At 68.1% G+C, this 57,671-nt stretch carries 47 protein-coding genes (1 of these 47 running past the window's edge); 19 read left to right on the forward strand and 28 right to left on the reverse strand.

Annotation, left to right across the window (positions count from 1 at the left end; translation table 11 throughout):
- Positions 1–338: 338 nt before the first annotated feature.
- Positions 339–1,550, forward strand: a complete 1,212-nt coding sequence (locus ACI3KU_RS07530) for an acyltransferase family protein (RefSeq protein ID WP_404921690.1) — start codon at positions 339–341, stop codon at positions 1,548–1,550.
- A gap of 1,122 nt (positions 1,551–2,672) precedes the next feature.
- On the opposite strand, the gene ACI3KU_RS07535 is transcribed toward ACI3KU_RS07530, so the two are convergent.
- The 4 genes from ACI3KU_RS07535 to ACI3KU_RS07550 form a co-directional block, all read right to left on the reverse strand.
- Complete coding sequence (locus ACI3KU_RS07535; RefSeq protein WP_404921691.1) at positions 2,673–4,298, reverse strand: LuxR C-terminal-related transcriptional regulator; 1,626 nt, start codon at positions 4,296–4,298, stop codon at positions 2,673–2,675.
- A gap of 526 nt (positions 4,299–4,824) precedes the next feature.
- The gene (gene pheA / locus ACI3KU_RS07540; protein WP_404921692.1) at positions 4,825–5,781 is read right to left on the reverse strand and encodes a prephenate dehydratase; all 957 of its coding nucleotides are present in this window, start codon (positions 5,779–5,781) and stop codon (positions 4,825–4,827) included.
- 162 nt (positions 5,782–5,943) lie between these two features.
- Positions 5,944–7,284 (reverse strand): Dyp-type peroxidase, encoded by a 1,341-nt coding sequence (locus tag ACI3KU_RS07545; protein WP_404921693.1) that lies wholly within the window; start codon positions 7,282–7,284, stop codon positions 5,944–5,946.
- A complete protein-coding gene (locus tag ACI3KU_RS07550; RefSeq protein ID WP_404921694.1) occupies positions 7,281–8,588 on the reverse strand; it encodes a right-handed parallel beta-helix repeat-containing protein in 1,308 nt (435 codons plus the stop codon). Before ACI3KU_RS07550 ends, ACI3KU_RS07545 begins: the two co-directional genes overlap by 4 nt.
- 217 nt (positions 8,589–8,805) lie before the next feature.
- Here ACI3KU_RS07550 and pgm point away from each other — a divergent pair, with 217 nt between their 5' ends.
- Both pgm and ACI3KU_RS07560 read left to right on the forward strand, forming a co-directional pair.
- Positions 8,806–10,446 (forward strand): phosphoglucomutase (alpha-D-glucose-1,6-bisphosphate-dependent), encoded by a 1,641-nt coding sequence (gene pgm, locus ACI3KU_RS07555; protein WP_404921695.1) that lies wholly within the window; start codon positions 8,806–8,808, stop codon positions 10,444–10,446.
- The gene (locus ACI3KU_RS07560; RefSeq protein ID WP_404921696.1) at positions 10,443–10,892 is read left to right on the forward strand and encodes an NUDIX hydrolase; all 450 of its coding nucleotides are present in this window, start codon (positions 10,443–10,445) and stop codon (positions 10,890–10,892) included. Before pgm ends, ACI3KU_RS07560 begins: the two co-directional genes overlap by 4 nt.
- A gap of 62 nt (positions 10,893–10,954) precedes the next feature.
- On the opposite strand, the gene ACI3KU_RS07565 is transcribed toward ACI3KU_RS07560, so the two are convergent.
- From ACI3KU_RS07565 to ACI3KU_RS07590, 6 genes are all read right to left on the reverse strand, one after another.
- The gene (locus tag ACI3KU_RS07565; RefSeq protein ID WP_404921697.1) at positions 10,955–11,563 is read right to left on the reverse strand and encodes a hypothetical protein; all 609 of its coding nucleotides are present in this window, start codon (positions 11,561–11,563) and stop codon (positions 10,955–10,957) included.
- 166 nt (positions 11,564–11,729) lie between these two features.
- Complete coding sequence (locus ACI3KU_RS07570) at positions 11,730–13,046, reverse strand: glycerate kinase (protein WP_404921698.1); 1,317 nt, start codon at positions 13,044–13,046, stop codon at positions 11,730–11,732.
- Positions 13,043–14,095 carry a LacI family DNA-binding transcriptional regulator gene (locus ACI3KU_RS07575; RefSeq protein ID WP_404921699.1) on the reverse strand — a complete coding sequence of 351 codons (1,053 nt, stop codon included), beginning with the start codon at positions 14,093–14,095 and terminating at the stop codon, positions 13,043–13,045. The genes ACI3KU_RS07570 and ACI3KU_RS07575 overlap by 4 nt, the downstream gene beginning before the upstream one ends.
- Positions 14,092–14,982 (reverse strand): sugar phosphate isomerase/epimerase family protein, encoded by an 891-nt coding sequence (locus ACI3KU_RS07580; RefSeq protein WP_404921700.1) that lies wholly within the window; start codon positions 14,980–14,982, stop codon positions 14,092–14,094. The genes ACI3KU_RS07575 and ACI3KU_RS07580 overlap by 4 nt, the downstream gene beginning before the upstream one ends.
- Positions 14,979–16,181 carry a dihydrodipicolinate synthase family protein gene (locus ACI3KU_RS07585; protein ID WP_404921701.1) on the reverse strand — a complete coding sequence of 401 codons (1,203 nt, stop codon included), beginning with the start codon at positions 16,179–16,181 and terminating at the stop codon, positions 14,979–14,981. The genes ACI3KU_RS07580 and ACI3KU_RS07585 overlap by 4 nt, the downstream gene beginning before the upstream one ends.
- A gap of 4 nt (positions 16,182–16,185) precedes the next feature.
- Entirely contained in the window at positions 16,186–17,313 is a 1,128-nt protein-coding gene (locus tag ACI3KU_RS07590) for a Gfo/Idh/MocA family protein (protein ID WP_404921770.1), read from the reverse strand.
- A 312-nt stretch (positions 17,314–17,625) separates the two neighbouring features.
- Here ACI3KU_RS07590 and ACI3KU_RS07595 point away from each other — a divergent pair, with 312 nt between their 5' ends.
- Genes ACI3KU_RS07595 through ACI3KU_RS07625 form a run of 7 tightly spaced genes read left to right on the forward strand, consistent with a single transcriptional unit; the run spans position 17,626 to position 25,841 of the window.
- Positions 17,626–18,372 (forward strand): DUF624 domain-containing protein, encoded by a 747-nt coding sequence (locus ACI3KU_RS07595; protein ID WP_404921702.1) that lies wholly within the window; start codon positions 17,626–17,628, stop codon positions 18,370–18,372.
- Positions 18,369–19,910 carry an extracellular solute-binding protein gene (locus ACI3KU_RS07600; protein WP_404921703.1) on the forward strand — a complete coding sequence of 514 codons (1,542 nt, stop codon included), beginning with the start codon at positions 18,369–18,371 and terminating at the stop codon, positions 19,908–19,910. Before ACI3KU_RS07595 ends, ACI3KU_RS07600 begins: the two co-directional genes overlap by 4 nt.
- Positions 19,911–19,960: 50 nt before the next feature.
- Complete coding sequence (locus ACI3KU_RS07605; RefSeq protein ID WP_404921704.1) at positions 19,961–20,932, forward strand: ABC transporter permease; 972 nt, start codon at positions 19,961–19,963, stop codon at positions 20,930–20,932.
- Complete coding sequence (locus tag ACI3KU_RS07610) at positions 20,932–21,813, forward strand: carbohydrate ABC transporter permease (RefSeq protein ID WP_404921705.1); 882 nt, start codon at positions 20,932–20,934, stop codon at positions 21,811–21,813. Before ACI3KU_RS07605 ends, ACI3KU_RS07610 begins: the two co-directional genes overlap by 1 nt.
- Positions 21,810–22,463, forward strand: coding sequence for a DUF1961 family protein (locus ACI3KU_RS07615; protein ID WP_404921706.1), 654 nt, complete (start codon positions 21,810–21,812; stop codon positions 22,461–22,463). The genes ACI3KU_RS07610 and ACI3KU_RS07615 overlap by 4 nt, the downstream gene beginning before the upstream one ends.
- A gap of 35 nt (positions 22,464–22,498) precedes the next feature.
- A complete protein-coding gene (locus ACI3KU_RS07620) occupies positions 22,499–25,129 on the forward strand; it encodes a Tat pathway signal sequence domain protein (protein ID WP_404921707.1) in 2,631 nt (876 codons plus the stop codon).
- A gap of 34 nt (positions 25,130–25,163) precedes the next feature.
- Positions 25,164–25,841: a rhamnogalacturonan acetylesterase gene (locus tag ACI3KU_RS07625; protein WP_404921708.1), complete on the forward strand. Its 678-nt coding sequence runs from the start codon at positions 25,164–25,166 to the stop codon at positions 25,839–25,841.
- A 54-nt stretch (positions 25,842–25,895) separates the two neighbouring features.
- Here ACI3KU_RS07625 and ACI3KU_RS07630 read toward each other — a convergent pair whose 3' ends face one another.
- The 5 genes from ACI3KU_RS07630 to ACI3KU_RS07650 all read right to left on the reverse strand — a co-directional run bounded on the left by ACI3KU_RS07630 (position 25,896) and on the right by ACI3KU_RS07650 (position 31,644).
- Complete coding sequence (locus tag ACI3KU_RS07630; protein ID WP_404921709.1) at positions 25,896–26,498, reverse strand: hypothetical protein; 603 nt, start codon at positions 26,496–26,498, stop codon at positions 25,896–25,898.
- Positions 26,495–27,400, reverse strand: coding sequence for a carbohydrate ABC transporter permease (locus ACI3KU_RS07635; RefSeq protein WP_404921771.1), 906 nt, complete (start codon positions 27,398–27,400; stop codon positions 26,495–26,497). The genes ACI3KU_RS07630 and ACI3KU_RS07635 overlap by 4 nt, the downstream gene beginning before the upstream one ends.
- A gap of 5 nt (positions 27,401–27,405) precedes the next feature.
- Positions 27,406–28,350: a carbohydrate ABC transporter permease gene (locus tag ACI3KU_RS07640; protein WP_404921710.1), complete on the reverse strand. Its 945-nt coding sequence runs from the start codon at positions 28,348–28,350 to the stop codon at positions 27,406–27,408.
- 55 nt (positions 28,351–28,405) lie between these two features.
- Positions 28,406–29,707, reverse strand: a complete 1,302-nt coding sequence (locus ACI3KU_RS07645; RefSeq protein ID WP_404921711.1) for an ABC transporter substrate-binding protein — start codon at positions 29,705–29,707, stop codon at positions 28,406–28,408.
- Positions 29,708–29,787: 80 nt separating this feature from the next.
- Positions 29,788–31,644, reverse strand: coding sequence for a glycoside hydrolase family 2 protein (locus tag ACI3KU_RS07650; RefSeq protein WP_404921712.1), 1,857 nt, complete (start codon positions 31,642–31,644; stop codon positions 29,788–29,790).
- 180 nt (positions 31,645–31,824) lie between these two features.
- Between ACI3KU_RS07650 and ACI3KU_RS07655 the strand changes: the two genes are divergently transcribed.
- Positions 31,825–32,835: a LacI family DNA-binding transcriptional regulator gene (locus tag ACI3KU_RS07655; protein ID WP_404921713.1), complete on the forward strand. Its 1,011-nt coding sequence runs from the start codon at positions 31,825–31,827 to the stop codon at positions 32,833–32,835.
- Between the two features lie 95 nt (positions 32,836–32,930).
- Here the strand turns inward: ACI3KU_RS07655 and ACI3KU_RS07660 are convergent, their stop codons facing one another.
- The 7 genes from ACI3KU_RS07660 to ACI3KU_RS07690 all read right to left on the reverse strand — a co-directional run bounded on the left by ACI3KU_RS07660 (position 32,931) and on the right by ACI3KU_RS07690 (position 40,165).
- A complete protein-coding gene (locus ACI3KU_RS07660; RefSeq protein WP_404921714.1) occupies positions 32,931–33,599 on the reverse strand; it encodes a hypothetical protein in 669 nt (222 codons plus the stop codon).
- Positions 33,596–34,504 carry a carbohydrate ABC transporter permease gene (locus ACI3KU_RS07665; protein WP_404921715.1) on the reverse strand — a complete coding sequence of 303 codons (909 nt, stop codon included), beginning with the start codon at positions 34,502–34,504 and terminating at the stop codon, positions 33,596–33,598. Before ACI3KU_RS07665 ends, ACI3KU_RS07660 begins: the two co-directional genes overlap by 4 nt.
- Positions 34,501–35,499 carry a carbohydrate ABC transporter permease gene (locus tag ACI3KU_RS07670; RefSeq protein ID WP_404921716.1) on the reverse strand — a complete coding sequence of 333 codons (999 nt, stop codon included), beginning with the start codon at positions 35,497–35,499 and terminating at the stop codon, positions 34,501–34,503. The genes ACI3KU_RS07665 and ACI3KU_RS07670 overlap by 4 nt, the downstream gene beginning before the upstream one ends.
- 12 nt (positions 35,500–35,511) lie before the next feature.
- Complete coding sequence (locus ACI3KU_RS07675) at positions 35,512–36,804, reverse strand: ABC transporter substrate-binding protein (RefSeq protein WP_404921717.1); 1,293 nt, start codon at positions 36,802–36,804, stop codon at positions 35,512–35,514.
- 309 nt (positions 36,805–37,113) lie between these two features.
- Positions 37,114–38,049, reverse strand: coding sequence for a hypothetical protein (locus ACI3KU_RS07680; protein WP_404921718.1), 936 nt, complete (start codon positions 38,047–38,049; stop codon positions 37,114–37,116).
- Positions 38,046–39,152, reverse strand: coding sequence for a Gfo/Idh/MocA family protein (locus ACI3KU_RS07685; RefSeq protein ID WP_404921719.1), 1,107 nt, complete (start codon positions 39,150–39,152; stop codon positions 38,046–38,048). The genes ACI3KU_RS07680 and ACI3KU_RS07685 overlap by 4 nt, the downstream gene beginning before the upstream one ends.
- A gap of 113 nt (positions 39,153–39,265) precedes the next feature.
- Positions 39,266–40,165 carry a PmoA family protein gene (locus ACI3KU_RS07690; protein ID WP_404921720.1) on the reverse strand — a complete coding sequence of 300 codons (900 nt, stop codon included), beginning with the start codon at positions 40,163–40,165 and terminating at the stop codon, positions 39,266–39,268.
- Positions 40,166–40,302: 137 nt separating this feature from the next.
- Between ACI3KU_RS07690 and ACI3KU_RS07695 the strand changes: the two genes are divergently transcribed.
- Together ACI3KU_RS07695 and ACI3KU_RS07700 are read left to right on the forward strand one after the other, a co-directional pair.
- Entirely contained in the window at positions 40,303–41,268 is a 966-nt protein-coding gene (locus ACI3KU_RS07695) for a serine hydrolase domain-containing protein (RefSeq protein WP_404921721.1), read from the forward strand.
- Between the two features lie 142 nt (positions 41,269–41,410).
- Entirely contained in the window at positions 41,411–43,750 is a 2,340-nt protein-coding gene (locus tag ACI3KU_RS07700) for a beta-galactosidase (RefSeq protein ID WP_404921722.1), read from the forward strand.
- A gap of 175 nt (positions 43,751–43,925) precedes the next feature.
- On the opposite strand, the gene ACI3KU_RS07705 is transcribed toward ACI3KU_RS07700, so the two are convergent.
- Positions 43,926–44,900: a LacI family DNA-binding transcriptional regulator gene (locus ACI3KU_RS07705; RefSeq protein ID WP_404921723.1), complete on the reverse strand. Its 975-nt coding sequence runs from the start codon at positions 44,898–44,900 to the stop codon at positions 43,926–43,928.
- Between the two features lie 103 nt (positions 44,901–45,003).
- On the opposite strand from ACI3KU_RS07705, the gene galT reads away from it, so the two are divergent.
- Both galT and galK read left to right on the forward strand, forming a co-directional pair.
- Positions 45,004–46,167 (forward strand): galactose-1-phosphate uridylyltransferase, encoded by a 1,164-nt coding sequence (gene galT / locus ACI3KU_RS07710; protein ID WP_404921724.1) that lies wholly within the window; start codon positions 45,004–45,006, stop codon positions 46,165–46,167.
- Between the two features lie 106 nt (positions 46,168–46,273).
- Positions 46,274–47,446 carry a galactokinase gene (gene galK / locus ACI3KU_RS07715; protein ID WP_404921725.1) on the forward strand — a complete coding sequence of 391 codons (1,173 nt, stop codon included), beginning with the start codon at positions 46,274–46,276 and terminating at the stop codon, positions 47,444–47,446.
- Positions 47,447–47,682: 236 nt separating this feature from the next.
- On the opposite strand, the gene ACI3KU_RS07720 is transcribed toward galK, so the two are convergent.
- The 5 genes from ACI3KU_RS07720 to ACI3KU_RS07740 all read right to left on the reverse strand — a co-directional run bounded on the left by ACI3KU_RS07720 (position 47,683) and on the right by ACI3KU_RS07740 (position 53,938).
- Positions 47,683–49,827 (reverse strand): right-handed parallel beta-helix repeat-containing protein, encoded by a 2,145-nt coding sequence (locus tag ACI3KU_RS07720; protein ID WP_404921726.1) that lies wholly within the window; start codon positions 49,825–49,827, stop codon positions 47,683–47,685.
- Positions 49,828–49,881: 54 nt separating this feature from the next.
- Positions 49,882–50,709 carry a carbohydrate ABC transporter permease gene (locus ACI3KU_RS07725; protein WP_404921727.1) on the reverse strand — a complete coding sequence of 276 codons (828 nt, stop codon included), beginning with the start codon at positions 50,707–50,709 and terminating at the stop codon, positions 49,882–49,884.
- Positions 50,709–51,665, reverse strand: coding sequence for a carbohydrate ABC transporter permease (locus tag ACI3KU_RS07730; RefSeq protein WP_404921728.1), 957 nt, complete (start codon positions 51,663–51,665; stop codon positions 50,709–50,711). The genes ACI3KU_RS07725 and ACI3KU_RS07730 overlap by 1 nt, the downstream gene beginning before the upstream one ends.
- Positions 51,666–51,670: 5 nt before the next feature.
- A complete protein-coding gene (locus ACI3KU_RS07735; protein ID WP_404921729.1) occupies positions 51,671–52,939 on the reverse strand; it encodes an ABC transporter substrate-binding protein in 1,269 nt (422 codons plus the stop codon).
- A gap of 225 nt (positions 52,940–53,164) precedes the next feature.
- A complete protein-coding gene (locus tag ACI3KU_RS07740) occupies positions 53,165–53,938 on the reverse strand; it encodes a FadR/GntR family transcriptional regulator (RefSeq protein WP_404921730.1) in 774 nt (257 codons plus the stop codon).
- A 110-nt stretch (positions 53,939–54,048) separates the two neighbouring features.
- Between ACI3KU_RS07740 and ACI3KU_RS07745 the strand changes: the two genes are divergently transcribed.
- The 4 genes from ACI3KU_RS07745 to ACI3KU_RS07760 all read left to right on the forward strand — a co-directional run.
- Positions 54,049–55,203, forward strand: a complete 1,155-nt coding sequence (locus ACI3KU_RS07745; protein WP_404921731.1) for a mandelate racemase/muconate lactonizing enzyme family protein — start codon at positions 54,049–54,051, stop codon at positions 55,201–55,203.
- A complete protein-coding gene (locus tag ACI3KU_RS07750) occupies positions 55,203–56,159 on the forward strand; it encodes an MBL fold metallo-hydrolase (RefSeq protein WP_404921732.1) in 957 nt (318 codons plus the stop codon). The genes ACI3KU_RS07745 and ACI3KU_RS07750 overlap by 1 nt, the downstream gene beginning before the upstream one ends.
- Before the next feature lie 129 nt (positions 56,160–56,288).
- On the forward strand, positions 56,289–57,395 hold the full coding sequence (locus ACI3KU_RS07755) for a Gfo/Idh/MocA family protein (protein ID WP_404921733.1): 1,107 nt from the start codon (positions 56,289–56,291) through the stop codon (positions 57,393–57,395).
- A protein-coding gene (locus ACI3KU_RS07760) for a CaiB/BaiF CoA transferase family protein (protein WP_404921734.1) crosses the window boundary here: on the forward strand, positions 57,392–57,671 show its start. The gene runs 956 nt beyond the window's last position; the window shows 280 of its 1,236 coding nt (coding positions 1–280); the start codon lies at positions 57,392–57,394; its stop codon lies beyond the right edge, outside the window. The genes ACI3KU_RS07755 and ACI3KU_RS07760 overlap by 4 nt, the downstream gene beginning before the upstream one ends.

Below are 57,671 nucleotides of genomic sequence, written 5' to 3' on the forward strand. Positions count from 1 at the left end.
GCCATGACGTCAGCAACAACCGGGCCCACGGCAGTGACCATGACGGCGACGGCGAACCACCCTGGTGATGGTTCGCACCGTCGCTGCGCGCTGAGGCTGACGCAATGGAGGAGCGCGCGACGACGGCCAACCCCGGCCCTGCCCGCGTTCGTCCCCCTGTCACCGACATCGCCCAGCACGTCCTTGCACGAGAGCGACATGCACAGCGCTGCGTCGCATCATGAGCCCCAGGGTGCTGCCCGCCTGCCGTTGTTCGCGCTCCTTCCTGCACTCCGGGGATAGAGAACGAGGCGGGATCGGGCGTCGGGCTAGACTCCCCTCGTACGCGGGGGGTGTCGATGACGACTGAGGCAACGACGGGGACGATGACGGTGACGGGTAGCATCACCCGGCCGCCCACTCGGATGCATGCGCTCGATGGATTGCGCGGGCTGGCCGCGGTGGCTGTCGTTATCTGGCACGCACTCATCTCCACCGATCTCGGCCGCTACATTTCGATCCAGCTCGATACGACGACCGCCACCACCGCGGAGTCGGCTGCCCCCTTCTCCTCAGCATGGTGGCTGTGGGATACGCCACTTCGGCTGGCGAGCATGGGAACCAACGCCGTCACGATCTTCTTCGTACTGAGCGGGTTCGTGCTCGTTCTCCCGCTGCTGCGCGGGCGGTCGATGAACCTCTGGAGTTACTACCCGCGCCGCTTCCTGCGATTGTGGATCCCGTCTGCAGCCTCCGTCCTGCTCGCAGCGGCACTCGTGGTCATCACCCTGGGCGTTCCGCGGGGCGGGGAGAGCGCCTGGGTTCGGGCGTCGACGATTGACCGACTCAGCATCGGCGACGTGATCTCCAACCTCTTCCTCATCACCGGCCGAACTTCGCTCAACAACCCACTTTGGTCGCTGCGCTGGGAGCTGTTGTTCTCGCTGCTCCTCCCCCTCGCTTTTCTCCTCGTGTTGCGCATGAAGGGCCATTGCTCGCTGTGGGGCACGGTCCTGCTCTCTGCAGCGCTGAGCGGCCTCGGCGGATGGTTCCTGGTGCCGGCGCTCCAGTTCGGCCCGATGTTCGTGGCCGGAGCCGCGGTGGCGAAGCTGTATCGGACGCGCATCGTGAAGCCCGCTCCGTGGCGCTCCTGGGTCGCAACCGGCACCGGACTCATCATGGTCAGCGTTCCCGACGCAGCGCGCACGTTCGGCGGGCTCGATCTCACCGACCGGCTCTCATTGGCCCTCAGCGCGAGCGTTGTCATCGGAGCGGCACTCCTCGTGTTCGGACTGAGCGTCCCCTCCCGACTCACCACGCTCGTCGGCGTCCCACCGTTGCGATTCCTCGGACGCATCTCGTTCGGGCTCTATCTGGTGCACGTGCCGATCATCGTCGCTGGCGCCCTCCTCTTCCCAGACGCCACCGCCGCGCTGTGGCTGACATTGCCGACGTCGTTCATTGTGGCGTGGCTCTTCACCATCTGGGTGGACGAACCAGCCACTCGTCTTGCGCACCGCGTCGGAACCGCCGCGGCCGCGGCGGTCGCTGCAGCGCCACCACGCACCTGACACGCACGGCACCCGCCGGTCGCTGCAACGCAGACACGCACCTGACACGCGCGGCACCCGGCGGTCGCTGTACGCCGAGCCTCGGAGCTGGCGCTCAGACGAGAGTGAGGGCCTACGGGGTGGCTCCGCATCACCTATGTCGGGACCGGTGACAACGCCCCGGATCGCCGAGCGCACGAGGCAGCAGTCCTGCGGCCTGGCCGATCGTCATCCCGCAGACTCGCCCCACGCTCTTTGCCGTAGAGCGCATATTCGGCCCCTGAGCCCCATCCGGGCTACAAGAAGACACCGGGAAACGAAGAAGAGCGGCGGATGCTGAGCATCCGCCGCTCGATCGCAGTGTTCGATCTCCCGATCTTGGAAGGGATGGGGGCTGGGGAGGCCGAACCATCAATCGGGGCGCACGTCGTGGGGCCGTGCAATGAGGACGCTCGCGAGGGGGGCGCGAGCGGCCTCATCACTGTTCGATCGGCATTGTCAGGGACAAACGCTCTTCGTACCCATAGTCAACAACCCTATGCGGGCGCATGGAAGCAAGAACCGGGAAGACTACCCGCCTGTCCTACCCGCTCCGACCATCATGGGCGGGTCTCGGCAGGGCAGGCAGGCCACAGCAGGAGCGGTCCACACAACGCGAGCTCAAGCAGGACGAGCCTGGGCTGGGCAACCCATGCCAGGAGCGCTCCGCTCAACGCGAGCCCGAGCATGGCGAATCCAGGCAAGACGAGTCCGGACAACGCAGGTCCGGGCTGGTGCGGAATGCGTCCGGGCTGGCAGGTGCGGGCTGGCGCGTCCTGGCTGGTGCGTCCGGGCTGACGGGTTCGGCCTGGCCGGTCCGGGCTGGGTGCGTCCGGGCTGGCGCGTCCGGGCTGACGGGTCCGGCCTGGCCGGTCCGGGCCGGCGGGTCCGCGCTGGTGCGTCCGGGCTACGCGTCCGGGCTACGCGTCCGGGCTGGCGGGCCCGGGCGCGAGTCCGGGCTGGCCGGTCCGGGCTGGCCGGTCCGGCGTGGCGGGGTTCGGCCTGGCCGGTCCGGGCCGGCGGGTTCGGCCTGGCGAGTCCGGGCATGCCGGTCACACAGTCTTGTCGACTCCGATATCCCGCGCCGCCCGCCCACACCCGGTCTCAGCCGGTGTGGGCCGATCGACCGGGTGGGTCAACCACCCCGAGCGCTGCGGCCTCGTCGCGACTTGCGACGCCCAGACGCTTCAGGATGTTGGCAACGTGGAACTTCACCGTGTTGGGAGATATGAACAGCTGACCCGCGATCTGCGCGTTCGTGCGCCCCTGCTGCAGCAATGCCAGCACCTCGCGTTCGCGCTCGGTGAGCTCCACACGTCGCACAGCACCGATCACGGCGCTCCGCTCGGGAAGCACCTCGGCGAGCTGTGGCCGATCGGCCGACCGCGCAAGCTCGCGCAGCGCCTGTACGTCAGCGTCGGGCAGCAGCAGAGCCCAAGCGCTGCGGCCGGTGCCGGGGACCTGCTCCGCCACCCGGGCCAGCTCAGCGAGCGCCGCCGCCTGATTTCCCAGCCGCAGATGCGCGGCAGCGCGCACGACCGCATACAAGCCGGTGGCGCGCACCGAACGCTGCCGCCCGTCCTCCCGCAACGCGGCGGTGACGTCGCCGTCACCCGAGATAAGCGCAGCATGGCTGCGCAGCACGTCCGACAAGTACGGATCAGACCGCAGCCCGGGAGCACGAAGCAGTGGGCTGATGTCACCACCACGCATGGCCTCCGCCAAAGCGAGCAGCGTTGTGCGCCATCCACGATCCGGCCCGGTGAGCGTGCGAGCGGCATCCGGAAGAGCCTGGAGGACGCCGATGGCCGCCTCCGGCCGTCCCAGCGCCAGAAGGGTCGCGGCATGCGCGGTCCCCAGCGGAGAGATGAGCACCGACGCGCTCGTCGACGCCACCGCGTGCATGGTGATGTGCAGCGCCCGCTCGGGATCGATGAGATCCAGCGCCGCCCAGATGCGCGCGGCTTGAACCAGCGCCCACCACGGGTCACGACCGACCGCAGAACCCAGCTCCTGCCGATTCGGATCCAGCGCCGGGCGCGTGAAGGCGGCCACCAGCGACTGATCACCGACGATGGTGCCTACAATCGCGAGACCCCAATCGGCCTGCATCAGAGCAGGCTCGCGGGGGTCGGCCACCTGCGAGCGAACCCACGACCACAGCCGCACGGCATGCAGGTACTGCTCGGAGAACACGTAAACCATGGCGAGATCGCTGGCGGCGACCGCGAACTCGGGCAGTTCCTTCGACCCCACGCCGGGTTCGATCGACAGAATGAGTTCGGCCCCTCGACCCGCGATCCGCAGGGCTGCCTCCTCGTCACCGACGAGGTGCATCGCGAACGCTGCGAAGGAGAGATTGCGGGCCCGCTGCGCGACCGAAGCCGTCTGCTCCGCAAGGAGGCGACGGGCGGCATCCCGCAGGGGGCGCTCAAGCGCATCCACCGACCCCGTGGCCTCGGCCCGCGCGGTCGCCACGGTCAGCAGGATTCCCGGATGCGCAGGATCAGTCAGAGACGCGACTCCCGACTCGGCGGGCACCGCACCGAGTTCCTCATGAAGCTGCAACCCCCGCGTGACGATCTCGCTGATCGCTGTCCGCCGGGCGAGCCGATCGGCGTCTTCCGCGCGACCGTGCCGGATGGCCGTCACGAAGTGAGCGATGAACGAGTCCAGCGACGCATCACGCACGCGCGACTGCGAACGCCACCCCTCGTCGCCCCCCACCATGCCGACCAGACTAGCCGCCGCGGCACCGGCGCGCATCGCTGGTTCCGTGAACGCTCGCCGACCCGAGATGTCGATCGATCACCAGGCGAGACGGCACACTTCGCTCGGCCAGTCACCCCCACCGACCGGGGCCTCGATCGAAGAGCAGACGGCACTGCACGCAGTGCGAAGCCCGTGAACGCTCACCGACCCAGAAACCGGATCAACCGGCAGCCGGTACGGCACGCAGCGCTAAGCCCGTGAACGCTCATCGACCCAGGACCCCCATCGATCAGCAGCCGATATGGCGCGCTTCACTGAGCCGTGAACGCTCAGCGAACCAAGTCTCCGAACGATCATCAGGGCAGTCCGGCACTCATCATCTGTTTCTGTCGACCCGGGTCGACCCAGGACCCCGAACGATCACCCGGCAGTACGGCGCTCGTTGTCGGCCATCGCCTCGCTGTCGGTCACCGAGGCATCTGGCTCGTCGGCCGCTGGGCTGGCCGGATACGTGCGCCGGGAACGAGTGGCCCTGCGTGCGGGATCACTCCGCGGGTTCGCCGGTGAGAATGCCGCGCAGCCAGTCGCGCGCTTCCACGAAGAGCTCGTCCGCATAGCGGTCGGAATAGTGCACCACCTGCCGGTCAGCACGGGGGTACGAGCCGAGGAACACGATCCGTGGGCTGAATCGTCGGACACCCATCAGCGCATCCGCCATCCGCTCGTCCTGCACGTGTCCGTCTGCGTCGATGATGAAGCGGTACCGGCCCATGGTGTCGCCGATCGGACGCGACTGGATCAGGCCGAGGTTGATGCCGCGGGTGGAGAACTGTTCCAGCAGCTCGAGGAGGCTGCCGGGACGGTCGTCGGGAAGCTCGGCGATCACCGTGGTCTTGTCCGCACCGGTCGGTGGCACCGGTGCGACCACACGCGAGACGAGAACGAAGCGTGTGACGGCGTTGGCGTTGTCACCGATGTTGTCGGCCAACACGTCGATGTCGTAGTGCTCGGTGATGTTCGGCGGGGCGATAGCGGCCTCCACCGTCAGCGAACCATCGAGAAGTCCGATCGTGCTCGCCACATTGCTCGCCGCGGGGACGTGCTCGTGGGTCGGCAGACTCTCCTGCAGCCACAGGTGGCTTTGCGCGTAGGCGACAGGATGCGCCGCGATTCGCCTGACGTCGGCGAGTGTCGTTCCCCGCGAGGCGACCAGGACGAAGGACACCGGAACGAGGTACTCCCCCACAATGCGCAGTCCCGGCATGGTCGCGAGCGCGTCCAGGGTCGTCGTGACCCCGCCGTCCACCGAGTTCTCGATCGCGATCATCGCCGCATCGCTACGCCCGCTGGTCACATCCGACAGCGCCTCACCCACGTTGTGCACCGGACGCCAGATCTGCCCGCGCGCCTCCGGCACCTGCGCGAGCGCCGCCTCGGTAAACGTTCCCGCGGGACCGAGATAGCTGTAGGTACGGCGTTCGGCATCCGACGGCAGTGACATGAGTGCCAGCCTAGTTCCTGCCCGAAGTACACCCCGCCAGCGTCCGCGGAAGTGTGGGCGATGAAAGACCTGCGTCCCAACTCACCCAACGTCAGGAACCGAGACGAAGAACACGACCCGGCGTCCGTCCACGCGTGGGAGATTAACGGGCTTCGTCTCTCGTCACGCGATGTCGGGATCCGGGACGAAGAAGACCCCGCCCGCATCCGTGTAGGTGTGGGAGATCAGGCCGTCCTGCTCGTCGAGACGGCGCTGGGTCATGACGAACGTGGCCGGGTCGTTGAAGAAGGCGAGGAACAGCAGACCGGCCCCCGGAGTGTCACCCAGCGGGTAGCTGCGACGGAGCATCAAGGGACGACCGATGTTGCTGGGGTGCGCTCGACGAGCATGCGCGGCCGTGGGTGTGAGGAGGCGTCCGGTTTCTGACTTCGCGAACAGATCGACTTCGGCCATCCCATCGCCGCCGGACAGCGGAGCGCCCGTATCGCGGCGGCGACCGATCGCCTCCTCCTGCTCTGGCACAGGCAGATCGGTGAACGTCGACTCGATGTGCATGCGTCGCACCACGGCGTACGTGTCGCGCCCGTTGCCCGTCCACACACCGCTCTCGAGCAGCTCGGTGGTTCGCGGGTTGATGATTCCGTCGACGAACCCGATCGGCGTGCGGGTGGTGCCGGCCGGCGTGGGCGCATCGCGGGAGCCGTTGTTGCGCCAGAGCACGGTGGCATCGGGGACAGCCGCGAGAATCGCCTTCGTCCGATCCGCCACGGCCGCTGCCGTCTCGGCACAGACCTCGACCAGCAGGTCCCCTGCGGCCAGGAACGGGGCGCGATCGTTGCGGAAAGTGGGTAGCGGATCCGCGTGCGCCACGCGATCGGGCCACACGGTGGTTGCGAGCGCCGGCGCGACCCCGACGAGGACGGTGAGCTCACCCGCGTCAGGGGTGACCTCGTTGGTGGCGGATCGGATCGCATCGATCGCAGCGCTCACGTCCGCGGGCGCTGTCGACGCCAGGGTGAGGACGGCGACCGTGAGGTGACGCGGCGGAACCTCCGGCCAGGTTGCACCCGGGAGGCGATGAGCTTCGGCGAGCGCGGGCTGCTCGGTGGCACTGGCAGTGGGATCCGGCGCGGCAACGGGAGCTGCGCCACCCATCCGGCCGAGGGCGAAACCCGCGGCGCCGGTCACCGCTGCTGCGCCGATACCTGCGAACAACGACCGACGTCCGAACCTTCCGGTCTTGCTCGACGGCGGAGCGACGGTATTACTCGCGTGCGGGGCGGCGCCGGGCGGCTGCGGGACAGCGCCGCCTATCGAGGAGATCGCGTCACCCGACTGCGAGACAGCGCCGCCTATCGAGGAGATCGCGTCACCCGACTGCGGTGCTGTCTCATCCGACTGCGGTGTCGTCTCACCCGACTGCGGGGCGGCGTCATCCGATCCCGGAGTGATGCGGTCGCGCGGTTCCGGGACGTCGCCGGGGTTCGTGGTGGTGCCGCTCATGCGGCGGGGTCTGCGAGGAGATCTGCGGCGGGGACGGTCACCGTGCTGACGTCCGGGAGGTCCACCGAATCGGTGAGCTTTCGCGGCGTCTCATCCACGCTGTCCAGGCCCGGACGCTCCGGGGTGGTCGCCACCTTCGCGAAGCTGATACCCGCCGGGGCAGCCGGCTGGGTCCAGGTGGCGGGGGCGACCCCATCGCTGCAGCCCCCTGCAGCCAGGGCGGCCGGCTCGCTGCGCGCACCAGCCGGAAGCTGGAAGCAGTTCTTCGATCCGGTGTGGTCGGCGCTGGGAGCAAACACCACGGCCAGCGCGGTGTCGTCCCACACGTTGTCGGTGACGTTCGTGCCGGAGGGCGCGAAGTCATCGGAGGAGTTGACCCACACGCCGACGTTGGGGTTGCCGGTGATGACATTCGCGCGCACCACCGCGTCCACTGTGCCGGACAGGCCGACACCGACGCCGAACGCACCCGTCGCCTGCTCGGGGGTCTGGGGCTCGTCGTTGTCGGCGATCACGTTCCCCGCGATCTGGACGCCCTTCGTAGGTCCGTGTGCCTCGAGATAGTTGGAGAGGATCGTGAGGCCGATGCGGTTGCCCGCGATGCGGTTGCCGGTGATGACGACGTTCGACGCATTCGCGAGCTCGATGCCCACCGCGTTGAGGGTGACCACGTTGTCGGAGACCTCGGCGTTGCAGTCCTGACACTGCCCCACATAGATTCCCGAGTCGGAGCCGCCGCTGGCGAGGTTGCCGCGGATCACGCCACCGGTGCGGTTGAACGCGTAGATGCCGTACAGCCCGTTGTTCTGTGCGGTGACGGCCTGCACCAGGTAGCCGGCGACCGGATCGGCGACGTTGCCGGGAAGGTAGCCGTCCGGTCCACGCGCCACACCCGCGCCGTTCTCATCGGTGACCCCGGTGATCAGAACGCCGTTCTGCACGAAGTTGCGCACCGTGAGGTTCTCGACGCTGACGCGGGCGCCGGTCATCACGACGCCGTTGCTGCGCGTGAACTCGCCGTCCAGGATCACGCCGTTGCGGTCGGTGCCGCGCACGGTCACGTCGTCGGCACGCACCTCGAGAGAGGAGTGATAGGTGCCGGGCTCGATCATGATGATGCCGCCGGCAGAGACGCGGCTTCCGGCATCGGCGAGCTCGGCATCACTGGTCACCGTGACGACGTTCTCGCTGCCGGCGGCGCTGGTCGCGGCACCCTCGGGAGCACCCGGCGAGCACGCGGTGATCGCACTCAGCAGAGCGGTGGCCGCGATGATCGACACGGCCCAGCGGACGGGGCTGCGCATGCATATCCTCCTCATGCCCGGGGAGGGCTCGTGGAACGTCAGCCGTGTCGAATCGGCTTCGCTCTACCGTACCGGGTGTTGCTGGGTGCACAGCTGCCGTGACGGGCGGGGCACGGAGGACCTGCGAGGACGTGAGCAATGGTGTGTGATCCGGTGATTGCCATACACACAGGTAATCGAGCATGCGTGTTGGCGCTGTTCGGTGCAGACTGAGGGCATGACTCGCGCAGGACAGCCCGCCGAACCCGCAGACCTCATCGATGTCGATGCGCTGATCGCGGCGTACTACGACCGACGACCCGACCCGAGCGTCGCCGCACAGCGCGTCGCCTTCGGCACCAGCGGTCACCGCGGGTCGTCGTTCTCGACGAGTTTCAACGAAGACCACATCCTCGCCACGACGCAGGCGATCGTCGACTACCGGGTGGCGCAGGGCATCGCCGGCCCGCTGTTCCTCGGTCGCGACACCCACGGCCTCTCCCTGCCTGCCGAACGCACGGCACTCGAGGTGCTCGTCGCGAACGGCGTGGACGTGCGACAGGATTCTCGTGAGTCGTGGGTGCCCACTCCTGCGCTCAGCCACGCGATCCTCACCTACAACCGTGGGCGTGACGCGGCCGATCCAGGACGCGCCGACGGCATCGTGGTGACCCCGTCGCACAACCCGCCCACCGACGGTGGCTTCAAGTACACCCCGCCGCACGGCGGTCCCGCCGACACCGACGCCACCGGGTGGATTGCCGATCGTGCCAACCAGCTCATCGCGGCGGGCCTCGAAGGCGTGAACCGCGTTCGCTTCGCCGACATCGACGGCTCCACGGTGGGCACCTATGACTTCCGCGAGGTGTACGTGCGCGACCTCGCGAACATCCTCGATCTGGATGCGATCCGCGAGTCGGGCGTGCGCATCGGCGCGGACCCGCTCGGCGGCGCATCGGTCGAGTACTGGGCCCTCATCGCCGAGATGCACGACCTGGACATCACGGTGGTCAACCCCGATGTCGACCCGACGTGGCGCTTCATGACGCTGGACTGGGACGAGAAGATCCGCATGGATCCGTCATCCCCGTCGGCCATGGCGTCGCTCGTCGCGAAGCGCGACCAGTTCGACGTGCTGACCGGAAACGACGCAGACTCCGATCGGCATGGCATCGTCACCCCGGATGCGGGTCTGATGAACCCGAACCACTACCTCGCCGTGGCCATCGCCTACCTCTACTCGCACCGCCCCGGCTGGCGCGAGGACGCGGCGATCGGCAAGACCCTGGTGTCGTCGATGATGATCGACCGCGTGGCCGAATCCCTCGGACGCGAGCTGCTGGAGGTCCCGGTGGGCTTCAAGTGGTTCGTGCCGGGTCTGCTGGACGGATCGGTCGCGTTCGGTGGGGAGGAATCGGCCGGTGCGTCGTTCCTGCGCACGGATGGATCGGTGTGGACCACCGACAAGGACGGCATCCTGCTCGCCCTGCTCGCGGCGGAGATCATCGCGGTGATGAAGCGCACGCCCTCGCAGCTGTACGCGGACATCGAGGCGCAGTTCGGCGCATCCTCGTACCAGCGCGTCGACGCTCCGGCGACTCCCGATCAGAAGGCCGCCCTCGGTCGTCTGAGCCCGGATGCCGTTGCGGCTACGAGCCTGGCCGGCGAGGAGATCACCGCCAAGCTGTCTCACGCTCCCGGAAACGGTGCGGCGATCGGCGGACTCAAGGTGCAGACCGAGCACGCGTGGTTCGCCGCGCGTCCGTCCGGCACGGAGGACGTGTACAAGCTGTACGCGGAGTCGCTGCTGGGTGAGGAGCACCTGCGCCAGGTTCAGGATGAGGCGCGCGCGGTGGTCTCGGAGGCGCTCGGCGAATGAGCGCCGGGCGCCATCTGGAGTTCTACGAGTACGAGACGCGACTGGCGGCGTATGCCGTCATCATCGACGATCGCGGCATGCTCCTCAGCTGGTTCAACCATCCCAAACGGGCGGGATGGTCACTGCCCGGCGGCGGGGTCGACTACGACGAGACCGTCGAACAGGGACTGATCCGCGAGATCTACGAGGAGACCGGCTACCACGCCGAGCTCACCGGGCTGCTGACGGTGACGAGCAGCACCTGGCCCGCCGGCGATCGGGGTCGTCCGTTCAAGGCCGTGCGCGTGATCTTCTCGGCACGCGTGGTGGGCGGCGAGCTCGGCACCATCGAGGTGGGCGGCTCCACAGACCACGCGGCTTGGCTTCCGCTGGCGGAGGTGGACACGACGGTTCCGGTGTCGTCCACGGTCCGCGCTGGCCTCGACGCCTGGCGCGCCCGGCGCTGAATTGCTCGGATCAGGCGCAGTCGCGCTGGTCTTGGTCCGGATAAGTGCTCGTCTTATCTGGATCAGTGCGTCAGGAGAATCCAAGCCACCACGATGACGGGAGCGATGACGGCAACCCACAGCATCGCACCCACAGTCCGCTCCGGCAGGGATGCCGACGCCGGATAGCGTCGGGCGGCCTGGGCCGGAGTGAGAGTTTCGGACTCGACCGTCAGCGACACCGGAAGCGCCCGTAGCTGATCGAGCACATGTCCATCACGCGGAGTCACGGCGACCACACGGCCCGCGCGCGTGCGGATCACGAGACGGCGCACCGACTTCGAGGTTCGGGCGGGCAGCACGAGCGATTCGATCACGAGCACGTCTGCGACCTCCGCGAGCGCGATGGTGCGGCGCGGGCGCAGGACGGAGCGGATCACCGGTGCATCGCGCTCGATCGCGGCCTCCCCGAACCGACCGAACAGCGGCACTCCCACCAGCAGCGCGACCGCCGCCAGCAGCGCCATCACGGCGGGCAGGACAGTGATGGCAGGCAGGACCGTGCTGGCGGGCAGGACAGTGACGGCGCGCCGCGAATCGGGCCCGGCGGCAGCCAGCCACAGCCATCCCACGGACGCCAGGAGTGCGATCGCGGCGATCGCCACGAATATGCGACCAACGACAACGGACATGCGCCTACTCAATCACCCACGGAGTCCGAACATCCGCACGCGGGAGCGAGTGGTCGGGTGGGGTCGTCGTGTCCTGCCATCGCCGGTTGGGGTGCGGGTGTTCGTTCGTGTCGCGCGTTGTGACCGGTCGGAGCGAGACGAAGTGCCGCCGCGGGGCGGAACGGTCTCAGAAGCGGGACGCGGCGAAGGCGGCTGCCTCGTGAAGCCAGCGACGCGGATCGGCGAGCGAAGCCTCCGACGAGCCGGCGAGCTCGGTCAGCGAGAACGCCGCGGCGAAGGCAGAGGTGTCGGCATCGGCGGCGATGCGGCCGGCGATGAGGACCGCCGGAGCGTTCGACAACGACGCGACGTGTGCGGGCACCTTCCCGGCCGCGGACTGGGCATCGTACGAGCCCTCACCCGTGATCACGACGTCCGTAGCCGCCGTTGCCGACGGCAGGCCGATCAGCTCGGCGACGGCTGCGGCTCCCGGAATGAGATCGGCGCCCCAGATCTTCAGTGCGAAGCCAGTGCCTCCCGCGGCCCCGGCACCGGGCGCGGTGAGCAACTCGTCATCGCGCCCTGCTGCGGCCAACAACGCCGTCGACCACCGGGACAGGACGTCATCGACCTCGGCGACGCGATCCGCGGGAATGCCCTTCTGCGGGCCGAACACGGCAGCCGCACCACGGGGGCCCAGCAGCGGATTCGTGACATCGGAGAGCACCAGCACGCCGCCATCGGGCGCTGCCCGGAGACCGGACAGATCGACGGACGCCACCGCACCGAGGCCCGAGATCGAGAATGAGCCAGAGGCTGAGGCTGAGGCAGAGGCAGAGGCAGAGCCTGAGCCTGAGGCAGACGGTGGAAGATCCGAAACAGGGGTTTCCGAAACAGGGGTTTCCGAAACAGAGGCTTCCAAAGCAGAGGTTTCCGAACCAGAGACATCCGAAACCGAAGCACCCGAGCCCGAACCGGGCCGGCTCCGGCCCCCGTCCGACAGCGACGGGCCGACGTCACGACCGTCGGCGTCGAGAAGCCGAGCGCCGAGGGCCCGGAGCATGCCCGCGCCGCCGTCCGTGGAGGCGCTGGAGCCGATGCCCAGTACCAGCCGCCGTGCACCGGCATCCAGGGCTGCGGCAATCGCCTGACCGAAGCCGCCCGTGTGCGCCGTGAACGGCGCCCGGGCGGAACCCAACTGCTCGATACCGCAGCAGACGCCGAGCTCGACCACCGCCGTTCCATCCGACAGCAGGGTCCAGGGGGCGTCGTGCTCTCGACCGTCCGCGCCGATGACGCGAACGGTGCGAACCTCGGCGTCGTGCGCCGCGAGGAAGGCCTCCAGTGTGCCCTCGCCCCCGTCTGCCATCGGGCGCAACACGATCTCGTCGTCGGCCCGCACCGACGTCCAGCCCGCCGCGATCGCCCGCGCCGCCTCGGCGGCTGACAGCGAACCCTTCAGGCTATCCGGTGCGACCACCACCCGCAATCGCTCGCCCGTCACGATCGCGCAGGGGTGGAATCGCGCGCCACCACGGTGAGCTCCACCGCGTCGCCGGGACCGGACCAGTCTTCCGTCACCGCCGCGTGGAGCGCCTGATACCCGATCTCGTCGAGGGGAACGCGCACGGTGGTGAGGGCGGGAGTCACATCGGAGCTCGTGGGGATGTCGTCGAACCCGCAGACGGCGATGTCAGCGCCCACGGATCGCCCCGCGTCGCGAATGGCTCGCATTGCGCCGATGGCCACCACGTCGGAGATCCCGAACACCAGGGTGCCCGCCTCGATGCCGTCCTCCAGTGCCTGCGTCATGAGGTCGATGCCGCCCTGGCGGGAGAAGGATCCCCGCAGCACGCGCGGAGCCTCCCCGCCTCCCTCGGTGAATCCAGCCGCGAAACCGGCGACGCGATCGTCGGAGGTGCGCAGGCCCTCGGCGGCGGCCAGCACGATCGCGCGACGATAGCCCAGCGCGCTCATGCGGGAGGCGAGTTCATACGCCCCCGCGTGGTTGTCCACGGCGAGCCAGCGCACGTCGCCGTCGCCGCGACCGAGCGCCACAGCACGCGTTCCGCTCGCGGACAGCGCCGCCAGCTCCCCGCTCAGGCCCGCCGCGTCATGATCGAGATTGCGGGACGCGGCGAGGATGAGACCGCGCGGACGCTGACCACGGAGCGCTCGGATCACGCGGACCTCGCGCGCCGGATCACGCTCGGTGATGGCGATGGTGACCACAAGACCGGCTTCGTCGGCCCCGCGAGCGACGCCGGCCGCGATCTGTCCGAAGTACGGGTCGGCGATGTCGGCCACCAGCAGCGCGACGATGGCGCTCGTGCCGCGTGCTGTGGCCTGAGCCGAGAGGTTCGCGGTGTAGCCGAGCTGATCCGCTGCCGCCTGCACGCGCTCGCGATATGCCTCCGCAACGCGGCGGGTCGACCCGTTCAACACGCGCGATGCCGTGGCCAGGGACACGCCGGCGGCCTGAGCCACATCATGCAGGGTCGCCGCGGCGACGGGCGGGGACGACAGGTCGGGCGCCATCGGGATCTCGCTCACCCCACGGAGTCTACGGCTGCCACCAGGTGCGGGGATACCGTTTTCCGAAAGCTCTCGATCGTCCGTGCCACGACGTTCGCAGGCGCATCATCCCATACGTCCTGGTTGAAGATCTCGACCTCGATGTCGCGGTCGTAGCCGGTGTCGATGACGGCTCGGGTCAGCGAAGCGAAATCGATCACGCCGTCGCCGGGATAGTGACGGCTCAGCAGCACATCAGCGGGCAGCGGCGTACGCCAATCGCACACCTGATACGTGGCGATCCGGCGTTCACGGCCGGCACGCGCGATGGAGTCGAGCACCTGCGGGTCCCACCAGATGTGGAACGTGTCAACCGTGACGCCCACCACCTCGGGATCGAAGTCGTCGGCGATGTCGAGGGCCTCCGCGAGCGTGGTCACCACGCAGCGATCGGACGCGAACATCGGATGCAGCGGCTCGATCGCCAGCGTCACGCCGGCAGCACGCGCGTCCTCTGCCAGAGCCCCGATACCGTCGCGCACCCGTTCGCGAGCGCCGATGAGGTCGCGCGATCCCTCGGGAAGCCCACCCGCGACGAGCACGAGAACGGGCGTGGAACCCGCAGCACCGGCGGCCGCCAGCACGGCCGTCTCCTCGATCGCACGCCGATTGTCCTCGAGCGCCGCCGCACGGTCACCGACGGTGAAGAATCCGGAGCGGCAGTAGGTCGACACACGCAGCCCGGAGTCGGAGATCATCTTCGCTGCCGTGTCGAGCCCCACCTCGGCCACCGGCTCACGCCACGGACCGATCGCCCCGACCCCGGCCTCAGCGGTGACCCGCAGCGCGGTCGCGAGGTCGGCGTATTTGATGGTGCCCTGGTTGATGGACAGGCGAGGATCGGGGGTCTGCGCACTCAGGTTCATGCGTCCACTCCGTTCACCCGCAGCAGCGCGTGCCAGCGCTGAGCGGCCAGTTCCGGACGCTCCAGCGCGCGGGAGGCGTTCGCGAGGCGGACGATCTCCGACAGGTGCGGAAGGCTGCGCGCCGAGTGAAGGCCGCCGACCATCTGGAACGCGCGCTGGTGGCCGTTCAGCCACGACAGGAACGCCACACCGGTCTTATAGAAGAAGGTGGGCGCGGCGAAGACCTGACGGCTGAGTGCCTCCGTGGGCGCCAGGATCTCCAGGTAGCGATCGGGCTCGCCGACATCGAGGGCCTGGATGGCCGCCGACGCCACCGGCGTGAGCGCGGCGAACGCGCCGAGCAGCGCATCGGAGTGCTGGCGCTCTGCTCCCGCGGTGCGCGCAGGTTGCGTGGCGGCCGGGACATCGGTGCCCCCGATCAGGCCGACGTAATTGAAGTCGTCCCCCGTGAACATGCGGACGCCATCCGGCAGCTGCTCGCGCACCGCGACTTCGCTCTCCGCATCGAGCAGGCTCATCTTCACACCGGCCACCTTGTCCGGCGCCTCCGCGATGACCTCCAGCAGCACGCTCGAGGCCTCTCGCCAGTCGGAGGATCCGAAGTAGCCCGCCAGCTGCGGGTCGAACGCGGTGCCCAGCCAGTGCAGGACCACCGGGGTCTGCGCCGCCGCCAGCACCTCGCGGTACACGCGACGATAGTCGTCCGCGGACGAGGCGACGCGGGCGAGATGGCGACTGGCCATCAGCACCGGGCCCGCCCCCTGCTCCTCCGTGAAGGCAAGCTGGGTCTTGTAGGCGTCGATGACGGCGTCCAGAGCGATGTGCTCGTCGTCGATGTGGTCGGTGTTGACGCCCACCACCACCGATCCGCCCTCCTCGCGCGCCACCTCGGCGCTGCGGGCGATGAGCTCGCGCGTGGCAGCCGCATCCAGGCCCATGTTGCGCTGCGCGGTGTCCATCGCGTCGGCGACCCCGAGACCCCAGCCGTACACGTGGCGACGAAACGCGAGCGTCTCATCCCAGTCGATCTCCGCGGGCCGACCCGGAGTGTTGTCACCGGCGGTCTTCGGCACCACGTGGGCTGCCGCGTAGGCGACCCGCGAGCGCAAGGGTGTGGTGGGCCGGGTGTAGCCGGCGTGGTCGTCGAGCGGCACGGTGGACGTCGCGCCGGACGCATCGAGGAGGGTCAGATCGGTCATCGGTTCAGCCCAGCGTCAGCTCATCGAGCGCGATGCGGCGGCCCTCGCGGCTGGAGGCGAGTCCGGCTTCGGCCAGCTGCACTCCGCGGGCACCGGCCAGCAGGTCGAACGGGTAATCGGTGCCCTCGGCGAAGGAGACGAGGAATTCCTCCCACTGCTGACGGAAGCCGTTGAGGAACACGTCGTTGGTGGGCACGGTGGCCCAGTCCGCGTCGTAGTCGTGCTCATCGGCGAGGTCCGGGTTCCACACCGGCTTCGGCGTGGCATTGCGGGACTGGATCTTGGCACCGAACAGGCCGACCACCGCGGAGCCGAGCGTGCCGTCGATGTGGAACTCCACCAGCTCGTCACGGTTCACGCGCGTGGTCCAGCTGGAGTTGATCTGGGCTACAGCGCCGCCGGCCAGCTCGAAGATCCCGTACGCGGCGTCGTCGGCGGTGGCCGCATAGGGCTCGCCCGCCTCATCCCACCGACGCGGGATGTGGGTCTTCGCCTGTGCATAGACCGTCTCCACGCGGCCGAACAGGTTCTCCAGCACGTAGCTCCAGTGCGGGAACATGTCGACGATGATGCCGCCGCCGTCCTCCGTCCGGTAGTTCCAGCTGGGGCGCTGCGCCGGCTGCCAGTCGCCCTCGAAGACCCAGTAGCCGAACTCGCCGCGCACCGACAGGACCTCGCCGAAGAAGCCGGAGTCGATCAGGCGCTTGAGCTTCTGCAGGCCCGGCAGGTACAGCTTGTCGTGCACGACGCCGGTCTTCACTCCGGCATCCTCCGCGAGACGAGCGAGCTCCAGCGCCTCACCCAGCGACTCGGCCGTGGGCTTCTCCGTATAGATCGCCTTGCCCGCGGCGATGGCCTTGCGCAGCGCCGCGGCGCGGGCCTTGGTCACCAGGAAGTCGGCGTAGATCTCGTTGCGCTCATCGGCCAGCGCAGCGTCCAGATCCGTCGTGTAGTCCGCGATGCCGTGACGCTCTGCCAGCTCCGCGAGCTTCACCGCGCTGCGCCCGACAAGCACCGGACGCACGGTGAGACGTGAGCCGTCCGGCAGCTCCACTCCCCCGGCCTCACGAATGGCGAGAATCGAGCGCACGAGGTGCTGGCGATAGCCCATCCGCCCCGAGACACCGTTCATGATGATGCCGATCTCGCGCACGGCGGGGCGGGGGGCTGTGGTCGTCTCTGACACGTTTTCTCCATATCGAACGGCAAGTTCCGGCTTCCATGCCACTCGGATGAGTCGCGGATGGTAAGCGCTTTCCGGATATCGTGGCACGCACCTCGCACGGGCGCAAGTCCAGATCGGAAAGCGCTACCCCGAATGTGCTGAGTTCGTTTGACACGATTCAAAACGCGAGGTACGTTCGCCGGGAAAGCGTATTCCTACGCCGAGCTGCGCGACGCAATGTCGCTCGCGCAGGGTGCAACGACGATCGATGGAGACGGCATGAGCGGTGACGGCGGCTCGGCGAGCTGGGCGCTCCGCCTGCACGCGGTGTGTGAATGGATCTGGTTCACGGCCCTGATCAACCTGCTGTGGATCGCGTTCACGCTGGCCGGTCTCATCGTTCTCGGTGCCGCGCCCGCCACGGTCGCGGCGGTCGCCCTGACCCGTCGACGTCTGCGCGGGGACCGTGTCCGTGTGGTGCGGGAGTTCTCCCGCGGGTGGCTGAACGATTTCTCGGCGGCGAACATCGTGATCGGTCCAGCCCTCGGCCTGACCGCTCTCCTGCTGTGGGGAACCACCCGACAGATCGCCGGTGCGGCTCCGGCGCTCGCCACCGCCGCGACGGCGATCGGCTTCGTGTTCGCGTTCCTGCTCGCCGCCGTGCTCGCGCCCCTGTACGTGAACTACGACCTGCCCCGCGGCCGATACCTCCTCGTCGCCTCGCGCTGGCTGCTCGCCAACCTGATCCACGGGGTGCTGCTCGCGATCGCCGCCATAGCGATCATCGTCGCGTCCTTCTTCCTACCCGGTCTGATCCCCGTGTTCAGCGTGGGCGCATGGCTGGTGCTGTCCACGGCGCTGTGCCTCGGCTTCTTCACCGCGAACGACCGCCGCGTGGCCGAACAGACCGCAGCATCCACGTCCGCTCCCCGGGTCTCTGCGCCCGCATCCCGCACTCCTGTCCCCTCCCGCACCAGCTCGCTGACGGCAGCGAGCCGAATCACAACAGAAGGAACATCACGATGAACCGCAGAATTCTCACTGGAATCGGGCTCGCCACTGCCGGCGCGCTCGCACTGGCCGGCTGCTCGGCAGGGCAGGACTCGTCGTCCTCCGAGGCCGCCGAGCTGACCTCGCTTTCGATCATGGCGCCCTTCCTCACCACGAACGCCCCGGCTGCAGACAGTGACGTCCAGCAGGCGCTGGAGAAGGTCATCGGCGTCGACCTCGACATCAACTGGGTTCCCAACGCCTCATACGAGGACAAGACCAACATCACGTTGGCCGGCGACAGCATCCCGCAGGTCATGGTGATCCAGGGCAAGACCCCGGGATTCGTGAAGAACGCCCAGGCCGGTGCGTTCTGGGAGCTGACCGACTACCTCGACGACTACCCGAACCTCAAGACGAACCTCCCCGCCGTTCAGGCTGCCTCGTCGATCAACGGCAAGGTCTACGGCATCTTCCGCGCCCGCGACGCCATGCGCGCCGCCGTGATCATCCGCAAGGACTGGCTGACCAACCTGGGGCTCGAGGCGCCGAAGAGCATCGACGACCTGTACAAGGTCGCGAAGGCGTTCACGGAGAACGACCCCGACGGCAACGGCCAGGACGACACCTACGGTCTCATCATCCCGAAGTGGCCGGGATCGATCGGCAGCAACAGCCCCTACGACGCGATCGAGGTGTGGTCCGGCGCCGGAAACCTCTGGAAGGACGTCGACGGAACGCTGGAGCCCTCGTTCGAGCAGCCCGAGTGGCTGACGGCGGTGAAGTTCGAGAAGAAGCTGATCAGCGAAGGACTCGTGAACCCCGACTATGCGACGTTCGATTCGGCCAAGTGGAACGAGCCGTTCCTGAACGGCAAGGGCGGCATCATCATCGATGTGCACTCGCGCGCCGGCGTGATCACCAGCCTCCTGAAGGAGAGCAACCCTGACGACTACGAGAACTTCGTCACCGTCACGGGAAACCTGGAGAACTCCGAGGGTGAGCTCAACGCGATGCCCACCGCCGGCTACAGCGGCTTCCTCGCCATCCCGAAGTCCGAGGTTCGCACCGAGGAACAGCTGCGCGCCGTTCTCGAGGTGCTCAACGAGATGAACTCGCCCGAGGCCGGGAAGATCATCAACAACGGCATCGAGGGCGTGACCTACACCGTCGAGAACGACCTGGCGGTGGCGGTCGACAGCGCGTCCCAAGTAGACAAGGACACCGTCCTCAGCTTCGCCCAGCTCGGTACCAACGTGAACGGCTTCCAGGGCTACCTGCCCAAGCAGCCCACCGAGTTCGAGCAGCAGATGTACGACGCCCGGCTGAAGGTGCAGGACAGCGACCTGGAGCACGCCGTCTACAACCCCGCCGCCCCCTACGTCTCCGCCACGTACACCTCTCAAGGCGCGCAGCTGGACACCATCATCTCCGACGCCCGTATCCAGTTCCTCGCCGGCCAGATCGATGAGAAGGGGCTCGAGGACGCCATCGCGCGCTGGCGCTCCAGCGGTGGCGAAGCAGTCGCCTCCGAGATCAACGAGCTCTACCAGGCCGACGCCTCGAAGAAGTGACAGCGTGCGGGGCGGTCTCTGACCGCCCCGCACCGAGGAAAGGACGAGCGATGACCGCCGTCAACGATCAGAACCTCGCCGTGACGGAGGCACTCGTGGTGCCCCCGAGCCGGCGTCGGCGTGGCGTACGCGTGCATTTCACCCAGTTCAAGTGGCTGTACCTGCTGCTTCTTCCCGGGTTGATCTACTTCGCGACATTCCGATACGGACCCATGTACGGCGCCGTCATCGCGTTCAAGGACTACGTGCCGTTCCTCGGCATCAACGACAGCCAGTGGGTGGGCTTCCGACACTTCGAGGCGTTCTTCCAAAGCCCGGACTTCGCGCGGCTGCTCGCGAACACGCTGATCCTCGCGGCCCTCAGCCTGTTCATCTGCTTCCCGCTCACGATCATCGTCGCGCTGCTGTTGAACGAGCTGCGCGTCACCATCGTGAAGCGCACCGTGCAGACCCTGGTCTACATCCCGCACTTCCTGTCGTGGACCGTGGTCGCCTCGCTAACCTACCTGTTGTTCGCCCTCGACATCGGCCCGTTGTTTCACCTCATCAACGGCGTGCTCGGCACGGACATCGACTTCCTCACCGATCCCGGCTGGTTCCGTCCACTGATCGTGCTGCAGGACATCTGGAAGAACACCGGATGGGGCACGATCATCTTCCTCGCGGCGCTCGCGACCGTGGACCAGGAGCAATACGAGGCGGCCATCATCGACGGCGCGGGTCGGTTCCAGCGTGTGTGGCACATCACGCTGCCGTCGATCATGCCCACCGTGATCGTCATGCTCATCCTGCGCATGGGTGACGTGCTCAACACCGGCTTCGAGCAGATCTATCTCATGACCAACGCCCTCAACCGCCAGGTCGCTGACGTGTTCGACACCTACGTCTACTTCATGGGCATCACGCAGGGCTCCTACAGCTACTCGACGGCCGTGGGCCTGTTCAAAGCCATCGTCGGCGTCGTCCTCATCTTCGGCGCGAACTGGCTCGCCAAGCGCTTCAACCAGAACGGGGTCTTCTGATGGCTCGCGAACGCTACCGCTTCAACACCCCCGGCGGACGCGTCTTCGACGTCGTCAACGTCATCTTCCTCACGGCGCTCGGCATCGTGGCGCTCATCCCCTTCATCTATGTGCTGGCAGGCTCCTTCGCCACGGAATCCGAGCTCACCACCCGCTCCTTCTTCCTCTGGCCCGAGACGTTCAGTCTGAAGGCGTACGAGTCGATCCTCACCTCGCCGGCCTTCCTGCGGGCGATCATCACGACAGTGCTGGTGACCGCGGTGGGAACCGGCATCCAGCTGCTGCTCACCGCGGCGATGGCGTATCCGCTGTCGAAGGCGAACCTCCCCGGCGGCCGCCTGATCATGGGGCTCGTCGTGGTGACGCTCGTCTTCAGTGGCGGGATGATCCCCACCTTCCTCGTCGTGAAGGATCTGGGTCTGCTCAACACCTACTGGGCTCTCGTCCTCCCCGCGGCGATCAACCCGTTCAGCCTGATCATCATCAAGAACTTCTTCCAGCAGCTGCCGGCGGAGCTCGAGGAGTCGGCGAAGATCGACGGGGCCAACGAGGTTCAGACACTGTGGCGCATCATCCTTCCGCTGTCGACGCCCGTGCTCGCCACGTTCGCGCTGTTCTACGCCGTCGGCATCTGGAACGACTTCATGTCGCCGCTGCTGTACCTCAACGACTCGTCGATGTGGACGCTGCAGATGTTCCTCCGACAGGTGACCGTTGCGACAGACCTCTCCCTGGTACAGGGCGACATGACCGAACTGCCGCCGGCCCAAGGCATCAAGTTCGCCGTGATCGTGGTGGCGACCCTGCCGATCCTCATCTTCTATCCGTTCCTCCAGAAGCACTTCGCCAAGGGCATGCTGATCGGCGGTGTGAAGGGATGACCGAGGGCGGTCTGATCTACGAGAACCCGCTGTCGGATGCATCGTCGATGGCCGACTGGATCGGCGAGGGTCCGGTGCGCGTCGAGGACGCGAACGGCGCGGTCCGGCTGTCGTCTGCCGGAGGCGATGACGATCACTTCACACTGTGGTGTCCCGAGGTGTTCGGCGACCGCATTCGGGTGAGCTGGGAGTTCTCGCCGGTGCGCGAACCGGGCCTCGCGATGCTCTTCTTCGGGGCGGCCGCGATCGACGGCGGCGGCATCTTCGACCCGCACCTGCAGCCGCGCACGGGCGCCTACTCGCAGTACCACTCCGGGGATCTGCGGACACTTCACGTCTCGTACTTCCGTCGTCGGTGGGAGGACGAGCGCGCCTTCCACACGTGCAATCTCCGCAAGTCGCCCGGCTTCCACCTCGTGTCCCAGGGTGCAGATCCCCTGCCCCCCGTTGTCGACGCCCGCGGCTCGTTCTACCGCATCGAGGTGGTGAAGGACGGCACCGACATCAGCTTCGCGATCGATGGGCTCACGCTGTTCTCCTGGCACGACGACGAATCCACCGGCCTCCGCATTCGTGAGGGCCGTGTCGGCTTCCGTCAGATGGCGCCGCTCGTCGCCGACTACCGCAACCTCGAGGTGCACGCCCTCTGAGGCGTGCCCTCCCGTCCCCACGGAGGTCCTCCCCCATGTCCGCCGACGACACCGTCATCATTCCGCTCCGCTGGCTCGACGGCGAAGCACCGACCGGCGTGGCCGGAGTCACGTGGGGGACGCCGATCCCGCGCGGCGTCCTCACGGACCCCGCGCGGTTGCGCGTTCGGGAGGTGGGTGGCGAGGAACGCCCGGCCCAGTTCTGGCCGCTCGCGACCTGGCCCGACGGCTCGCTTAAGTGGGTGGGGTGCGCGATCGGCGCGGCCGCGACTCCGGGCGAGCACGAGCTGATCATCGCGGACGAACCGGCCTCGCCCGAGGGGCCGGTTCGGGTCGACGATGCGGGAGCCGTGCGGGTGAGCACCGACGTGCTGGAGGTCGTCTTCGGGGAACCGGGCGGCGCGGCGCTGGTATCCAGCATCCGTCGAAACGGTGCGGTCGTCGCCGAGGACCTCACGCTGGTGAGCTCACGGCAGGGCAGCATCGATGAGCTCGGCGGGGGATCTCGTATCCCGGCCGCCTCCCTGATCGAGAGCGTCGCCGTCGAGCAGCGCGGACCGATCCGCGCCGTGGTGAAGGTCATCGGCCGTCATCGCGAAGAGGGGTCCGGTCGGGAGTGGCTGCCGTTCTCGGTCCGTTTCGTCCTGATGGCCGGCGCCGAGCAGATCCGCGTGGTGCACTCCTTCGTGTGGGACGGCGACGCCGATCACGACTTCCTCGCGGGACTCGGCGTCAGCGCGCGTGTGCCCCTGCACTCAGCGGAGCACGACCGGCACGTGCGTATCGCCGGCGCCGAGGGCGGGCTCTTCTCCGAGGCGGTTCGCGGGATCACGGGACTGCGCCGCGACCCCGGCGAGCACATCCGCACCGCCCAGATCCGCGGCGAAGCGCTCCCGGCGCTGGCGGAATGGAGCCCGCTGGTGTCGAAGCGTCTGCACCTGGTTCCCACCTGGGGCGACTTCTCGCTCACCCAGGCGAACGCGGACGGCTTCCTGCTGCGCAAGCGCACGCGAGCGGGTCACGCCTGGATCGACGCCGGCGCGGGCACGCGGAGCGAGGGATACATCTCCCTCACCGACGCGAGCACCGGTGGACTCGGCATCGGTGTGCGGTCGTTCTGGCAGTCCTTCCCGGGTCGGCTCGATATCCGGGACGCCGCGACCGACGTCGGCACGGTCACGGCCTGGCTGCATGCTCCTGATGCAGACCCGATGGATCTGCGCTTCTATCACGACGGTCTCGGTCAGGACGACTTCGCGACTCAGCTGGACGCGCTGGGGATCACCTACGAGGACTACGAACCGGGCTTCGGCGACGCCCACGGAATCGCGCGTACCCACGAGCTCACGCTCTTCGTCTATGCCGGCACCGCCCCGGTGGAGCAGGTGGCTGCCGAGGTGGTGTCGCTGCAGAGTCCCCCGCTGCTGCAGCCCACCAGTGAGCACCTGCACGCGGCGGGAGTTTTCGGCGACTGGGCTCCCGTGGATCGATCGACGCCCGTGCGGAGCGAGATCGAGGACTCCATCGACTTCCTCCTCGACTTCTATCTGGGACAGGTCGATCAGCGCCGCTGGTACGGCTTCTGGAACTACGGCGACGTCATGCACGCCTACGACCCGGATCGCCACGTCTGGCGCTACGACGTGGGCGGCTACGCGTGGGACAACAGCGAGCTCTCCCCCGACCTCTGGCTCTGGACCTCCTACCTGCGTACCGGCCGGGCCGACGTGTTCCGTCTGGCTGAGGCGATGACGCGTCACACCGGCGAGGTGGACGTCTATCACGTCGGCCGGTGGGCCGGTCTCGGGTCGCGGCACAACGTGCAGCACTGGGGCTGCAGCGCGAAGCAGCTGCGCATCTCCAGCCCGGCCTACCGCCGGTACTTCCACTACCTGACCGCCGACGAGCGCGTGGGCGACCTGCTCGACGAGCTGCGCCACAGCGACCGGCGGTTCCTGGACACCGACCCCACGCGCAAGGTGCGCGAGGACGCCGCGACCTACCGCCCCGACCGCAATGCGCTGGCAGTGGGACTCGGCACGGACTGGGGCGCTCTCGCCGCCACCTGGCTCGCGGACTGGGAGCGCACGGGCAACGAGTGGTCTCGTGATCGACTGCTCGGCACGATGGCGGACATCGCCGCCCTCCCCCACGGATTCCTCACCGGGGAGGCTCTGTACGACCTCGACACAGGTCGCTTCGACACCACCCGCGACCGCATCGCCGTCTCGCACCTGAGTGCGGTGTTCGGGCTGGTGGAGATCGTCAGCGAGCTGATCGATCTGGTCGACGTCCCCGGCTTCCGCGACGCATGGTTCAACTACTGTCGCCTTTATCTGGCCACCCCGCAGGAGCAGGCGCGCGCCGTCGGAGCACCGCTCAGCGGGATCCACCTGGAGCAGGCACACAGCCGCCTCACGGCGTACGTCGCGGCGCAGGAAGGCGATGACGAGCAGGCGGCGCGCGCGTGGGCCGCGTTCGAGGGCATCGGCGAGTGGCTGGTGCACCGGCGCGACTTCCGCCTGGATCGGATCGAGCCTCCCTATGTGCTGAACGCCATTGACGAGGCCCCCTCGGTGTCCACTAACGACGCCGCACAGTACGGGCTTGCCGCGATTCAGAATCTGGCCTTGATCGGAAACCGCCTCTCGAAGGAGGCCCGATGATGAGTTCCCGCATCGCGATGATCGGGGACGGGAGATGACGGTCTATCACCTCGCGGGCGATTCCACGGTGGCGCCCGGTAAGCCGCCGGAGCACCCGATGGCGGGATGGGGAACGTTCCTTGCGGAGCGGCTCGGCTTCGAGGTGCGCAACCACGCGTTCGGCGGGGCAACGACGCAGAGCTTCGTCGACGAGGGGAGCTGGCAGCGCCTGATGGACGGCGTCAGGCCCGGAGACGTTGTGGTGATCCAGTTCGGTCACAACGATCAGAAGGAGCCCGAGCTCGACTCCCGGGGCGGCTTCACGCAACGAGTGACGGAGATGATCGACGAGTCACGCGAGCGCGGTGCTGCCGCGGTGCTGTGCACACCCGTCGAGCGTCGCTGGTTCAACGGCGAGCAGGTGGATCCCACGCATGGCGACTACCCCAACGCGGTGCGCGAGCTCGCCCGCAGGACGGCAGCGCCGCTCATCGACCTCACCGCCTTCACCACGTGGTTGTACGAGGATCTCGGAGATCACGCGTCGCGAGCCCTGCTCTCGCACTACGCCGCCGGCGAGTACGCGGGCTGGCCCGAGGGCCTCGCCGACGACACGCACTTCAGCGTGACGGGTGCGCGACGCGTCGCCGCCTTCGTCGCGCTCGCGCTGCGCGGGATCGCCGGTCTCGACGGTGACCGGCCGGCGAAGGGAAGCCGCGGCATCGTTCCGTAGTCGCGACGATCACGGCAGCGCCGAATCCGCGGCCCTGTCCGCGCAGCGATCCGCTCACGCCGCTCGGGCGCGGCGGCGTCGCTCGGCGGCGACGACAGCGAGCACCACAAGCCCCGGAGTGATCACCACGAGCGGTGGCAGCATCCACACCACGACACCGGCCACCAGTAGACCGACCAGTACATAGCCGGTGCCGACCGGATCGTCCAGCGCGAGCGCGCTGCCACGACGCCGCAGCCCGCGCCACCCGGCCGTCGGGTCCCACAGCGCGGCAGACCGCAGGCCGATCAACGCCACGCCCAGCGCGAGCAGCAGACAGACCACGGCGTACGCTTCACCGCCGGGCAGGACGCCGCGGGCGCCGAGCACCGCGCCGGCACCGAGCGCGGCGAGAACCGTGATCCAGCAGAGCCCGAACCACCATCCCGAGCGGACGGAGCGCCACACCAGCCGCATGAACGCCTGCAGCGAGTCATCGCGGGCGGCCAGATGCTCATCGAAATGACGAACGCCGGCCGCGATCGCGGGCAGCATCGTGATCAGCGGGAGCGACGCGGCCGTGACCACCAGGCCCACGACGAGCATCTCCCCGAACGCCGAGACACCGCCACCGCCGAACCGGCGCAGCTGCTCGGGCGCCCGCGCAGGCCCGCTCACCCCTTCAGCCCCTGCGTCGCGACGCCGCCCACGAGGTGGCGCTGGAAGGCCATGAAGAAGACCACCACGGGAAGCAGCGCGAGGATCGCCATAGCCATCTGCGCGCCGTAGTCACTGGTGGATGTCTGATCCACGTACAAGCGCAGCGCCAAGGGCATCGTGTACATCGTGGGGTTCTTCAAGTACAGCAGCGGCCCGAAGAAGTCGTTCCACGACCAGATGAACGCGAAGATCGAACTGGTCACGAGGGCGGGCTTCATCAGCGGCAGAATCACCGAGCGGAACGTGCGCACGTGGCCGGCGCCGTCGATGCGCGCCGCCTCATCCAGCTCGCGCGGCAGGCCCCGCATGAATTGGATCATGAGGAAGACGAAGAACGCGTCCGCCGCGAGGAACTTGCCCAACAGCAATGGCCAGTAGGTGTTCACCAGGCCGAGCTGATTGAACACGATGTACTGCGGGATGATCACCACGTGGAACGGCAGCAGCATCGTCGCGATCATGCACGCGAAGAAGAACGTCCGCCCCGGGAAGGAGATCCGCGCGAACGCGTATGCCGTGATCGAACATGACAGCACGATTCCCACGACGGAGGCGACCGCCAGGATCAGCGAGTTCACCACGAAGGTCCAGAACGACACCCCGCCGATCCCGCGCAGCGCCGTGGCGTAGTTGTCCAGGCTCGCGCTGTCGGGCCACAGGCTGACGGAGCCGATGATCTCGTTGCCCGGCTTGAACGAGGACATCAGCATCCACACCGCCGGGTACAGGATCACGACCAGCACCGCGAGGGAGAACAGGTGGAAGACACCCGCTCTCAGAAGTCGCCGCCCTCGTGCCCGCGAGCGCAGCCGCGCGCTCCGCTCGGTCGATCCGGTGGTGATCCGCTCGGTCTCGGTCATCGCGCTCATCGTTCTTCTCCCGCGTAGTGGACCCAGGCTTTGGACGTTCGAAACAGCATGATCGTGACGATTCCAACCACGATCACCAGCACCCACGCCATCGCAGACGCGTAGCCCATCTGGAAGTCGCGGAAGCCGCGCAGGTAGAGGTACAGCGTGTAGAACAGCGTGGATCCCGCCGGCCCGCCGGTGCCGTTGGAGATGATGTACGCCGAGTTGAACACCTGGAAGGCGTGGATGGTCTCCAGCAGCAGGTTGAAGAACAGCACCGGGGAGAGCATCGGGATGGTGATGGCGAAGAACCGACGGACGGGACCGGCACCGTCGACAGAGGCGGCCTCGTACAGTTCGGTGGGCACCTGCTTGAGACCGGCGAGGAAGATCACCATCGGTGCGCCGAACTGCCACACGGTGAGGAGGATCAGCAGCGGCAGGGTCTTGGCGGGATCGCCCACCCAGCCGCCGTGCGCCGCGGCGGGGCCCCCGAGCAGCTCGGTGATCTGTGCCACGATGCCGTCGTCGATGAACATCGCCTTCCACACGATCGCAATCGACACGCTCCCGCCGATCAGGGAGGGCAGATAGAACGCGGAGCGATAGAAGCCCTGCCCGCGCTGGGGCATATTCAGCAGCAGCGCCACCGCGAGCGCGCCGACCAGCTTGACCGGCGTGCCGACGAGGACGTAGATGCCCGTGACCTTGACGGCCTGCAGGAAGTTGGGGTCGGCGAACAGCCGGGTGTAGTTGTCGAAGCCGACGAGGTTGGGCGCGCTGAACAGGTTGTAGTCGGTGAACGAGAGCGCGAGCGATGCGAGCATCGGCCCGGCCGTGAGGGCGAAGAAGCCGATCAGCCAGGGGCTGAGGAACGCATACCCCGCACGGGTTTCCCGGCGCCGGCGGTTGCGTCCTGCCACGGAGGTGGGGCGGACGGCGGAAGCTGTGGTTGTCATCTCGATTCCTCTCCCCGCCACCGACCACGCGGGCCGGTGGCGGGAAACGGGTCTGTCAGCCCAGGACCATCGACATCTCGGAGAACAGCGACTGCGCGAACTGCTTCTCGTCGATCTCGCCGTAGCGCATCTGCTCGTGCAGTTCGCCCCACTTCGCCTCGATGGTGCCGTAGCCTGCCGGCAGGATCGGATAGCTCGCGGTCAGTTCGTCCTGGATCGATGCGATGTAGTCGAGGTTCACGGTGTCGGCAGGCTGGCGATCGATGGCGGCCTGACCGGCCTCGGTGGGCGGCGTGCCCAGCGAGGTGCCGAAGATCTCGGCGACCTTCGGGGAGGTGGCGAGGAAGTTCACCAGAGCGGCCGCCGCCTGCGGCTGCTTCGAGTTGGCTGCCACGCTGAGCATCATGCTGGGGTGCGGGGCGAGGATGTGCGCCTTCTCCCCCGCGTCCAGGGGCGGCTGCACCATGCCGATGTTCTCTGTTCCGGCGTCGGTCATCCCCTGCAGCACGGTAGTGGACCAGTTGAACCACACGGCGGACTCACCGGCCAGGAAGCCGCCCTTCGGAGCGAGGGCGACGCTGCGCTCCACCGGGTAGAAGTCTCCGGCGTCGCGCAGCTTCTTGCCCGTCTCGAGGTAGTCAACGACGTCCTGCTCGGTGAACGCGGCCTTCCCGTCGGCGTCGAAGACCTCGTTGCCGCGCTGCATCATCGCGTAGATGAAGCCGACGAAGCCGCCGGTGTAGTCCTCGGATCCGTAGATACGCGGGTCCGTGGCACCTCCCGCCTTGTTCACCTGCAGGATGAAGTCGTCCATCTCCTCCCACGTCATGGTGTCTGTGGGATAGGGGACGCCGAGCTCGTCGAGGATGTCCTTGTTGTACATCAGCGAGTAGGCGTTGGTTCCCAGCGGCACACTGAGCAGCTTGTCCTTCACAGTTCCGGCACCCAGCACCGCATCGGACACACCGTCAAGGGGAAGCACCCCACCGCGGTACGGGTTCAGATCCGCCAGCAGATTCTTGGACGCGTACTCCCCGAGGTAGCCGGCGTCGATCATGACGGCATCGGGGAGAGAGCGTCCCGCGGCCTCGGTGTTGCGCGCGGTCCAATAGTCGCCCCAGGCGTTGAAGTTTCGCACCACCGTGATGTTGGGATACTCCTCGTTGAACGCGGCGATGGCCTGTTCGAACCGCGCGGCGCGGTCATCGTTCCCCCACCACGCGAACGTGATCTCGGCGGACGAATCCGGGTCGAATGATTCGCCGGGCGCAGGTGCCGCGGTGCCTCCCGAGCACCCGGACAGCGCGAGCGCGGCCACCGCAGTGAGCGCGACGGCGGACAGTGTCTTCAGTGACATTGCATTCCTCCTGTGTCAGCGGGCTGTGCCCGCGGGATCCACCGTGAGGCGACGGATCCGGATGAGTTTCTGGTGGGGGGTCAGGTTTCGTCGCCGGCGATCAGCGCACGCAGGCGAGCGAGGTCGGCTTTGGGTTCACGGTCCTCGGTGAGCAGGCCGTTCTGCTCCTGCATCGTGTCGGTGAGCTGGGTCCAGCACCATCCGGCCAGACCGTCCGGGCGCCCGCGGAAACCGCGCGTGCCGGAACGGACGGCACCGATGATCTCGTCGACACGGCGGACATAGTCGTCGACATCGGAGGCCTCGGAGTAGCCCCAGGAATCCGCTGCCGGAGCCGTCGCGGCGAACTTCACGCCACCGAACTCCGTCACCATGATCGGCTGCACGCTGTCCTGCGTCCCCGCCAGCCGCAGGCGCCGACCGGCGGGACCGATGCCCTCGAGGTCGCGGCGAAGCTGCGACTCGGCAATGTCGTAGCGCCGGGAGAGCACGCCGCCGTCGGCCTCGTAATCGTGGATCGTCCACAGGTCGGAGGTGCCGAGCTCCCACCCGTCGTTGGAGATGACCGGACGCGTCGTGTCGAGCGCGCGGGTGAGGTGGTAGAGCGTCTCGGCCAGGGCACGCTGGTCCGCGCGCGCCGCGATGTGCTGCACGCCCCAGCTCTCGTTCAGCGGCACCCACGTGATGATGCACGGGTGGCTGCGATCGCGCAGCACCGCCTCGGTCCACTCACTCACCGTGCGCTGAACGGACTGCGCGGAGAAAGTGTAGGTCGCGGCCATCTCGCCCCACACCAGCAACCCGAGCCGGTCCGCCCAGTAGAGGAAGCGATCGTCCTCGATCTTCTGGTGCACACGGACCGCGTTGAAGCCCAGCTCCAGGACGAGTTCGGCCTCCCGGCGCAGCGCGTCGGCGGACGGAGCAGCGAGGTGCGACGTGGGCCAGTACCCCTGGCTGAGCACCGAGCGCAGCACGATCGGGCGATCGTTGAGAAGCATGGCGCCGTGAGCAGTGCCCACCTCGCGCAGCCCCAGATAGCTCGCGACGACGTCGGTCGGCCGGTCGCCGACGACAGTGGTGACCCAGGCATCGAGGAGCACGGGCGATCCCGGGCGCCAGACCAGTCGCTCGTACGCCTGACCGTTGCTCTGGCCCGCCAGCGGAACCGTGAGGGAGGCCGACAGCCCGTTCGCATCGACGGCGGCCGTGCCGAGCACCTCGCCGTCATGCGCGATCACGACCTCCACGCGCGTCGGGGTGCGTCGCGCGAGCGTCACATCGACGCGCGCGGTTCCCGCGGCGAGCTCGTTCGTCCAGTGCAGATCGGTCACGTGCTGTTCGCCGACGGACTCGATCCACACCGGCTGCCAGATGCCGGTAGTGCGGTGGTACCAGATCGCGTGGGCGCCGGTTTCCCAATCCTGTTTGCCGCGTGGCTGGGCGAGATCATGCGGGTCGTCCTCGGCGCGCACCACGATGACATCCGGGCTGTCGTGACGGCCGAGGGCATCGGTGACATCGAGCACGAAGGGCGTGTGTCCGCCGACGTGCTCCCCCACCGCGATGCCGTTCACCCAGACCCGGGCACGGTAGTCCACCGCGCCGAAGTGCAGCAGCGCTCGTCGGCGGTCCCCGTGACCAGCAGCCGCGAGGTCCTCCTCCGCGATCTCACGCCGGTACCAGACCACCGGGTGGAATCCGGTGTCCCCGATGCCGGACGCACGCGACTCCGGAGGGAAAGGAACGAGGATCGCCCCCGCCAGATCGCGACCGTCGAACCACCCTTCGGCAAGGCCCACGTTCTCGTCGTCGTAGGCGAAGCCCCACGTGCCGTCGAGCTCGACGAAGGACGAGCGCACCAGCTGGGGACGCGGACGCGCCGGCTCCAGCCGGCTCGCGCGCAGTTCGGCGGTGGGTGGGGTGGGAGGGTGCGACACCGTGCGGCTCCTTCGCCTGGATCTCTCCAGTGATTCAGCGTTGAACTATGAGAAACGAGAACCAAGCTGACGATCCGACCACCGTAGTTCCACGTTGAATCATCACGATAGTTCCACGTTGAACTAGAGTCAACAGGAAGATGCATCGAAGATGAGATGCCGGGGACGGGAGGAGGCGGGATGACCCGACGGGTAACCCTCGCCGATGTCGCCGCGCGAGTGGGCGTCAGCGCGAAGTCGGTGTCGAACGTCGTCAACCAGACCGGGTGGGTGGGCGATGAGGTACGCGAACGCATCCTCACCGCCATTGATGAGATGGGCTACCGTCCGAATCTCGCGGCGCGGCAGCTGCGAAACGGCCGCAGCGGGCTCATCGCCCTCGTGCTCCCCCGTCTCAGCGAGCCCTACTTCGCCGAGTTCGCATCCCGCTTCGTGCGCCGCGCGCAGGTGCGCGGCCTCACGGTGCTGATCGCTCAGACCGATGGGGCCCGCGACGCGGAGCTGCGCATGATGACCGGCGAGGGATTTCCTGCGCTGGACGGGATCGTGCTCAGCCCGCTCGGGTTGACCGCTGATGACGTCGCCGGGCGGGACGCTTCCTCGCCGCTGGTGCTCATCGGTGAGGAAGCGGAGAATCTCGTGGGATCCGACGTGCACCACGTCGGCATCGACAACATCGCCGCCGCCGCTGCGGCGACGACAACGCTCCTGGACAGCGGATGCCGGCGCATCGCCGTCGTCGGAGTGCAGGAGAGCGGTCCGGGCGCTACGTCACGACTGCGTTTGGAGGGCTATCGACGCGCGCTGGCCAGTGCCGGCATACGGGTGGATCCCGCCCTCTTCGCCCCGGTGCACGACTTCAATCGCGCCGAAGCGTCGCGCGCAGTGCGAGAGCTGCTGAGCTCGGGGACGACGTTCGACGGCATGTTCTGCTTCAGCGACACACTCGCCCTCGGCGCGCTCTACACACTCGCCAGCGAGAACATCTCGGTTCCCGGTGACGTGCAGGTCATGGGCTTCGACGGGCTGGAGGAGGGGCAGTACCATTTTCCGGCGTTCTCCACCATCGATCCCGGCATCGACGCCGTGGCCGATACGGTGCTCGATCTTCTGCCTACCCCGCCGCCCGTCGGGGTTCGTCACGTGGTTCCGCACCACGTGGTGCGTCGCTCGGACCGCCGCGCCGATTGATGACGGTGCTCGCGAAGTCGGAGCCAGGGCGGCGGAATGCTGCGTCTGGCGATCTGCGCGGATCTCCGACGCGAGCGCGCCTCGCGTGCGTGTGATCAGTCGCGCCGTGTTCCGGTACGGCGCGGGCGCTCGGGGATGGCGACAAGGGCCAGCACGAGGCAGCCCATCGCGGGCAGCAGGAGCGGGGCCAGCACCGTGGTGATGAAGCCTGTGAAGGCCACCGCCACCGCCGTGTAGACGGTGCCGCCCGCATCTGCCGCGACCGCGGCAGGCACGCGCCGGAGGGTGGCGATCCAGCCGACCTCGGGCGTGAATGACGCGGCGGCCAGCGCGATCACCGTGCCGAGCGCCACCAGCAGCACCCACCCGGCGATGGCCACCACGGCTCCGCCGGGGACCGAGGGCGCCACCAGGATGTCCAGGGCGAGAACGGCGGCCACCACGAGAGCCGCGACACCGATGCCGATGCCACCCCGCAGCGCGGCGCGGAAGTCCGCGAGCAGCTGTCGCATGGACGAGCCTTCCGCCCCGATGAAACGGCGGACGTGCGCGGTGCCCGCGGCGAGCGCGGCCGGCAGGGTCACGAGCGGGAGCGACAGCGCAGCCACCACAACTCCGGCGAGCAGCACCTCCCCCAGCAGCGCGAACTTCGCCGTGGCACCCGGGAAGCGCGCGATCGGCGCGCTAGCCGGAAGCGGACCACTCCCTGACCGCGCGGCCCGATCGGCCGCGCGGCGGGACCGCATCTGCGATGCGGCACTCATCCCTTCAGCCCCTGGGTGGCGACGCCGTCCACCAGGAAACGCTGGAACACGATGAAGAACAGCAGCACCGGCAGCAGAGCGAGCACCGACACCGCGACCGTCGCGCCGTAGTCCGACGAACTGGTCTGATCGTTGAACACCCGCAGCGCCAGGGGCAGCGGGTAGTTGTCGGGCGAGTTGAGATACAGCAGCGGGCCGAGGAAGTCGTTCCAGCTCCAGATGAACGCGAAGATCGAGGCCGTGACCAGCGCGGGCTTGATCAGCGGCAGGATGATCGAGAAGTAGATCCGACCGTGACCGGCGCCGTCGATGCGGGCCGCCTCGTCCATGTCCTTCGGCAGGCCCCGGATGAACTGCACCACCAGGAAGACGAAGAACGCGTCGGTGGCCAGGAACTTGCCGATCAGCAGCGGGACGAAGGTGTCCACCAGTCCGAGCCCGCGAAACAGCATGTACTGCGGGATGATCAGCACGTGAAACGGCAGCAGAAGCGTGCCGATCATGACGGCGAAGAAGATGGCGCGACCACGGAAGTTGATCCGCGAGAAGGCGTAACCCGCCAGCGACGCGGAGAACACCGTTCCGATCACCGCTCCCACTGCCAGCAGGAACGAGTTCAGGAAGAAGCGCCACAGCGGCACGCCGCCGACACCCTCGAACACCGTGAAGAAGTTCTGGATGGTGGGGTTCTGCGGCCAGAAGCTCTGGTTGGCGCCGAACTCGCTGGTGGGCTTGAAGGCGGCCAGCACCATCCACGCCAGCGGGTAGAGCACGAGCGCGGTGATCGCGATCATCACGATGATCCAGATCACGCTCTGCCAGGTCTTGCGGCTGATGGAGCGGCGAGAAGCTGTCGCCCCGGGGGCGATGCCAGCGTCGCGCAGTCCGATGTTGGTGGTGGTCATCGGTCATCTCCCGCGTAGTGGACCCAGGTGTTGGAGCTGCGGAACAGGATGTACGCGAGCACGGCGACGCCGATCAACAGGACCCACGCCATCGCTGACGCGTAGCCCATCTGACTGTTCGTGAACGCGCGGGTGTAGAGGTACACCGTGTAGAAGTTGGTGGCGCCGGCGGGGCCACCCGTGCCGGAGCCGATGATGTACGCCGAGGCGAACACCTGGAACGAGTTGATCATCTCCAGCAGCAGGTTGAAGAAGATCACCGGCGACAGCATGGGCATCGTCACCGAGGCGAACTTGCGGAACGGACCGGCACCATCCATCTCGGCGGCCTCGTACAGCTCCTGCGGCACCTGCTTCAGGCCCGCGAGGAAGATCACCATCGGCGCACCGAACTGCCAGACCGCCAGCAGGATCATCATCGGCAGCACCAGGGCGGGGATGCCCACCCAGCCGCCGATGTTGATGCCGAACAGGCTCAGAGAGCTGTCGACGGGACCGTCGGTGGAGAACATCGCCCGCCAGACGATGGCGATGCTGACGCTCGCACCGATGAGCGACGGAGCGTAGAACGCGGACCGGAAGAACCCACTGCCCTTGTTGCGGAAGTTAAGCAGCATCGCGACGCCCAGAGCGGCCGCGAGCTTGATCGGCGTGCCGACGAGCACGTAGATCAGCGTGATGCGAACGGAGTTCCACCACACGTCGTCGGAGAACATGCGGGTGAAGTTGTCGAACCCGATGAAGCGCGGTGCGCTGAAGATGTCGTAGTTCGTGAAGGCCAGGTAGAGCGAGAACAGCATCGGCCCCGCCGTCAGGGCGAAGAAGCCGATGAGCCACGGCGACAGGAAGATGTAGCCGGCCGCTGTTTCGCGGCGGCGTGCTGCCCGTCCCCGGGTGTTGCGCGAGCCCGGGGCGCCTCCCGCCCGGCCGGCGGCCGAGCGGGAAGCGGAGGCGGGCGAGACGCGCCGGGTGGGCGTCGAGACCGATTGCGTCATGATGTCCGGGCCTCAGCCCAGGGTGACCTTGGCTTCGTCGAAGAACTGCTTGACAGCCTCGTCGACGGTGACACTGCCGAGTCCCAGCGCCTTGCCGAGATCCCAGAACTTCTGCTCCAGCGCGCCGTAGCCGACCACGGCGGGCGGCGGGGCGTCTCCGATGCGGTCGGCAGCGGACTCGATGTAGTCGGCGACCTGCTTGTCGACACCCTCCAGCGTGGTGCCCTCGAGCTTCGAGGAGGAGGCCGGGAAGCCGAGCGTGGTACCGAAGATCTCGCCGGCCTCGGGGCTGTTCACCACGAAGTCGAGGAAGGCCGCGGCGGCAGCCGGGTGCTTGGTCTTCGCGGAGATGGCCATCTGCAGACCGCCCTGACGGTACAGGTCCTTCGTGCCGACCTTGTACGTCGGCGGTGCGACGAGTTCGATCGAGGAGGCACCCGAGTCGGCGATGTAGCCGCCGAGGAAGTTGCTCCAGCTCATCTCGCTCGCGGTGAGGCCCGCGCCGAAGCCGGACTTCGGGTTGATCTCCTCGAGCTTGCTCTGCGGGATCGTGACGCCGTCGCGCAGTGCGTCTCCTGAGCTCCAGAAGTCCTTCAGCTCCGCTTCGTCGAAGCCGAGCTTGCCGTCATCGGTGTAGAGGTTCTTGCCCTCGCTGCGCAGCTTGAGCTCGAACTGCTGGATGCGCTGGGTGTAGTCGGTGCCGCCGTAGACGGCGCCGCCGGTCTTGTCGGTGACCTCCTTCATCCACGTGTCGAAGTCGTCGAACGTGGCGTCCGCTGCCGGAGGGGTGAGTCCGTTCGCGGTCAGCAGGTCGGTGTTGATGAAGTTGGCCCAGAGGCTGTAGCCGGTGGGCAGGGAGAACTGCTTGCCGTCGAGCTGGCCGGTGCCCTTGAGCGAGTCCTCGAAGGTGGACATGTCGATCTCGTCGCTGACGGTGCTGAGATCGAGGAGGTAGCCCGCCTGGCCGTACTGGCGGAGGTAGGAGTCGGAGAACTGCCAGACGTCGGGCAGACCGCCACCGGCCGCCTCGGTCTGGCGCTTCTCCCAGTAGGAGGGGAAGTCGGTGAAGGTGCCGTTGATCGTGATGTTCGGGTATTCCTCGTTGAACTTCTCGATCAGCTGGTTGTAGCGGTCGGCGCGGTCGTCGTTGCCCCACCAGGTGAAGGTGAGCGTGACCTTCTCGTTGGGGTCGAGCGTGGCTGCTCCTCCGGCGGATCCGGCATCGGTGCCGCCTCCGCAGCCGGCGAGCGCGAGTGCGGCACCCGTGATCGCGGCAACCGCCGCGAGTCGCTTCTTGCTGAACATCCTTGTCCTCTCTGTGGCGCCCGCTGATGGCGAACGTCGGTGTCCGTGCTGTGCTGTGTGCGTGTGCCCGGCGCCGGGGATCATCATCCGAGAGCCGCACGGGAAAGCGCTTGCCAGGACATTACCACCGATTGAAACGACTCACAATGCGCGACGGGGGAAATCTCTGGGACCGGTCACAGTGTATCGATCGGGTGCGGGCGTGAGGGGCTCGTCAGCTCAGCGCGTGTGAGTTATCGCGAGCAGACCAGCCGTCCACGACACGCACGTCAGCACGGAAGACCGCGCGGGGACGCAGGATGTGATGGGCTATCGCGAGCAGACCAGCATGCCGTCCACCACACGCACGTCAGCACGGAAGACCGCGCTGCGGCGCAGGTCGTTGTTCTCGGCATCCGCGATCTCGACGCCGCTCCACGCCGGATGGGTGAAGTAATACAGCAGGCCCGCATCGCCACGCACGATCACCATGCCGTGCCGACCGACCTGCACCCCGGCGGCATCGTCACTCTCGCCCAGGATCACCGCGTCGGCCCCACCCTGCCGCTGCCAGTGGGCGGCGTCATCGCTGCGATAGACGGCCATCCCGCGCCATTCGTCCACGATCATCCAGAACCACCCGCCGAGCCGGAACACGAAGGGGCCCTCGTGGGGACCGCCACCGATCGCGACTCCGTCGGGCACCCACGACCGGAGATCCTCCGACACCGCTGTGCGCGTGACAGAGTGGGCTGCCTCGTCCTTGAACCACATCCGCCAGCGGTCGCCGACGCGCGCCACCGCGGCGTCGATCACTCGATCGCTGCCGAGGTCGATCGGCCCGCACCGACGGAAGCGGCGGAGGTCCTCCGAGCGATATTCGACGATCCGCCGCTCATGCCCCTCCCACCGGTCCGGAACGCCGTCGATCTCGGTCAGATACATGAGCCACTCGTCGCCGACACGGATCAGCTCGGGCGCCCAGTGCGTACGATCCACGTCCGGCGGGGGCGGGCCGAGAGCAAGTTCGAGTCCCGCGCCGGAAGGCGCCAGCGTGCCGACGTAGCTCCAGGCGAGCCCGTCGTCTGAGCGAGCGACGCCCACCCGCGAGCCGTGCACCCACGCCACACCGGGGCCGGGATCGGGGTGATCGGCACGGCGCTGGGTATAGAGCATCCACCAGGTGCCCTCACCGTCGATCACCACCGTGGGATCCGTGGCTCCGTCGTAGACCGGGTCCCGATACAGCGCGCGCGGATGGGTCACGGGGTGGCCCGGCGCTCGATCACCGGGCTCGCGAAACTGTCACGATGCGTGGGGTGTACAGCCAGGTCGGCTGGCGTGATGACCGCACCGTCAGCTGCCGCCGATGCGTAGATGGCGGCGACGATCTCGAACGAACGCGATGGGTGATCCGCGGTGTCGGGCAGGTCGCCTCCCGAGCGAAGCGCATCGAAGACGTCACGCAGCAGGGGCGCGTGCGCGCTGGCTTCCTCGTGGTCGGGGAACGCCCAGCTCGCGGCCTCCGCCTCGAAACCGGGTGCCGGCGTGATCCGCCAGTTCTCGTGACCGTGTCCGTACAGGTGATCGACCGTGATGGTCGCGCGCTGCGTGTCGATGCGGATCGAACTGGTCTCGCGCGGCGATACGGCGCTGGTGGTCACCTGCGCCACCGTTCCGCTGTCGAAGGTCACGGTGGCCGTGGACATGTCCTCGGTCTCGGTCTCCCGATCCAGCCGCCAGAGCCGCCCCTGCACGCCGGACCAGTCGCCCAGCAGGTGCGCCAGCAGATCGAGCTGATGGATCCCGTGCCCGAGCGTTGTGCCACCGCCCTCGGTGGCCCACTTCCCCCGCCAGGGCACCGCGAAGTAGTCGGCGTCGCGGAACCACAGCGTGTTGCAGATCGCGACCAGCGGCCGACCCAGCGCACCCGATGCCAACAGGCCCTTCACGTGCGCGGCGGCCGTCCCGGTGCGCTGCTGGAACACGACGGCCAGCCGGCGGTCTGCCGCCAGGGCTGCGCGACGCATGTCATCCAGCTCCGCGAGCGAGGCGGCCGGCGGCTTCTCCACCACCACGTGCGCGCCCGCCTCCAGTGCCTCGATCACCTGCCCGCGGTGCGCTCCGGGAGGCGTGCACACCAGGACCACATCGGGTTGCTCCGCGGCGAGCAGCCGGGTGAGGTCCGGGTAGCTGGCAGGAACCTCCCACTGCGCGGCGAACGCCGCGGCACTGTCGGGATACAGGTCCGTCACAGCGACGATCTGGGCGTGCGGGTAGGCCGCGACTGCCTCGGCGTGGAGGCGGGAGACGCTCCCCGTGCCGACCAGGGCGACGCGAAGATCATGAGGGATCGGCGGTGGAGTCATGAGAGCTCGTTTCGGTGAAGGTCAATGGGTGAGGGTTTCGTGCGCAGCTCGAGCGAATCTGTCGTGTCATCTGCCCAGCGCGAAGACGCAGGGACCGTTCGTCTCAGCGTCTGTCAGTGGGCGACCAGCGCCGATCGCCGCACCTGCGCGACGTGTTCGGCACCAGCGGTCGGCGCGAGCTCGTGGACATCGGCACCGCCGATGAGCAGCACGGCCGCCAGCGTGAGGGACGCACCGGGCTCCAGCACGGTCTCCTCGTGGAAGAACGGAGCGGGATTGAGGCCCGCGTACTCCTCGGAACGCGCGAACCACGGCTCACTGTCGGATGCCGCATCGGCATTCAGCATCAGCACTCCCGCGGACCGATCCGGCGCCGCATACGAGAGCCAGGGTGCGACGCGGCCTCGTGCCTCGTCGCCGACCCGACCGTCGGGCGCGGTGATGACACCGCCACGGAAGCTCTCCGGACCACGCCAGAAGATGCCCGCATACCCGGCGTTCTCCCGCCCCTTCGAGGTCGGCGAACCGAAGGCCAGCGGGGTATCCGTCTCATTGCGCAGGTCGCTCTCCCACGTCAGCGCCCAGGTCTGCTCGTCCACGACGTCGGCCGTGATGCGCCGCCGCTCCGCGAGCACCGCGTCGCCGCCCTGTGAGCGCCACGTCAGCGAGGCGGTGATGCGGGCGGGCTCGTCGTCATGCCCCTCCGCACGAAGGCCACGATGTACCTGCGCACCGTTGTTCGCCAACTGCACGTAACCCTCGCCGTGCACGTAGGTGGGACCACCCCAGAAGTTGTGCGAGCCCACCGCCGGAAGCGCGAGCGACAGTCCCTTGTGCCACACATGGTCGGCGGGTCGATACGCGGTGACGTCGATCCCAGCACGGGTGCGCAGCGTCAGATACGGACGCGGAGATTCGATCTGCGGCTCGGAGGGACGAAAGACGTACTCGGCGATGATGCGCCCCTCGTCGCGCAAGGCGACGCGGTCGATACCGGCGGCGATGAACTGCATGAGTTCTCCTCGAAATGGGGGGGTGCGTCCACGATAGGACGGATTGCGGGAAAGCGCTATCCGTCCTATCGTGGCTTCCATTGCACGGTTGACCATCGGGCCCATCCTGTTCGGACATCACTCAGAGGCGAGAGAACATGCTCAGCACACATGACAGGAGTTCGCCCCGGGACATCGTGCGAGACCACGTCGCGTCCGGACGCCTCCCGTCGGCCGTGCTCGGTATCGCCGACGCGTCCGGGGTGCGGGAACTCGTCGCGTTCGGCGCGGACCCCGCAGACCGCTTTCCGCTGTTCTCGATCACGAAGCCGATCGTCGCGCTGACCGCGGCGCGATTGATCCAGGACGGACGACTGACCGTGGACACCCCGCTTCAGGCGGCGCTTCCCGAGTTCACGGATGCCACGCCCACCCTCGCCCACCTCGCCTCTCACAGGTCCGGTCTCGACGAACCGCCGCTCGACACGGCGGTGCCGCTGCGCCACGAGCTCCTCACGCGCGGGCAGGTCTTCGCGCCGGGCAGCGCCGTGGAGTATTCGACGCTCGCCTACTCGGGGATCGCGGCGCTCATCGAGCACGCCGGCGGTCAGGGCTGGGAGGCGGAAGTCGACGACCTCTTCACATCGCTGGGCGCGCCGCACGCGGTCTCCGCCGATCTCGCCGACGCGCATCCCATTGCGGACGCGGCTGCCGCCGGACACGACATGACGACGTTCGCCGCGCAGCGCAATCCCGGTGCCGGACTCGGAGGACGAGCCGAGGATCTGCTGCGGCTCGGCTCGGCACTGCTGCGGATCACGGCCGGCGACGACCAGCAGTTCCTCTCTCCTGCCACGCTCGACGCCATGCGCGTGCCGCAGACGATCGGACTGCCCCGCTTCGATCCCGCCTCACCCGCGGCGGATCGGGAGTGGGGGTTCGGCTGGCACATCGCGCCAACCGGATTCGGCGATGATGCCGTGTTCGGTCACGGGGGCTGGGCTGGCACGGAGTTCTGGATCCATCCGACCGCAGGGCTGGCGTGGGTCCTGCTGACCAATCGCGCCATCCGCGACGGAGTCGACGCGGCAGTCCTCGCGCGTGCGATCGCAGATTCACGATGAGGGCGCGCGTTCTCCGCGTCGTCCCTCGTCATCGCGCGCGCGGTCGCAGATTCACGATGAGGGCGCGCGTTCCCCACGTCGTCCCTCGGATGCTCGAGAACACGGGCATCCTGGTCCTGGCCCGAACGATCGGAGACTCCCGATGACCACCCTCATCGCAACGGTGCCGCACTGGCCGAACCCCCCGCGGCGCGCGAGTCTGCCGGCACCCGGCGAGGAGGCGCTGGGAATCGTCGTCACCGACCGAGCCGTTCTTCGCGACGGACGAGGCGTCGTTCCGGTGTCGGGCGAGCTGCACTACTCCCGCGTGCCTCGGGCGCGCTGGCGCGAGCGGCTCGAACGGATGCGCGCCAACGGCATCACCCTGGTCTCCACCTACGTCATCTGGGCGCATCACGTGCTGGCCGATGGCAGCACCGACTTCACCGGCGACCGTGATGTCGCGGCCTTCATCGACGAGGCGCACCGCGCCGGTCTGGGCGTGGTGCTGCGCATCGGACCGTGGGCGCACGGCGAGGTGAGAAACGGGGGATTCCCCGACGCCGTGCAGGCGCTCCCCGTCGCGCACCGCACCGAGGATCCGGCGTACCTCGCCGTGGTGCGACCCTGGTTCGTCCGCATCGGCACCGAGGTCGCTCGATCCGCCCATGCGTCGGAGGCGATCTGGGCGATCCAGCTGGAGAACGAGCTGTACGACCAGCCGGCGCACCTCAGCACGCTGCAGCAGCTGGCGCGCGAGGCGGGTCTGCGCGCGCCGCTGTGGACGGCGACGGCCTGGGGCGGGGCCCAGCTGCCGGAAACCGGCGTCATGCCGCTGTTCGGCGGCTACGCCGACGGGTTCTGGGTGGATCCGCAGGAGGATTGGCACCCGAGCTTCCGTCAGCACTTCGTGCCCTCCCACGAGTGGGATGACCCGGGCACGGGAGCCGACGTGCGAGCCGCGCTCGGCGCGAGCGACACCGTGTCGGGCACGCGCCTGCTCGGATTCCCGCCCGCCACGTGCGAGCTGGGCGGCGGCATGGCCACGGCCTATCATCGTCGGCCCGTGCCCGCGGGTGCCGATATCGCCGCGGTTGCTCACATCAAGATCGGCAACGGATCGGCGTGGCAGGGGTACTACATGTTTGCCGGCGGACGAAACCCGCGACCAGGGCTGGGCGAATCGCACGCGACGGGCTACCCCAACGACGTCCCCGATCTCAGCTACGACTTCCATGCTCCGCTGGGACAGGGAGGCACAGCGGGCGCGGCACTCGCTCCACTGCGGGTACAGCACGCGTTCCTGCAGGCCTTCGGCGACCGTCTCGCCGAGTTGCGCTCCGCCCTTCCTGATTCCGGTTCTCCCAACCCCGACGACCTGAAGACGCTCCGCTGGGCTGCACGTCTCGCTGACGATCCAGACCCGACCGGGTTCGTGATGGTGACTCATCACCGCGCCCACGAGCAGGTCGAGCCGGTGACGGGCGTGCGATTCACGCTGCACGGGGGCACGGATGTGGTGTTCCCGGACGCTCCGATCACGATCGCTCCGGGTACTCTCGCCCGCTTCCCGGTGAACCTCGACTGGGGGGATGCGCGGCTGTCCTGGGCTACCGCGTCGGCCGTGACGCTGTTGAACGGCGACAGCTCGACACTGGTGCTCGTGTCGGTCGATGGCGTGCCGCCGCGCGCTGCGATCGGAGGGTCGGCGACGCCGCTGCCGCTCGGTACGACGCGGATTGGCGAGAGAGCCGACCTCCTGGTTCTCCCCGCTGCCGTCCACGACCAGATCTGGGTCATCGAGCACGCCGGCAACCGCACGTTGTTCCTGAGCGACGGCGATCTGCGTTGCGACGGGGCGGGAAGCGTCCTGGTCCGTGGCGCGACGTTCGTGCAGGTATATGACGTCGCTGGCCGGAGCTTCGTGTCGGTGCATCCGGATGGCCCCGAAGCGGATGCCGTGGCCGACGTGACGCACGCTGACGAAGAACACGCAGTCCGCGCGGTGATGCGCGATTCGGCTATCGGCACGACGCGGATGCCCGTTGGAGAGCCCACACCGGTCGCGGCGCACCTGGTGCGCGCCGGCGGCGACGTCCCTGCCGACTACGGCTTCCGCGACGGTCGTCACACCGCCCCGACCGAGCCGGACTACGAAGCCTTCGCCGCACATATCGTCCTCGATGTGCCGGTCCGGCCCGACGCCACGGACACCGTCCTGTCCATCGATTGGGAGGGCGATGCCGCTCGTCTCCGCCGTGACAGCGAGATCATCGACGACCGGTTCTGGGACGGCAGCACCTGGCACGTGTCGCTGGCTGATCTTGCGCCCGGCGCGCACGAACTCCTGCTCGAAATACTGCCGCTTTCCCGCCGATCGACAGTGGGTCTGCCGGCCCCGGCGGCTGAGATCCAGCGCGGTTCGCAGGTCCCCCTCGCTCGTGTCATCACTGCCCGGGTTCGTGATCTCGGCCCCTGGCACCCCCTCCCGCGCCTGTCGTGAGTTCATGAACATGGGGCGGACGAATGGTCCATCCCGGGGTTTCGTCATGCATCCGCCGCATGCTCATGCGCTCGCCCACCACGGTGCGCACACGGTGTGGAGTCAGTCCGCCACCACAGAACTCGCGCGCTGCACGATGTGCGCCGGGATCACGCGATGCACGTCGGTGTCGGAGTCAATCCGCCACCACAGAACTCGCGCGCTGCACGATGTGCGCCGGGATCACGCGATGCACGTCGGTGTCGGCGATTGCCAAGCCCATCGCGGCCGCGGCGAGACCGGCGAAGTCCTGCTCGACCGTGGTGAGCGGTGGCCAGAAGTTCACGGCGTCGGAGATGCCGTCGAACCCCGCCACCGCGACGTCGGCGGGAATCGCCCGGCCGGCGGCATGCAACGCGTGCATCGCCCCGAGCGCCATCTGATCGTTCGCGCAGAACACCGCGCGCACCTCGGACGCACGGGCCAGCTCCGCTCCCAGTCGCCGTCCCGATTCCGCGGTCCAGTCGCCCCGCAGTGGATCGGGCGCCACGAGATCTGCTGTCTCGTGCGCACGCCGCCACCCCTGCTCGCGGGCCTGCGCCGCGAACGAATCCGCGGGACCCGCGATGTGGTGCGCTGGAAAGCCCCGCGCGAGCAGGTGCGAGGTCAGCTCGAACGCGGCGCGCTCGTGATCCGAGCGGACCGTGGGGTAGGGGACATCGGCGGGCGCATCGACCAGCACCAGGCGGATCGGTGCGCTCACCACATCGGCGATGTATCGCGTCGCCTCGTTGACGATTACCGCGGCGTCGACACCCTGCTCCGCGAGCCGGTCTACGGCGTCTGCGAGCGCCACGTTCTCCCCCAGCGACACCAGCGCGATCGAGTATCCCTCGCGCTCGGCGGCCGCGGCGACCGCCTGCAGCATCAGCGAGTTGCCGACGGTCTCCAGTGTCGCAACCACCACGCCCAGCACCTCGGATCGCCCCGTGCGCAGGGCCCGAGCGGCGCGGTGCGGACGATAGCCGAGTTCCGCGAGCGCGCGCTTCACCCGCAGCCGGGTATCGGGGCTGACGTTGTCGTGACCGTTGATCACACGTGACACGGTCTGCCCGGACACTCCGGCCAGCGTGGCCACGTCGCTCATCGCGGGGCGGCGTGCGGAAGTCATGCCTCACATGGTGCCATATCCCGGCCAAGACAGGCATGTTGACGTCAACATCATTCGCTGATTATGCTGGCGCACGGGTCGAGACCCGAGAGAGGAACGTGTCATGGACGTCGAGCAGCAGGTGAGCACACTCGGTGCCGGAGTGATCAAGCGCAGCACGCGCCTGGCCGACGGTCGCGAGCTCATGTACTTCGATGACGCGGACACCACGCTGCCGGCCGCACGCGCCGTCGACGCCCGCGCCCTGGATCCGCGGCCCGCGACCGCCACCATGCGCCAGGACGTCCTGAGCGGCGACTGGGTCTCCATCGCCGCAGCTCGCCAGAATCGCGCGATGATGCCGCCGGCCGAGCTGGACCCTCTCGCGCCGCAGACGCCCACCAATCCGTCCGAGGTTCCGTCGCGCTATGACGTCGCGGTGTTCGAGAACAAGTCGCCGTCGTTCGGTCCGCAACTCGCCGAGGCGTTCGGTGCCGCCCCCGCAGCCGAGGACGCGCCCCGTGGACTCGACGATCTCGCCGAGCTCGGGCTCGGCCGCACCCGCACATCGGTGGGTCGCTGCGAGGTGGTCTGCTTCAGCCCGGAGCACGCCGGCTCCTTCGGATCCCAGACGCCCTCGCGGGCGCGCACGATCATCGAGGCCTGGGCCGACCGCACCGCGGCGCTGTCCGCTCTGCCGGGCGTGGAGCAGGTGTTCGTCTTCGAGAACCGCGGCGCCGCCATCGGCGTCACCCTGCCGCACCCGCACGGCCAGATCTACTCCTACCCCTACGTCACCCCGCGCACCACGAGGCTCCTCGAGTCCATCGATCAGCTCGGCGACGACCTGTTCGACCGGATCCTCGAGTTCGAGCAGGCGGGCCCGCGCGTGGTGCTGCGGGGAGAGCACTGGACGGCGTTCGTGCCGTTCGCCGCACGATGGCCCATCGAGATCCACCTGGTCCCGCACCGCCACGTCGCGGACTTCGCGGAGACCGACGAGGCGCAGCGGGCCGAGCTCTCCCACCTCTACCTGCGGCTGCTGCGCGGAGTCGACGCCATCTACGAGGACCCGACGCCGTACATCGCCGCGTGGCATGCCGCACCGGTGAACCGCGCGCGCGGCGGCGCACGCCTGCACCTGCAGTTGACCAGCCCGCGACGCGGTGCCGACAAGCTCAAGTTCCTCGCCGGAAGCGAAGCCGCCATGGGCGCGTGGATCGGCGATGTGGCACCGGAGGCCGCCGCGGAGCGCATCCGTGCCGCGATCGCCTCCGTCACGCTCTGACCGGAATCCACCCACCGGGCATCCCGCACCCCCACCGGCCGTCCGCACGGCCACCCCGACACCGCATCCACCGGCGACGACGCCGCTCAGAAGTAAGAGAGACCCCGTGAGCGAGACCACTGCCCGCGACCTGTTCCGCACCGCGTATGCCGCCGAGCCCACCGCCGTGTACTCGGCCCCGGGCCGCGCCAACCTGATCGGCGAGCACACCGACTACAACGACGGCTTCGTGCTGCCGTTCGCGATCCCCGCACGCACGTTCGCCGCCGTGGCACGGCGTGACGATGACCGCATCCGCGTGATCTCCTCCTTCTCCCCGGAGCCGGTCGAGATCGCCCTCGCCGATCTCGACGCCCTGTTCCCGACCGACGGTGAGCCCGCGGTTCCCACCTGGGCCGCCTACCCCCTCGGCGTCGCCTGGGCACTGCGCGCCGCATTCCCAGACGCGTCGACCACCGGGCTGGACTTCGCCTTCGACTCGGATGTTCCGGTCGGGGCGGGCCTGTCGTCGTCCGCAGCCCTGGAGGGTGCCACGGCCACCGCGATGAACGAGATCTGGGGCCTCGGCGCGGACGCCACCGTGCTCGCGGTCGCCGGGCGCAAGGCCGAGAACGAGGCCGTCGGGGCACCCACCGGCATCATGGACCAGATGTCGGTGATGCACGGGAGCGCCGATGCCGCCACGTTCCTGGACTGCCGCACCCTGGAGGTCCAGTCGGTGCCGGTGGGCTTCCAGGCGGCGGGGCTCGAGATCCTCGTGATCGACACCCGCACCTCGCACGAGCACGCCACCGGCGGCTACCGCGCGCGACGTGAGTCCTGCGAACTCGGCGCTCGCGAGATGGGAGTTCCCGCCCTGCGCGACCTCGCCGTCTCCGACCTCGTTCTCGCGGAGGAGAAGCTCGACGACGTGACCTTCCGTCGCGTGCGCCACATCGTGACGGAGAATCAGCGCGTGCTGGACACCGTTCGCACCGTTCGCGAGCAGGGTCCCGGGGCGATCGGCGAGCTGCTGGTGGCTTCCCACGTGTCCATGCGCGACGACTTCGAGATCTCGACGCCCGAGCTGGATCTCGCCGTCGACGCGAGCCTCGCGGCGGGCGCGATCGGTGCCCGCATGACCGGCGGCGGTTTCGGCGGTGCCGCGATCGCCCTGGTTCGTATCGAGGATGCCCCCGCCGTCGAGTCCGCGGTACGCGCGGCTTTCGCGGCAGCCGGGTTCACGGAGCCGTCGGTCTTCCCGATCGTCCCGTCCGAGGGTCCCCGCCGCGATGCGTAGTCACGCGCATCACCCGCGCAGTCACGCGCATCACCCGAGCAGTCGCACGCATCACCCGAGCAGTCGCACGGTATCGCGAGGCTCTCCGACCCACTCGACCGCGCCTCAGCGCCCTGGGCCGTCTCGCCTCAACGCTCATCCGGATCACGAGCAGAAGAGTTTCCGCGTCGGAAGATCATTTCCAGCGCGCACCACGTGATCCTCACATCCGAGATCAGCGCTGCGTCAATCCGAGCTCAGCCCTGGGTCGGCGCGAACGGGTCTGCCCGAGTCGCAGCACCGAGCGGATGACGCCGCTCGGAAAGCGGACGCGGGCCGGCGGCGCGAACGTCGGGAACCCGGATCCCCAGAGCTTCGGCCGGAGATCCTTCTCGCACGCGCAGGTCGCGGGCGGCGACATCCACGAACAGCGGATCCGCTGTCAGCGAGTGCCGATCATGTCCGAGGCGCTCCCACTCGGAGTCCAGGTGTTCGATGATCTCGAAACCGACAGAGCCATCCGGCTGCGTCTCACGTTCGGCGTTCGCCGCTCGCGTCGCATCGGGAACCGGCGCGGCATCCCAGAACAGGTTGAGGTCGCTGTCGATGCGGAAGTGTCGAATGTCGCGGTGATCGGGGTAGCCGACGAATGCCGGCATCCCCGCCCCCACCACGATGTTGCGATGGAAGGTGAACGACACGTGCTGCTCGGGGCGCGTGATCGACACCTGCCCATTGCGCCCGAAGGCCCACACGTTGTCGCGGATGATGACCTCGCGACCGTAGTGCTGGTGATAGGCCTGACTCGACACGTCGTGCACCACGTTCTGCTCGATCACCACGTGGGATGAGCCCTCATCGAGGTAGATGCCCCAGCCGCCGTAGTTGGCGCAGTCGATGTCGTGGATGTGGTTGCCGCGCACGACCGTGCCGGGCGCGATGCCCAGCAGGTAGACGCCACCCATGTCGTTCAGCAGACCACCGCCGAGATGGTGGATGTGATTTCCCTCGATGCGGTTGCCCTCCGACGGGCTGTGCAGGTAGTCCCACATCCAGCCGACGGAGATCCCGGAGTAGCGGAAATCACGGATCTCGTTGTGCGCGATCACGTTGTGCGAGCCGTGTTGGAACAGCACCGCCACGGCGTTCGGATAGACCTGGCCACCACGCTCGATCACGCAGTCCGACACCTCGTTGGCCTGGTTGTATTCCGGTCCGAGGGCGTCGATCCCGCCACCGCTGCGCACAGCGCCGGCGCCCAGATCGCGGAACTCGACGCCGCTGATGAGAGCACCGCGGGTGCCGGCGCCGAGACTGACCCCGTAGCCGCCGACCCGCTCCACGGCACCACCCAGCAGAGCGCAGGAGCGCGCGTGCTCGAAACGGATCGCTGCCGGGACCGTGCTGGCCGCCTGCACGTCGGAGGCGTAGCGCCCATCAGCGGGAAGCTGCGGATCCTCTCGCACACCGAACGGTGCGGCTGCCGCCGGCACTTCGGCGAAGTCGGCCTCCACGAACCGCACGCCCTCGAACCGCACCTCGCGCACGGGTCGATCCGCCGTTCCCGCCAGGACGACGAAGGCATCGACGACGGGCAGACGCACGTCCAGGTCAGCGATATCCGTGCCCGGCTCCGGCAGGTAGAGCACCTGAGCGCTGTCGGCGCCGACGAGTTCGCCGGTCGGGTCGAGGTACCACTCCCCCGTGACCTCACCGAAGCTCTCGGCCACGTTGTCCAGGTAGTAGCGCGCGAACAGCGCCGCCGCGTCATCGCGGAGCGCGAAGATGCTGCGCAGCGAGCTGGTGATGGTGTGGGCATCGCGATCGATGGTCTCGATCGGCATCCGCTCCTGCACCCAGTAGTGCGGGACCACGATCTCGACGGCGTGCGGCTGCGCGAGGTCGGGAATGTCGCCCTCGGAGAAGCGGAACGACGCGGCACCGTCGAACAGAGTGCCGACGAAACTGCCCGCCGGATCCAATCCGTCCTGCTCCGCCACGCGCAGGAAACCGGTGCGCGGATGGCGGGGGCGGGCCGCTGCGACACCATCGACGTAGAGCCGCCGCCCGACGGCGCGCGGAGCGGGAGCGGCGAAGGCGTCCACGCCGTTCACCGTCACCGGACGCCAGCCGGTGATCCGCGCGGCGCCGCGCAGCACGGGTGGGTCGGCGGGGTCGGCGGCGACCACCGAGGTGAACGAGTCCGCGGCGGTGAAGACCACGGGGGCGGTGTGCTCGTAGTCGCCTCCCGACATCCAGATCACGGCACGCTGGCCCGGCTCTCGACGACGCCGCACGAGCTCCAGCGCGTGCGCGAGGCTACTGGTCGGGTAGCCGCGCGACCCGTCGGCGTAGGGCGAGCCGTCGGACGCCACATGCACTTCGATCCGGTCGGTGCTCACTCCTGCTCCTTCACAGTTCCGGCGGTGCGCGATGCTCCACGCGAGGGGACCAGCTCAGCCCTTGGTGGCGCCGGCGGTCACACCGGCGGAGATCTGACGCTGGAAGATGAGGTAGACGACGATGATCGGCAGCACCGCAAGCAGCACGCCCGCGATGTAGGTGGGGACATTGTCAGGGTACTGACCGCGCAGCGCGCTCACGCCCACCATCACCGTGCGGTTCTGGGGCGACTGCATGATCAGCAGCGCGATGAGGATGTCGTTCCACACGAACAGGGCGTTGAGGATGCCCATCGAGATGAGTGCGGGCTTGCCCACCGGGATCATGATGCGCCACCACACCCCGAACAGACCGTTGCCGTCCACGCGCGCCGCCTCGGTCAGCTCCTTCGGGATCCCCGAGTAGTAGGAGGTCATGAAGAAGACGGTGAAGGGCAGGAACTGGGCGACATAGGCGACGATCAGTCCGGGGAAGGTGTTGATCAGTCCCATGTCGCTCAGCACCTTGATGGTGGGGACCATGATCACCTGGAACGGGATCATCATCATCGCGAGGATCACCAGGAAGGACAGGCGACTGCCTCGGAAGGTGAGGTGGCTGAGGGCAAAGCCGCACATCGAGGCCAGCACGAGCAGCAGCGCGACGGAGAACACCGTGACGATGATCGTGTTGAGGAAGTAGCGCCCCATGTCCGCGTTCACCCACGCGTCGATGTAGTTCTGAATGTTGAACGTCTGGGTGAAGCCCAGGCGGTCCAGCACGTAGTCCTTGCGCGTCTTCAACGAGATGTTCAGCCCGTAGAGCATCGGGTAGATGGTCGCGATGGCCAGCAGCATCATCGGCACGGCGATGATCCACCGCGCGGCGCGTTCCCTGCGCATCAGACCTCCTTGGTGGCGCGGCGGAGCACGCGGATCTGGATGAGACCGATCACCAGCACGATGAGCAGCAGGAACACCGATGCCGCCGAGGCCAGAGCCGGACGGGCTTCGCCGTTCAGCTTCCAGATCAGGAACTCCGGCAGATAGCTGGCGGCCCCGGGGCCGCCGGCCGTCATCGTGTAGAGCAGACCGAACAGACCGGTGAGCATGCCGATCGTGGTGGTGACGAACACGAACTGGATGGTCTGGCTGAGGCTCGGGATGATCACGTGCACGATCTGCTGACGGAGGTTCGCCCCATCGATCTTCGCGGCGTCCAGCAGTTCGGCATCGAGGGTCGCGAAGCCGGCGAGGAAGATCGTGAAAGCCATGCCGAACGTCGCCCAGATGTGCACCACGAGCACGGACGGCAGGGCGGTACCGGGGAGTCCGAGCCAGTCGACACCAGGAAGACCGACCGCGCCGATGGCTGCGTTCAGCGGTCCGTTGGCAGCCAGCAGGATGTTGAAGATGGCGCCGATGATGATCGGCGAGAGCACCACGGGCAGGAAGTACACGCTGCGGTAGAAGCGATGGCCCGGGATGCGCAGGAAGACGAAGGTGGCGAGGATCCCGGCCACGAACACCTGGATCGGCACGAACAGGAGAACCACCAGGACATTGCGCGCGGCCGCTTGGAATCGCTGGTCGCCGAGGAGCGTCAGGTAGTTGTCGAAGCCGATGAACTGCCCGTTGAGCTCCTTGTCTCCCGTGAACGAGTAGTTCACACCGAGCAGCAGCGGGTACAGGCGGAAGACCACGAGGATGAGGATGACCGGCAGCACCATGAGGTACGGCGCGATGCGCTCGCTCGTCCACGGCTTCTTGCGAAGCGGAAGGCCGGTGTCAACCCGGCCGCGGCCCGGAGCCCTGTTCTTGAGAACAACGCTCCGGGTCGAGGTGGTGTCGGTGGTCACCGCGATCAGCCCTCCGAGGCCGCCAGCTGCGCGGCGGCGTCGGCAACGGTGACCTCGCCGCCGAGCAGCTGCTGGCCCAGTCTGTGCAGCAGATCCAGCGTCTCGCCCTCGAGCGCGGTGTGCAGCAGCGGCTTGCTCCCGCCGAGCTCGGCCACGATGTCGTTGGCAGACGCGATGTCGGTGTCGAGCTTGATGGTGGTGTCCGAGGTGATCTGTCCGCCGGCCAGCGAGTACGCCGCCAGCGCGTCGTGGTCGACCGTGGCGCGGATCCAGTCGCTGCCGAGTTCCTTCTTGTCGGCCTTCAACACGGCGTAGCCGATGCCGCCTTCTGCGGGCAGCCCGAGGGTCGTACCGCTGTTCACCGTCACAGGCATCATGAAGCCGAGGTCAGCACCCAGGAACTCGTCGAACTGCTTCCAGTGCGCTGTTCCGCTCATCAGCCCGATGACCATGGCCGACTTCCCGGCCGAGAACAGGTCGAAGGAGTCGTTGAACATGGCGGTGGAGTTGGCGCCGTCGTTGTACCACCCGGCCTTCGACGAATCGGCCCACATCTGCAGCACCTGGGTGGCGTGCTCGCTGGTCCAGTCGCGCGTGCCGCTGATCCAGTCGTCATACTCGTCGGGTGTGAACACTCCGGAGCCGAACCCGGAGAGGAAGAACTCGATGCCGAGGCCCTCCTTGTTGCCCAGCGCGAAGCATGAGGCGTCGGTCTTGTCGACGATGGCGGTGCAGGCTGCGGTCAGTTCATCCCAGGTCTTCGGCGGGTTGTCTGCGTCCAGGCCGGCGCTGGTGAACAGCGCCTTGTTGTAGTAGATCGGGAACCCCTGCAGGAACATCGGCGCCGAATAGGTCTCACCGTCGGCCTCGAAGGCGGGCCAGCCGGCCAGCGTGTCCTGGAGGTCGGCGAGCTCGTCGGTGACGGGAACGAGCGAGGAGACCCGGCTCTTCAGCTGCGTCCCACCGTTGAACAGGGCGACATCTGGGCCGGTGCCCGCCTCCATCGCGCTGCCGAGCAGCGTGTAGTACTGGTCGAACGGCTGGTTGACGATCTCGACCTCGACGTCGGGGTGCGCCTTCGCGAAGGCGGCCTTGACGTCGGCGGTGTAGGCGGCCGCGGCCTCGTCCGCATCGCCCCAGTTCCAGACGACGAGCTTGTCTCCGGCGCCGCCGCCCGTCGCTGCGGTGGAGCCGGACGGCGAAGCGCCGCCGCAGCCCGTGAGCACGAGTGCGGCCGCGCCGACCAGGGCGGAGATGGCGATTGTTCGCTTCATTGCGATCCTCTCAACGGTGATGGGATGTGTTGCAGACCTGGTGCGGAGGCCTCGCCGATGAAACATACTACGTCTTACGACATATCTCAACAAACATCACATGACTGATGTCGAGACGCCCTCGATGCGGGGCGCGCCGAGGGAACCCCCGCCGGAGGGAAGCCGAGTCAGGCGTAACGCTCGGAGGGAAGCAGAGTCAGGCGTGGCGCTCAGAGGGAAGCCGAGTCAGGCGTGGCGCTCGGAGGGAAGCCGCCGCCGGGACCAGGAACCCAGGATGTGCTCGCTCATCGCGATTCGCGCTGCTTCAGGATCCCCGCCGGCGATAGCCTCGACGATGCGCTCATGCTCGGCGAGGGTGAGCTCAAACGCGCGAGCCGGGTCCACTCCGGTGAAACGATCACTGCCGACCGCGTGCCGGATGAGGACGCGTGCGATGTTCTCGGCGAGCACGTTGCCCGCGAGCTCCATCACGGAGATGTGGAACTGAACGTCAGCCTCACGAAATCCGGCGGAATCATCGACACGCTCGGCCATCCTTGCGAGACCGTCCGCGAGGCGTTGACGCGCCTCATCGTCCACCGCAGCCGCGGCAGCCGCCGCCATCGCCGCCTCGAGCGCGGCACGCACCACGCTGAGGTCATCCAGGACACCCAGCGTGGAGTCGTTGCCGATCATCGCCGAGAGCACCAGCGGGTCCAGCACGTTCCACGACGTGGTCGGGTTGACATTGGTCCCGCGCCCCTGCGCGACGGTCACCATCCCCTTCTCCTGCAGCCGCTTCATGGTCTCGCGAATGACCGTGCGACTGACGCCGAACTGCGCACTGATGACGCTCTCGGGCGGAAGGACGTCACCGGGAGCGAACTCTCCGGACACGATCGACTGCACCAGCTCCTTGAGCACCGTGACTCCGATCCGGTCGATCGGCGCGCGACCCCGCGCGGGCGCGGGAACAGCGACGGTGGCGGAGTCGTCGCGGTGCTCTGCGGGTGCTGTCATGCCAGCCACTCTATTGACCTCGGTCCGACGACGATCCTCGACACTCGCCAAAGAGCAGACATATGATGTATGGTGTTTCCGTTCCACGATCTCTCACACTCAAGGGCGACATGAAGATCACCGGCTATCGCACACTGCGCACCGTTCACGACTGGGGTCGCCCGGTCGGCGACGTCAACGGATTCATCGCATCCGGCGTGACCGATGTGCCCATCGTCATCCTGGAGACCGACGCGGGCGTGGAGGGCGTCGGCATGGGATCGCACGCCGATCTCGACCGCCTGTTCCCGGCACTCGAGGGGCAGGACCCTCGCGCCACGGCGACGCTCTACGACGCCATGCTGGCGCGTGTCTTCAAGTCCTCACACGGTGGCGCCACGTTCGGCGGCATCGGGGCGCTGGACACCGCACTGTGGGACATCAAGGCGAAGCTGGCCGGCGAGCCCCTGTGGCGCCTGCTCGGCGCCGCCGACCGCTTCGTGCCCGGGTACGCATCGGGGCTCGACGCCGCGTTGAGCGACGGTGACCTCGCCACCCTGTACGCCCGGTTCGCGGAGCGCGGATTCACAGCGGCCAAGCTGAAGGGCGGCCGCAACCTGACCGCGGACCTGCGGCGCTTCGACATCCTCTCGGACCTCTTCTCTGCCGCGGGCACCGCCCCCGCACTGATGCTCGACGCCAACGAGTCGTGGAACCTCAAGCAGGCGGTGCGCCACGTCAGAGCCCTCGAGGAGAGCATCGATCTGACCTGGGTGGAGGAGCCGCTGCGCCGATGGGACGCCACCGGGCATGCACGACTCAGTGCTGCCATCCGCGCCTCGGTGGCCACCGGTGAGAACCTCACCGGGCTGGAGCAGTATCGTCCGATCCTCGACGCCGGCGGTGCGGACATCGTCCAGGCCGGGGCCGTCTGGGGAATCACCCACTTCCTGCGCGTGGCCGTCACCGCACACGGCCGAGACCTGCCGGTGAGTCCGGTGGGACTGACCGCCAACCACGCGGTCACGGCCGCTGCCGCTGCCGTGCCGAATCACCTGTCCGCCGAGGTGCAGGACCTGGGCTCGCCGTTCGGTCTCACCCTGGACCAGGAGTTCCACGACGGCGGCGTCGTGCTGGGGGATCGCCCCGGCGTCGGCATCGAGGTCGACGAGGCGGCGATTCGTCACGCCCGCGCCGACGGCAACTGGCAGGAGCCCGCGGGACCGCACGTGCGGTCACCGCGCGCCGGGCTCCGTCTGGTCGACAACGGCTCCTGGGAGCAGTGATGCAGATCCGCCACGGCATCCATCGCATTGAGGCACCGCTGGGCGAGCGCTTCATCGCGATGTACCTGCTCACCGGTCCCGCTGGAGCGCTCTTGTTCGACACCGGCATCGCCGACTCCGTGCCGGGCACGCTCCTTCCCTACCTCGACCGGATCGGCTTCGATCCGGCGGGCATCCGCTGGGTCATCAGCTCGCACTGCGACTTCGACCACACCGGCGGCAACGCCGCACTGGCCGCCGTCGCGCCGCACGCGAAGTTCCTCGCGGGTCGTGCGGACGTGACGATGACCGAGGACGTGGAGGAGCTGATCACCGGCCGCTACGGCGAGTTCACCGACCGTGACGGCTTCAGCGATCCGCCCGAGACCACGGCGGAGGTGCGTGCCAGCACCGGGCTGGTACCCGTGGATCAGGCCCTGGACGGCGGCGAGGTCTTCGACCTCGGCGACCGCCGTATCGAGGTGATCGCCGCTCCGGGCCACTCACCCGGCCACCTCACGCTGTGGGACGAAGTCAATCGCACACTGCTCATCTCGGACGCCGTGCTCGGCGAGACCGTTCCGACGGCCGACGGACGCCCCGCGTTCCCGCCCACGTACCGCGACACCGTGGCCTACGTCGACACCATCGCCCGGCTCCGCGACCGTGACGCCGAGCTCCTTCTCACCGCGCACTACCCGGTGTACGAGGCAGCAGCAGTGAACGATTTCCTGACGGGGTCACTCGCCTACACCGAACGCGTCGATGCCGTGATCGAACGCCAGCTGAGTGATGCCGGCGAGCTCACCAGTCTGGAGCTCATCCATCGGTGCGCGAGCGACCTCGGCCCCTGGGCTGCCCCGGCGGCCGAGTATCTGATCTTCCCGATGACGGGAAATCTCGAACGACTCGTGGCCGCCGGCCGTGTCGTCGTGGGCGATCGGGACGGCTTGCGCACCTGGCGGTGGGTGCGATGAGCCGGGTGAAGCTGGGCGCAAGGTGGGTCACGGCCGCACGGAGGTGGGTGCGATGAGCCGGGTGAAGCTGGGCACAGTGTGGATCTCCGCTGCACCGAGGTTGGTCCCGACTACACAGAGGTGGACGCGATGAGCCGGGTCAAGCTCGGCGCGATCGGCGCTGGGTGGTGGGCCACAAGCAATCACTTCCCGCTGTTCGCGGCGCGTGATGATGTCGAGCTCGTCGGCGTCTGCGGACGCGGACCAGGGCTTGATGCCGTGCAGGACACGTTCGGGTTCGGCTTCGCGACCGAGGACGCCGATGAGCTCCTGGACGCAGACCTCGACGCCGTCGTGATCTCCACACCGCACGACCTGCATCACCCGCTTGCCGCGCAGGCGCTCGATCGCGGACTGCACGTGCTGTGCGAGAAGCCGATGACCCTCCGGGCCGCAGAGGCCTGGGATCTGGCGTCTCGTGTCGAGGATGCCGGCACGGTGTTCCTGGTGCCGTACGGCTGGAACTACAAGCCGTTCACCGTCGCCGCCAAGCGACTGCTCGACAGCGGCGCGATCGGTGAGATCCAGTTCGCCATGTGTCATATGGCCTCCCCCACGCGCGGGCTGTTCGGCACGGACCCCACCCATATGCTCGAGCGCTGGAAGTCCGACACCGCGCCGGACCCGAGCACGTGGTCCAGCCCCCAGCACGGCGGCGGCTACGCGCACGGACAGGTGACCCATTCCTCCGCCCTGTTGTTCTGGCTCGCGGGGCTTCGAGCCGCGTCCGTTTCCGGCCGGGTCAGCGCCGCCGGCTCCGCTGTCGACCTGTTCGATGCGGGAGTCATCCGCTTCACCAACGGCGCCCTCGGCTCGCTCTCCGGAGCGGCCACACTCGCCGACGGCGACAAGTACCAGGTCGACATCCGCCTCTTCGGAACCGAGGGCGTGCTGATGATCGACGTGGAACGCGAGCGCGTGGAACTCAGCCGATACGACGGCCGCCGCGAATCGGTGAGCATTGCGCCGGGCGAGGGTGAATACGAGTGCCTCGTCCCGCCGCATCGCTTCATCGACCTGATCACGGGTCGCAGCACCGAGAACAACTCCGATGTGACGGTGGCCGCGCGCTCGGTGGAGCTGATCGACGCGCTGCTGCGCTCCTCAGCGGCAGGCGGCGTGGATACGCGCATCGCGGCAGCGGAAGGCATCACCACGACGGAAAGCGTCACCGCGACAGAAAGCAGAGCATCATGACCGCGCCGGACCCCCTTCCGCCCCGCACCGCATCGCGCGGCGTGCTCGACGGCTATCGGGTGATCGACTGCTCTATCGCGATGGCCGGACCCTTCGCCGCACAGCGTCTCGGTGACCTGGGCGCCGATGTAGTCAAGGTGGAGCCCACCGCCGGCGAGTGGCAGCGCTTCGCCGCGGCCGGCGGCGCCCGCGGCAACGCCATCAACGTGTCGTTCCTCTCCCTCAACCGCAACAAGCGCTCCCTCGCCGTCAACCTCAAGACCGATGCCGGTCGTG

The organism is Microbacterium sp. ZW T5_56, assembly GCF_044987425.1.
Classification (GTDB): Bacteria; Actinomycetota; Actinomycetes; order Actinomycetales; family Microbacteriaceae; genus Microbacterium.

Excerpts from the sequence above, each read along its gene's own strand:
- ACI3KU_RS07530 (WP_404921690.1), top strand. The coding sequence starts at position 339 with ATGACGACTGAGGCAACGACGGGGACGATGACGGTGACGGGTAGCATC.
- ACI3KU_RS07535 (WP_404921691.1), bottom strand. The coding sequence starts at position 4,298 with ATGGTGGGGGGCGACGAGGGGTGGCGTTCGCAGTCGCGCGTGCGTGAT.
- pheA (WP_404921692.1), bottom strand. The coding sequence starts at position 5,781 with ATGTCACTGCCGTCGGATGCCGAACGCCGTACCTACAGCTATCTCGGT.
- ACI3KU_RS07545 (WP_404921693.1), bottom strand. The coding sequence starts at position 7,284 with ATGAGCGGCACCACCACGAACCCCGGCGACGTCCCGGAACCGCGCGAC.
- ACI3KU_RS07550 (WP_404921694.1), bottom strand. The coding sequence starts at position 8,588 with ATGCGCAGCCCCGTCCGCTGGGCCGTGTCGATCATCGCGGCCACCGCT.
- pgm (WP_404921695.1), top strand. The coding sequence starts at position 8,806 with ATGACTCGCGCAGGACAGCCCGCCGAACCCGCAGACCTCATCGATGTC.
- ACI3KU_RS07560 (WP_404921696.1), top strand. The coding sequence starts at position 10,443 with ATGAGCGCCGGGCGCCATCTGGAGTTCTACGAGTACGAGACGCGACTG.
- ACI3KU_RS07565 (WP_404921697.1), bottom strand. The coding sequence starts at position 11,563 with ATGTCCGTTGTCGTTGGTCGCATATTCGTGGCGATCGCCGCGATCGCA.
- ACI3KU_RS07580 (WP_404921700.1), bottom strand. The coding sequence starts at position 14,982 with ATGAACCTGAGTGCGCAGACCCCCGATCCTCGCCTGTCCATCAACCAG.
- ACI3KU_RS07585 (WP_404921701.1), bottom strand. The coding sequence starts at position 16,181 with ATGACCGATCTGACCCTCCTCGATGCGTCCGGCGCGACGTCCACCGTG.
- ACI3KU_RS07590 (WP_404921770.1), bottom strand. The coding sequence starts at position 17,313 with ATGAACGGTGTCTCGGGGCGGATGGGCTATCGCCAGCACCTCGTGCGC.
- ACI3KU_RS07595 (WP_404921702.1), top strand. The coding sequence starts at position 17,626 with ATGAGCGGTGACGGCGGCTCGGCGAGCTGGGCGCTCCGCCTGCACGCG.
- ACI3KU_RS07600 (WP_404921703.1), top strand. The coding sequence starts at position 18,369 with ATGAACCGCAGAATTCTCACTGGAATCGGGCTCGCCACTGCCGGCGCG.
- ACI3KU_RS07605 (WP_404921704.1), top strand. The coding sequence starts at position 19,961 with ATGACCGCCGTCAACGATCAGAACCTCGCCGTGACGGAGGCACTCGTG.
- ACI3KU_RS07610 (WP_404921705.1), top strand. The coding sequence starts at position 20,932 with ATGGCTCGCGAACGCTACCGCTTCAACACCCCCGGCGGACGCGTCTTC.
- ACI3KU_RS07615 (WP_404921706.1), top strand. The coding sequence starts at position 21,810 with ATGACCGAGGGCGGTCTGATCTACGAGAACCCGCTGTCGGATGCATCG.
- ACI3KU_RS07620 (WP_404921707.1), top strand. The coding sequence starts at position 22,499 with ATGTCCGCCGACGACACCGTCATCATTCCGCTCCGCTGGCTCGACGGC.
- ACI3KU_RS07625 (WP_404921708.1), top strand. The coding sequence starts at position 25,164 with ATGACGGTCTATCACCTCGCGGGCGATTCCACGGTGGCGCCCGGTAAG.
- ACI3KU_RS07635 (WP_404921771.1), bottom strand. The coding sequence starts at position 27,400 with ATGACCGAGACCGAGCGGATCACCACCGGATCGACCGAGCGGAGCGCG.
- ACI3KU_RS07640 (WP_404921710.1), bottom strand. The coding sequence starts at position 28,350 with ATGACAACCACAGCTTCCGCCGTCCGCCCCACCTCCGTGGCAGGACGC.
- ACI3KU_RS07645 (WP_404921711.1), bottom strand. The coding sequence starts at position 29,707 with ATGTCACTGAAGACACTGTCCGCCGTCGCGCTCACTGCGGTGGCCGCG.
- ACI3KU_RS07655 (WP_404921713.1), top strand. The coding sequence starts at position 31,825 with ATGACCCGACGGGTAACCCTCGCCGATGTCGCCGCGCGAGTGGGCGTC.
- ACI3KU_RS07660 (WP_404921714.1), bottom strand. The coding sequence starts at position 33,599 with ATGAGTGCCGCATCGCAGATGCGGTCCCGCCGCGCGGCCGATCGGGCC.
- ACI3KU_RS07665 (WP_404921715.1), bottom strand. The coding sequence starts at position 34,504 with ATGACCACCACCAACATCGGACTGCGCGACGCTGGCATCGCCCCCGGG.
- ACI3KU_RS07670 (WP_404921716.1), bottom strand. The coding sequence starts at position 35,499 with ATGACGCAATCGGTCTCGACGCCCACCCGGCGCGTCTCGCCCGCCTCC.
- ACI3KU_RS07675 (WP_404921717.1), bottom strand. The coding sequence starts at position 36,804 with ATGTTCAGCAAGAAGCGACTCGCGGCGGTTGCCGCGATCACGGGTGCC.
- ACI3KU_RS07685 (WP_404921719.1), bottom strand. The coding sequence starts at position 39,152 with ATGACTCCACCGCCGATCCCTCATGATCTTCGCGTCGCCCTGGTCGGC.
- ACI3KU_RS07690 (WP_404921720.1), bottom strand. The coding sequence starts at position 40,165 with ATGCAGTTCATCGCCGCCGGTATCGACCGCGTCGCCTTGCGCGACGAG.
- ACI3KU_RS07695 (WP_404921721.1), top strand. The coding sequence starts at position 40,303 with ATGCTCAGCACACATGACAGGAGTTCGCCCCGGGACATCGTGCGAGAC.
- ACI3KU_RS07700 (WP_404921722.1), top strand. The coding sequence starts at position 41,411 with ATGACCACCCTCATCGCAACGGTGCCGCACTGGCCGAACCCCCCGCGG.
- ACI3KU_RS07705 (WP_404921723.1), bottom strand. The coding sequence starts at position 44,900 with ATGACTTCCGCACGCCGCCCCGCGATGAGCGACGTGGCCACGCTGGCC.
- galT (WP_404921724.1), top strand. The coding sequence starts at position 45,004 with ATGGACGTCGAGCAGCAGGTGAGCACACTCGGTGCCGGAGTGATCAAG.
- ACI3KU_RS07725 (WP_404921727.1), bottom strand. The coding sequence starts at position 50,709 with ATGCGCAGGGAACGCGCCGCGCGGTGGATCATCGCCGTGCCGATGATG.
- ACI3KU_RS07735 (WP_404921729.1), bottom strand. The coding sequence starts at position 52,939 with ATGAAGCGAACAATCGCCATCTCCGCCCTGGTCGGCGCGGCCGCACTC.
- ACI3KU_RS07740 (WP_404921730.1), bottom strand. The coding sequence starts at position 53,938 with ATGACAGCACCCGCAGAGCACCGCGACGACTCCGCCACCGTCGCTGTT.
- ACI3KU_RS07745 (WP_404921731.1), top strand. The coding sequence starts at position 54,049 with ATGAAGATCACCGGCTATCGCACACTGCGCACCGTTCACGACTGGGGT.
- ACI3KU_RS07750 (WP_404921732.1), top strand. The coding sequence starts at position 55,203 with ATGCAGATCCGCCACGGCATCCATCGCATTGAGGCACCGCTGGGCGAG.
- ACI3KU_RS07755 (WP_404921733.1), top strand. The coding sequence starts at position 56,289 with ATGAGCCGGGTCAAGCTCGGCGCGATCGGCGCTGGGTGGTGGGCCACA.